Below are 43,439 nucleotides of genomic sequence, written 5' to 3'. Positions count from 1 at the left end.
TGCATGTACAAGGGTGAACGATTCAACGGCGCGACCCATCTGGCCGGCCTGGGGCTGGCCGTGGCCGCTTCGGGCGCGCTGCTGTCGCGGGCCGCCACGGTCCAGGCCGACGCGGTGCAGCTGACCGCCTGCGCGGTGTTCGCGGCGTCGATGATCGCCGTGTATGCCTCGTCCGTGCTGTTCCATTGGACGCGCGGGCGGCGCAAGGCCTTCTGGGCCAAGGCCGATCATTGCGCCATCTATCTGCTGATCGCCGGCACCTACACGCCGCTGGCCTTCGTGCCCGAGCCCGACGGAATGTCCATGGCGGCCGGCGCGGGCATCTGGCTGCTGGCCCTGGCCGGCATCGTCCGCGAGCTGTGGTGGTCGTCGCGCGGCGCGTCGCCGGCTCTGCCGCTATACCTGGGCATGGGCTGGCTGGGCGTGGCCTTCGCCATCCCCATCGCGGGTTCGCTGTCGACGGCGGGCCTGGCCTGGTTGCTGGCCGGCGCGGCGGTCTATTCCGCCGGCACCGTGTTCTACGCCAACAGCAGGCGCTGGCCGCACGCGCACGGCATCTGGCATCTGTTCGTGATGGGCGGCACGGCCTGCCACTTCGTCACGGTGTTCGGCTTCCTGCGCCAGGGCATCGTCTGAGCCCGGGATGCAGCCGGGGGCGAGGCCGGGCAGGGTGAGCCGGGCAGTGCGCTGGCGCTAGCGCCAGCCCGCCAGCGGCAGCATGCCGCTGCGGTCCTTCACCTTGCGCATGACCAGGTGCGAGCAGATGTCGCGCACGCCGGCGATCTTGCTCAGCTTGTCTTCCACGAACTGCGAGAAGGCCGACAGGTTGCGCGCGCGCACCGTGAGGATGTAGTTGGACGCGCCGGTCACGATGCTGGCCTCGGTGATTTCGTCGTAGAGCGCGATGCCGGCCAGGAATTCCTCGTGCCAGCCGCTGCGCGACTGGTCCAGCGCGACATGGACGATGGCTTCCAGCTCGAAGCCGAGTTTCTCGGCGTCCAGCACGGCGCGGTAGCGCTTGATCAGCCCGCCTTCCTCCAGCGCCCTGACGCGGCGCAGGCAGGCCGATGGCGACAGCGATACCTGTTCGGCCAGCTCCTGGTTGCTGATCTGGCTGTTCTCCTGGAGGCGGCTCAGGATGCGCCGGTCTATCGCGTCGATCTGCATTGTGCAATCTAATTCGAATATTCTCTTCTGAACGCAATTTACTGCGAAATTCTAGGGTAAGCCACGCCTGGATTTGCAACTTTTCGGCGGATGGGCGCTGCTAGTATGTACGCAGAATTTTCGTCTCCAGGAGTGTTTTCATGCATACCCGCGAAGCCTGCGTCGCCGCAGACCGCCTCGACCCGCTGGCATCCATCAAGAACCAGTTCGACTTGCCGCCCGGCGTGATCTACCTGGATGGCAACTCGCTGGGCGTGTTGCCCAGGACCGCGGCGGCGCGCGCCGCCGACGTGATCGGCAAGGAATGGGGCGCCGGCCTCATCCGCAGCTGGAACACGGCCGGCTGGTTCGACCTGCCCGCCCGCCTGGGCGACAAGCTGGCGGGCCTGATCGGCGCCGGCAAGGGCGAGGTCGTCATCACCGACACCACCTCGCTGAACATCTTCAAGGCGCTGGCCGCCGCGCTGCGCATCCAGCAGCAGGCCAGGCCCGGCCGCCGCGTGATCCTGTCCGAGCGCGACAACTTCCCGACCGACCTGTACATGATCCAGGGCATGATCGACCTGCTGCAGCAGGGCTACGAGATGCGCCTGATCGATGACGAGCTGCCGCTGGAACGGGCGCTGGACGATTCCGTGGCCGTGGTGCTGCTGTCGCACGTCAATTACCGCAGCGGCCAGATGCACGACATGCGCGCGGTGACGGCGCTGGCGCACGAGCGCGGCGCGCTGGCGATCTGGGACCTGGCGCACGCCGCCGGCGCGGTGCCGGTGGACCTGCAGGGCGCCAAGGCCGACTTCGCCGTGGGCTGCACCTACAAGTACCTCAATGGCGGCCCCGGCGCGCCGGCCTTCATCTGGGTGGCGCCGCGCCACACCGACAATTTCTGGCAGCCGCTGTCCGGCTGGTGGGGGCACCAGCGCCCGTTCGACATGACCGTGGCCTATGAGCCGGCCGGCGGCATCCGCCGCTACCTGTGCGGCACACAGCCCATCGTCTCGCTGTCGCTGGTCGAATGCGGCCTGGACATCGCCCACGCCGCCGGCATCGACGAAGTCCGCAAGAAGTCGCTGGCGCTGGGCGACCTGTTCATCGCGCTGGTCGAGGAGCGCTGCGCCGGCCATCCGCTGACGCTGGCCACGCCGCGCGAGCACGCGCTGCGCGGCAGCCACGTCAGCTTCCGCCACCCGAACGGCTTCGAGGTGATGCAGGCGCTGATCGCGCGCGGCGTGATCGGCGACTACCGCGAGCCCGAGGTGCTGCGCTTCGGCCTGACGCCGCTGTACCTGGGCCATGCCGATGTCTGGGACGCCGTCGAGGTCCTGAAGGACGTGCTCGACACCCGCGCCTGGGACAAGCCCGAGTTCAAGCACCGCGCCGCCGTGACCTGAGCGCGGCGCAGGCCCGGACCACGCAGGCCCCCGCAGAGGGGCCGCGCCCGCATAACTACACAAGGAGGAAGACATGTCGCAACCGCAAGGATTCGGCCGCATCGCCGAACGCGAGCAGGGCCTGAAGCGGCGCCTGAGTTCCGGCCAGATGAGCATGATCGCCATCGGCGGGGCCATCGGCACCGGCCTGTTCCTGGGCAGCAAGTTCGCCATCGGCTTCGCCGGCCCCAGCGTGCTGCTCAGCTACGCCATCGGCGGGCTGATCACGCTGCTGCTGATGGGCTGCCTGGCCGAGATGACGGTGGCGCATTCCACCTCCGGCTCCTTCGGCGCCTATGCCGAGCACTACATCGGCCCGCTGGCCGGCTTCCTGGTGCGCTATGCCTACTGGTCCTGCGTGGTGCTGGCGGTGGGCACCGAGGTCACCGCGGTGGCCGAGTACATGAAGTTCTGGTTTCCCTCTGTGCCCGGCTGGCAGTGGGTCTGCGTGTTCTCGGCCGCGCTGATCTTCATCAACGCCATGAGCGTGAAGGCCTTCGGCACGGTGGAATACTGGTTCTCGACCATCAAGGTCAGCGCCATCGTCGCCTTCATCGTGCTGGGCGCCTATGTGGTCTGGGGCAGCCCGGAGCATGGCGTGGCGCAGTACACCGCGCATGGCGGCTTCTTTCCCAACGGCGTCTGGGGCATGTGGATCGCGGTGGTGATCTCGATCTTCAGCTACCTGAGCGTGGAGATGATCGCGGTGGCGGCCGGCGAGGCCGAGGATCCTGAGCGGGCCGTGAAGCAGGCGTTCCGCGCCACCATCGTGCGCCTGGTGGTGTTCTACCTGCTGACGCTGGCGCTGATCCTGGCCATCGTGCCCTGGGACCAGGCCGGCAAGGGCGGCAGTCCCTTCGTCAAGGTGATGCAGGCCGTGGACATTCCCTACGCGGCCGGCGTGATCAACTTCATCGTGCTGGTGGCGGCGCTGTCGGCCATGAACAGCCAGCTCTACATCACCACGCGGATGATGTTCAGCCTGTCGCGCGCCGGCCATGCGCCGGCCGCGCTGGGCCGGCTCACGCGCGGCGGCACGCCGCTGAACGCGCTGCTGCTGTCGACCAGCGGCATCGCCATCGCCACCGTGCTGAACGTGCTGTATCCGGAGACCTCGTTCACGCTGATGATGGCCATCTCCATGTTCGGCGCGCTGTTCACCTGGATGATGATCTTCGTCACGCACTATTTCTTCCGCCGCCGCTGGGCGCGCGAGGGCGGGGCGCGGCTGTCGTTCCGCATGCCGGGCTTTCCGGCGCTGACGCTGCTGGGGGCGCTGGCCATGCTGGCGATCCTGCTCACCACCTATTTCACGCCGGTCTTCAAGATGACGCTGGTGTTCGGCGTGCCCTTCCTGCTGGCGCTGTCGGCGCTGTACTACCTGCTGTTCAGGAAGCGCGGCGAGCAGGCGGCGTTGCGGGCGGAACTGGAGCGTTCGTGATGGCCGTCGACGTTCCGCGTGGGCGGGGATGACATGCAAGGCCGGCAGGGCGTCCTGGGCAGCCAACGCCCGGCGCCGGCTTGGGCGAGATCAAGGCTGCGGCCGGGGATACTCCAACTGCAGCGCCACGAAGTCGGCGGTGGCTTGCCCGTAGCGCGCTTGCAGCAGCTCCAGGACTTCGGCCAGCGCCGGCCGCGCAAGTGCGGCGTCCAAACCGTTCTCTCGTCCAGGAAGTCGCGGCATGGGCGAGCCTGCTGCCCACCCTCTGCCATCGGACAGGTAGACCAGGCCACTTGCCAACGCGACGGGCTGCGCGTCGACCGACGCGCCGACGACGGACGTCCGATAGCTGCGCGCAAACGCGTCGGCGGACAGCGCCAGGCTGAGATCATCGCCTCCCGGTACCAGCCTTGCCACCAATGTCTCATGGCGCCAGAAGGCAGCGGTATTCTTCACCGCGGTAGACACATGCTTGGGCCGCAGGCGAAAGGCCGCTGCGGCATGGGCGTCGTCCCAGGCATCCTCGCCCAGGGCCCGTGCCAATTCTCGCGCCTTCGGCCGACCCGCGAGGGTCTCCACCAAGGCCAGCGATAACGGAATCGAGGCGCTGACGCCGGTGGTCGTCACCACCTTTCCATCGGTCACGTAGCGGCGATCCTGCCGCCAGCGCACGGCGGGAAAGTCGCTGGCAAGCGCGGTGCGGGAATACCAATGCGACACCGCCTCGCGCCCATCCAATAGACCCGCCCGGGCGAGCACCCATACGCCGTCGCAAATGCCGATGATCGCCGCGCCTTTCCGGGCCTGGGAGCGCACCCATGACAATAGACGAGGGTCCGCATCCTCGTGCACGGCCGGCACGATGACATAGTCGGCTCCAGCGGGATGGCGTTGATCGAAGGCAGCGACATCGGCATCGGGCCGCGCGCTCAGCGCCGGAAAGAAGCGTATTGGCCCGGGCTCCAGACCCAGCGCCCAGACCTCGGCCACTCCGGATCGTTTCAGCACCGAGTACGGCACCACGAAATCGACCAGCTCGGTGTTCGCGTTGTGCCCGATCAGGGCGATCACCGGTGTGCGTTGCTCCGCCGGCAGGCGCGGGCCGGGAAGCGGCGCTGTCCTTCCCTCGGTCACGATTGGCGACGAAACATCGCCGGAATCGCACCACATCCACAGCGCGATCAGGGCCAGAACACAGGCCGTCACGCAGCCAAAGACAAGACGACACCACTTACCCAACATTGACACACCGTTTTCAAACAACGAGGTCCAGCCTCAATCCCGCCAGCCTAGACGTTCCGCAGTGTTGGCAGCAATGACAATATTCGGTTGTTTTCTGCCACGCCCGCGCTAACATCGCCTTGATGTATCACGCGACTCATCGACCTTCCGTCTCATGCCGCCGTCTCCTGTCTTGCCACGCCTTGTCGCCATCGTCGCGTTTCCACACGCGCAACACCTGGACATTGCGGGCCCTGCGGACGTGTTCGCGATGGCCAGCGCGCTGGGCATGGACTCGCCCTACCGCCTCATCGTGCTGTCCGGCGCCGGTGGCCCCGTCACGCTGTCGAACGGCCTGACCCTGGGCACGGATGCCGTGGCCAACGTTGATCCTGCCAGCCTGGACACGCTGATCATTGCCGGCGGCGAGCGCGATGGGCTGATGCATGCAGCCGGCGATGAAGCGTTGCGGGCGTGGATCGATCGCGCCCACCCTCATGTCCGTCGGATGGCTTCGGTATGCACCGGTTCATTCTTGTTGGCGCATTGGGGCATGCTGAGCGGTCGGCGCGTCGCGACCCATTGGAATTCGGCACGGTTGCTGCAGCAGTATTTCGCCGACCTGGATGTGGATGCCGACGCGTTGTATGTCCAGGACGGCAAGCTCTGGACTTCGGGTGGGGTGACCGCCGGCATCGACATGTGCCTGGCCATGATCGAACAGGATGCCGGGCGTTGGCTGGCTGCGCGGGTGGCCCGGCAGCTGAACCTGGCATTGCGGCGAACCGGCAACCAGGCGCAGTATTCCTTGATACTGGAGGGGCAGGCTGGAGCCTATGGCGAATTGGTCGATTGGCTGCGCCACCATCTGGCCGAAGCCATCAGCGTTGATCGCATGGCCCAAGCTGCCGGCCAGGCGCCGCGCACCTTCCACCGAGGGTTCACACGCGCGACCGGATTCACGCCCAGGGCCTTCCTGGAAGCGCTGCGCCTGGAAACAGTGCGAGCTGGGCTGGATGCTGAACAATCGCTCAAGACGCTGGCCAGGGCCGTGGGGTTCCGCTCCGAGGTGCAGCTATCCAAGGCTTTCCAAAGACGCTTCGGACTCTCGCCCGCGCAGTATCGGGGGCGCGTGGCCGGCCTGGCGCAAAGCGACCAGCATGGCGCGAGCGCGAGCCGGCAGCGAGCGTGAGGCGTAGACCGCGTGGACCTGGGGCGACACGCCCTGGGCCGAGGTCACGGTATAGGCTGGACACACGCGCACCAGCGTGCCGCGCGCGATTTCCGGCAGCGCGGCCCAGTCCGCCAGCCGCGCTACGCCCGTGCCGGCCAGCGCCAGCGCCATCAGGCTGCTGCCGGTGCTGACGCGCAGGGCCGGTTCCGCGTGCAGCCGCTGGATGCGGCCCTCGCCGCGCAGGTGCCAGTCCTTCAGCACGCGCGGGCCGGTGTGCATGATGAGGCGGTGGCGCACCAGGTCCTCCGGTTCGCGCGGCAGTCCCATGCGCGCCACGTAGTCCGGGCTGGCGCACAGCAGTCGCTCATAGGGCCACAGGCGCGCGCCCAGCAGCTCGCTGGAGGCGGGAAAGCCGCCGCGCACGGCGAAGTCCAGTCCTTCGGCGATCGGATCCACCCATTTGTCGGTATAGCTGATGTCGATGCGCACGTCGGGGTAGTCCTCGGCGTAGCGCCGCAGCACAGCCGGCAGCAGCGCCACGCCCAGCAGGTCGGGCGCGGAAAAGCGCAGCCGGCCCTGGGCGCCGCGCTGCGTCTCGCGCAGCGCTTCGCGCGCGCTTTCCTCCAGGCGCAGCATGTCGCGCGCCGACTCGACATAGCGCTCGCCCTGCGGCGTCAGCGTCACGCTGGTCTTGCTGCGCGACAGCAGCTGCGCGCCCAGCTGGCGCTCCAGCGCCTGCACCGCGCGCGTGACGGCGCTGGGCGAGGCGCCGAGCGCGCGGGCCGCCAGCACGAAGCTCTGGCGTTCGGCCACGGCGCAAAAGACCTCGTGTTCCCAGAGCGGCCCACGTTCCATGATGCTTCCTTGATTGCGGATATCGCAACATGATATTGCAACGCTTGGCGGTCCGGCGCGCCTAGACTGCGGCCATCGACACTTTTCACCGCCGTCCGCCATGACCGAACCGCATTACTACGATCCCCAGACCGGCGCCCGCTACGCGCTGGACGAGCCGCGCTGGTGTTCCGATGCGCGCACGCCGCTGATGATCTCGCCGCTGGCCGGCATTTCGCGCGACGATATCGACACGCGCGCGCGTTCGCTGTGGCGCTATCGCGCCGCGTTGCCGCGCGCCATCGACACGCCGGTCTCCATGGGCGAGGGCTGCACGCCCATGGCCGAGCGCGCCTGGGGCGCGCTGCGCCCGCATTTCAAGCTGGAGTGGTTCAACCCGACTTGCAGCTTCAAGGATCGCGGCGCGGCCGTGATGCTGTCCTGGCTGCGCCAGATCGGCATCGGCGCCATCGGCGAGGACAGCTCGGGCAATGGCGGCGCGGCCATCGCGGCGTTCGGCGCGGCGGCGGGCATGGCGGTGACCATCTTCGCGCCGGCCTATGCCTCGCCGGCCAAGATCGCGCAGATCCGCGCCTTCGGCGCCGACGTGCGGCTGGTGGACGGGCCGCGCGAAGCCTCGCAGGACGCGGCCATCCGCGCATCGGGCGAGCTGTACTACGCCAGCCACAACTGGCAGCCTTTCTTCCTGCAGGGCACCAAGTCCATCGCCTACGAAATGTGGGAGGACTTCGGTTTCGAGGCGCCGGACAACGTGGTGATTCCGGCCGGCGCCGGCAGCAATGTGCTGGGCTGCGCCATCGGCTTCGCCGAGCTGCTGGCGGCCGGCCAGATCCGCAGGCTGCCGCGCCTGTTCGTGGCCCAGCCGCTGCACTGCTCGCCGGTCGACGCGAGCTTCCAGGCGGGCGCGGATACCCTGGTCGAGCGGCCGGTGCTGCCCACGGTGGCCGAGGGCACGGCCATCCGCCAGCCCTTGCGCCTGCGCGAAATGCTGCAGGCCGTGCGCGCCAGCGGCGGGCAGACCGTGGCGGTGCCCGAGGATGCGATCGTGGCCGCCGTGCGCAAGCTGGCCGCGATGGGACTCTACGCCGAGCCGACCAGCGCGACGGCCGCCGCCGCGCTCGACATGCTGGCCGCGCGCGGGGCCATCGCGCCAACCGAGCGCACGGTCGTGCTGCTGACGGGGTCGGGCCTGAAGGCCTCGCAGTTCATGACGGACTTGTACTCGTAACGGTCCGGTCCGGGGCTATCCGGCGGCCTGGCCCCCCGCGCCCTCGCTGTCCGCCAGCAGGTGGTCGAGCAGGCGGCAGGCGCGCGCGCTCAGGCCCTGGCGCGACTGCACGCAGAGCAGCAGCTGGCGCGTGGCCCAGGCGTCGGACAGCGTCACCGTGCCCACGTCCAGCAGCCGGCTCATGCTGCGCGCCGTGCTTTCCGGCACGATGCCTACGCCTACGCCGGCCTGCACCAGCCGGCACATGGCGTCGAAGCTGCGCAGCTGCACGCGCAGCTTGATGGGCTTGCCCGCCACCAGGGCCTGGCGCGCCAGGAAGCGTTGCAGCGCGCTGCTGCGGTCCAGGCCGACGAAATCCTCGTCCAGTACTTCGCCAAAGGCGACCTGGGCGCGGCTGGCCAGCACATGCCCGCGCGGCACGATCAGCACGAAGCGGTCGCAGCGGTAGGGATGGATTTCCAGCGCGCCGGTGTCCACCGTACCCGCCACGATGCCGATGTCGGCCGAACCGTCGGCGATGGCTTCGACGATCTCGTCGCTCAGCATCTCCTGCAGCTCGACGTTGATGCGCGGATGCGCGGCCAGGAAGCCGCTCAGCGCTTCCGGCAGGAAGGCGGTCAGCGCGTTGGTGTTGGACAGCACGCGTACCGAGCCGCCGAATTCGCCGGCGTAGCCGGACAGGTCGTCGCGCAGGCGCTCAGCCTGCGCCAGCATCAGGCGCGCGTGCGAGGCCAGTTTCTGGCCGGCCGGGGTGGGCGTGACGCCGTGGCGGCCGCGATCCAGCAGCGGCGCGCCGAGCGAGGCTTCCAGGTTGCGGATGCGGGCGCTGGCGGCGGCCAGCGCCAGGTTGGCGCGGGCGGCGCCGTGCGTGATGCTGCCGGCCTGCACCACGTGCAGGAAGAGGGCCAGATCAGTCAGGTCGAAACGCATGCGTATCAGTTGCGCCAGCCTACGCCAGCCGTGTAGGCAGCCTGCGCCAATCGCGCATTTTCAGCGTCGTACAGGGTCCGTACACTGCGCCGATTCCTGTTTTCGCCACGGTGGTTCCATGCATGCCTTAGTCTCTGGGTTTCCGATTCTACCCGCCGCCTTGACGGCGATCACGATCGCGCTATGGGCTTTTTCGCGCCTGCCGGAATACCTCACGGCGCTGCTGTTCTTCGGCGCCGCCATGGCGCTGGCGGCGGCGCCGCGCGAGGTGGTGTTCTCGGGTTTCGCCTCGGCCGCGTTCTGGCTGGTGCTCAGCGGCTATGTGCTGGGGCTGGCGCTGAAATACACCGGCCTGGCCGACCGCATGGCCGGCCTGCTGTCGCGCCGCCTGGCCGGCGGCTACCTGACCGTGACGGCCGGCGTGGTGGCGCTGACCTATCTGCTGGCCTTTGTCATGCCGTCGAACATGGGACGCATCGCCCTGCTGATGCCCATCGTGCTGGCCTATGCCGACCGCATCGGCCTGGCGCCGGGCAGCCGAGGCCGCATCGGGCTGGCGCTGGCGGTGGGTTTCGGCACCTTCCAGCTGTCCACCTCCATCTTGCCGGCCAATGTGCCCAACCTGGTCATGGCCGGCAGCATCGAAGGCAGCTACGGGCTGCAGCTGGGCTATCTGCCCTACCTGTGGCTGCACGCGCCGGTGCTGGGCATCCTGAAGGGCGTGCTGCTGACCTGTTGCATCGCCTGGATGTTCCGCGACACGCCCAGGCGCGCGGAACAAGTCGCCGCCGCCGCGCCGCTGTCGGCCGCCGAGAAACGGCTGGGCTGGCTGCTGGCGCTGACGCTGCTGGGCTGGGTGACCGACGGCGTGCATGGCGTGTCGCCGGCCTGGATCGGGCTGCTGTCGGCCTGCGTCTGCCTGCTGCCCAAGGTGGGCTTCGTCAGCGGCGACCAGTTCGGCAAGGAAGTGAACTTCCGCACCGCGATCTATGTGGCGGGCATCCTGGGGCTGGCGGCGATGGTGGCCGACAGCGGGCTGGGGGGCATCATCGGCAAGGCGCTGCTGGCCTGGCTGCCGCTGTCGCCGGACGCGCCGATGCGCAGCTTCTTCTCGTTGGTGGGCTTGTCGGCGCTGCTGAACTTCGTGGTCACCGCCAATGGCGTGCCGGCGCTGTACACGCCGCTGGCCGAGACGCTGGCGCAGGCCTCGGGTTTTTCGCTGATGGCGGTGTTGATGGCGCAGGTGGCGGGTTACGCCACGGTGGTCATGCCGTACCAGGCCTCGCCCATCGTGGTGGCGATGGGCATGGGCCAGGTGCCGGCGCGCAGCGGCCTGGCGCTGAGCCTGGTCACCGCGCTGCTGTCGTTCGTGTTGCTGGTGCCGCTGGACTACCTGTGGTTCAGGCTCCTTGGAATGCTGGGATCGTGACCATGGCTTCGGGCTCGGCCGCCGGTTCTTCCTTGGGCGCGAAGACGCGCAGACGATGGCCGTCCGGGTCCAGCGCCACGAAGGTGCGGCCGAAGTCCATGTCGATCGGCGCCTGCAGGATGGGCAGGCCGCGCAGGCTCCAGTCGCGGTAGCGGTCGGCCAGGGCCTGGGCGTCCGGCACGGTGAAGGCCAGTTCGGTGGCGCCGCCCCGGCCGGCGGCGGCCGGCTCCACGGTGTAGCGCGACCACAGGCCCAGCATCAGACCCGAGTCCAGCGCGAACAGCGCGAAGGTGGGCGAGCTTTCGACGGGCGGGCGTTGCAGCAGCGCGCTGTAGAACGCCGCGCTGGCTTCGGGTTTTTCGACGTACAGAATGAGGAAGTTCGTGTCGGGCATGATGCGCTCCTGGCGGCGGGTTGGACCTTGAGGTCGGTAGCGCAAGCTTAGAAGCGCATGCTGTCAGTTTTTGGCAGTAGTCTTTGGCTGCCGCGATGCCTCGGCCTTGGCCTGTTCCCGGGTCTGGTTGAGCGCGCGCCATTCCTTGAGCAGCGCGTGGCGCCGGCGCGGGTAGCGCGGGCCGGGACTCAGGGCGGCGATGCGGTCGGTGCGGAAGTGGCGGAAATCCTGGCGCAGCTCGCACCAGGCCATGACGATGCGCACGCTGTCGAAGAATCCCAGCGCGAAGGGCCAGATGGTGCGCGCCGAGTCGGCGCCCTTGTCGTCGCGGTAGGTGATGTCCAGTTTCTGCTCGGCGCGGATGGCCTGGCGGATCTGGGACAGGTCGACCCGGTCCACCACGCAGGCGGCGCTGGGGCCGATCAGCAGCGGAATCGCGTCCAGTTCGTCGCGCACTTCGGGCGGCAGCACGGCGCCGATCTTGGCCAGCGCGTTGCTGGCGGCCAGGCCCAGGCGCGCGTCCGAGCGCTGCGCGACCCAGCGCGTGCCCAGCACCAGCGCCTCGATCTCTTCGGTGCTGAACATCAGCGGCGGCAGCATGAAGCCGGGCTTGAGCACATAGCCCATGCCCGGCTCGCCGTCGATCTCCGCGCCCTGGGCCTGCAGCGTGGCGATGTCGCGGTACAGCGTGCGCAGGCTGATGCCCAGTTCGGACGCCAGGCGGTGGCCGCTGACCGGCAGGCGGTGGCGGCGCAGGGTTTGCAGCAGGTCGAGCAGGCGTTCGGCGCGGGACATGGAACGGCGGGGTAGCGGGAATCACGCCATACTGCCACGAAATGGCAGCATGGCGTAGAGGCCTCCGACGTTGGGGCAGGGAGGCTCATCCCGCTTTTCCGGCCAGGACGCTTTCCCGCCTACCAGTTCAGGCGCGCCGTCAGCGTGATGTTGCGCTCATCGCCGTAGTAGCAGACGCCCGGGCAAGCCGACACATAGGTCTTGTCCGTCAGGTTCTTGATATTGAGCGCGAACTGCCACTTTTCCCATTGATAGCGCAGCGCCGCGTCATAGGTGGTGTACGACGGCACCGGCATGCGGTTCGTTTCCTGGCGGCCGACGTGGCGCACGCCGAAGCCCGCGCTCAGGCCGGGCACGCCGCTGAAACGGTAGTCGGCCCACAGCGTGGCCATGTTGTTCGGCACGGACGGCGGGCGGGTGCCTTGCGTGCCGTGATTGCTCTTGGTGACCTCGGCGTCGATCAGCGCGAACGAGGCCAGCAGGTCCCATTGGCGGTTCAGGCTGGCCCGCGCCTCGATTTCGGCGCCCCTGGAGCGGACCTCGCCGCTTTGCGACAGGAAGCCGGTGTGGGCCGGGTCGCTGGTCAGCACGTTGCGCTGGGTGATGTCGTACAGCGCCAGCGTGACCGAGGCGTCCGCGCCGGGCGGCTCGTACTTCAGGCCGACTTCGTGCTGCACGCCGGTGGTGGGCCGGAACGGGTTGCCGTTGAAATCGGCGCCCGCGGTCGGCTGGAACGACTTGCTGTAGCTGTAGTAGGGCGCCAGGCCATTGTCGAACAGGTACATCAGGCCGGCGCGGGGCGTGAAGGCGTGGGAGTCTTGCGGGCCGGCGCCGGAGTCGTTGCGCGCCTTGTCATAGCGGCCGCCCAGCAGCACGATCCAGCGGCCGTCGATCTTGATCTGGTCCTGCGCGTAGAAGCCCAGCTGCCTGCCTTGCTGGCTGATGCGTCGGTCGTAGGCCGGATTGAAGACCACCGGGCTGCCGTAGACCGGGTCGTACAGGTCGATGGGCGGCATCGGCGCGAGCTTCTGCGATCGGGTCCAGCGCAGCGTGCTCCAGTCCGCGCCGAACAGCAGCGTGTGCTCGAAGGCGCCGTGGCGCAGCTTGCCGATCAGCTGGTTGTCCACGGCCAGCCCCTTGTCGGTGTCGTGGCGTCCGACGATGCTGCGCCCGACCAGCCTGGGATTGGCGGGGAAGACTCGCGAGTTGATCTCGGTGTATTTGTTGTCGGCCTTGTAGTCGTAGGCCATCAGGTTCTGGCGGAACTGCCAGCTGTCGTTGAACTTGTGCTCCAGCATGTAGCCGTAGGTGGCGCCGGTGACGTCGAAATGGTCCGAGCCGGGTTCGCCCAGGTAGCGGTCGCGCGCAATGCGGCCGTTGGGATTGGACAGCAGCGTGCCGTCCAGCGGCTTGCCGGCGTCGTAGGGATTGCGGATGCGGTTGTAGCTGGCCAGCAGCGTCAGTGTCGTTGCGTCCGTCAGTTGCCAGGCGAGCGCGCCGGCCAGCGCGGCGCGGTCATTGTCGATGCGCCGGACCATGGTGTCGCTGTCGCGCGCCAGGCCCGTCAGGCGATAGCGCACGCGCCCGTCCTCGCTCAGGGGACCGCCGAAATCGGCGGCGATCTGCTTCTTGTTCCAGCTGCCGGCCTGGAGTTCCAGCTCGCGCAGCGGTTCTGCGGTGGGGAGCTTGGTGACCAGGTTGATGATGCCGCCGGGCGCCGCCTGGCCGTACAGGATGGAGGCCGGCCCCTTCAGCAGTTCGACGCGTTCGTACAGATACGGCTCTATTCCGCCGCTCAGGGAATTGATCGGGAACTTGGCGCCGTTCTGGTACAGCGGCGCGGCGCCTGTGATGTTGAAACCGCGCACGGTGAAGCGGGTGCCGATATTGCGCAGGCCGCCGCCTTCCAGCGGCAGGACGCCGGCGGTGTAGCCCAGGGCCTGGTCCAGCGAGTCTGCGGCCTGGGCCACCATCTGGTCGCGCGAAACGACCGCGACCGATTGCGGCGTTTCGTGCAGCGGGGTGTCGGTCTTGGTCGCGGCGGCGCTGCGCCTGGCGACGAAGCCCTGCACCGGTCCGTAGGCGGTTTCCAGGCCGGCGCCCGATACCGTCACCGGCGCCAGCGTCGGCGCCTCGTTCCGTCCGGTGGGCTGGGGCCGCAGCACGTAGCCGCCGTTGGGCTGGGGCAGGGCTTCAAGGCCGGTGCCGGCCAGGATCCGCGCCAGCGCCGCCGGCGCCGCGTGGCTGCCGGCCAGGCCGGTGCTGCGCTTGCCCGCGATGTCGCCGGCAGAATAGGACAGCATCAGGCCGCTGTCGACCGCGTAGCGCGATAGCACGCTTTCCAGCGTGCCGGCGGGTATCGCGTAGGTCCTGGCGGCGGTCTGCGCCTGGGCGACGCCGGCGCAGGCCAGCGCCAGGGCCGCGCCGCTGGCGGCCAGCCGGAAGGGAAGGCCGGCGGCCAGCGCCAGGACCGCGCGGGCGGCGCGTTGATGCAGGGGCTTGTTCATGAGTCGTTCCCGATCCCGATGTGAAAAAAGTGGCTTCATGAGGTTTGCCACGCGAGATTCGAAAAGCCCTCATCCTTCGTGAAAATAAGTCGACCGCCCGTCTGGGGGGGCGGATGGCGGCGCGCTAGCCGCGCAGCCGCAGTGTGATCCAGTAGCGGTTCAGGCGGTGGACGTCGATGGGCAGCGTGCGTTGCAGCATGTCCAGCACGCGCTCGCTGTCGTCCAGCGGATAGATGCCCGATACCTTCAGCGAGGCCGCCGCCGGATCGCAGGCCAGCCGGCCGTGGCGGTAGCGGCTCAGTTCGGCGATGAAATCGTCCAGCCGCATGTCGCGCGCGACCAGCATGCCGGTCGACCAGGCGCCCGCTTGCGGGTCGGCCGCCAGCGGCGCGGCCACGCCGTCGCGGTCGAAGCCGGCCTGCTCGCCGGCGGCGATGACGCGGACCGCTTGCGGCGCGCCCAGGGGGCGGATTTCCACCGCGCCTTCCAGCACCGCGAGATGGCCGCCGTCCGCATCCTGCCGGACGATGAAGCGCGTGCCCAGCGCGCGCAGGCGGGCTTGCGGCGTCTCCACCAGGAAGGGGCGGGCCGGCCGCGCCATGTCCTCGGCCGGATCCGGCGCGGTGGCCACGAGGATGCGGCCGCGCAGCAGCCGGACCAGCCGCTGCGCACTGTCGAAGCGCACGTCGATGGCGCTGTCGGTGTCCAGGTCGATGCGGCTGGCGTCGGCCAGCGCGAAGGCGCGGCGTTGGCCGATGGCCGTGTGGTGATCGGCGCGCAAATCCTGCCATTCGCGCCGGATGCCGTCGCGCGCGAGCCACGCGCCGCCGCCCGTCAGGGCCGCCAGCGCGAGCGCCTTGAGCGCGGTCCGGCGCCGGCGGGATGCGCCGCCATGGGCGAGGGTGGCGCTGGCGAGCGGGCCATTCAGCTCGCGCAGCTGGACGCCGAAGGATTCGATGTGGCGCCACGCGCGTTCGTGGTCGGGATGTTCGTCGCGCCATCGCCGCCAGGCGTCGCGGGTGGCGTCGCTGACCTTGGGCGCCTGCAGCGCCACCAGCCATTGCACGGCCCGCTGGCTGACCTGCTGCGGCAAGGGCGGTCCCTCCAGGATGGGCAGGACCGTGGCGGCGGGTTGGTCGGCGGTGGGGGCGGGCATGGCGAACGCCGCGTCAGGCGCCGAAAAAGCACAGATGGGCGGCCTTGGCGATATGGCGCTGCACCGTGGCCAGCGACACGCCCAGTTCGGCGGCGATATCGGTCTGTTTCATGCCGTCCAGCTGCGACAGCAGGAAGGCCCTGCGCACGGGCGCGGGCAGAGTGTCCAGGCGACGGTCCAGTTCGACCAGCGTTTCAAGCAGGATGGCGCGGGTTTCGGGACTGGGCGCCTCGCGCTCCGGCAGCTGGGCCAGCGTGGCCAGATAGGCCTCTTCGATCTTGCGCCGGCGCATGAAGTTCGACACCACGCCCTGCGCCACGGTGGTCAGCAGGGCGCGCGGCTCGCGCGCCGCCACGGCATGGCCGCGCGCCAGCAGGCGCATGAACGTGTCGTGCGCCAGGTCGGCCGCATCGAAGGAATTGCCCAGGCGGCGGCGCAGCCATCCCTTCAGCCAGCCGTGGTGGTCGGCGTACAGGACGTCGATGCCCTGTTCGTGCAATGCGAGTTCGGTCGTGACCACGTTGCCCCTCTTGCGCGCCGCGGGCCAGAGAAATCGGGCATTGCAGCAAATGAGAATCATCCTCAATTTTATGGTGCATTGAGGCGCGGCGGCAAGCGGGACGCCCAGGCCTCGGATCCGGTTGCCACGATCTGGCGGAATTAAATACAATGAGAATAGTTACCATTTGCCTGGAAAGATATCTTCCGCCGGCCATTGGGCGCAGGGGGATATCTTGAGCATCGCCGAATTCGCGCAACGAGAGCAGGTCGCAATCCTGTATGCCGATCATCACCGCTGGCTGCAAACCTGGCTGCGCCGCAGGCTGGGCGATTCCTGCGCGGCGGCGGACGTGGCGCACGACACGTTCCTGCGCATCATCGTCTCGCGCGACGCGCTGCTTGGCTTGCGCGAGCCGCGCGCCTATCTGGCCACGACCGCCAAGCGGCTGCTGGTGGATCGGTCCCGCCGCCAACTGATCGAACAAGCCTATCTGCAGGAACTGGCGCTGGCCGCGCAGAGCCATCCCGGCTTTCCCTCGCCCGACGAGATCCTGATGGCCGTGCAGGCGCTGGAGCAGATCGACGCCGCGCTGCAAGGCCTGGCGGCCCGGCCGCGCGAGGCCTTCCTGCGGCACTACCTGGAAGAACAGACCCAGGCGGCGATCGCCCTTGATCTCGGCGTGTCCAAGCGCATGGTGCAGAAGTACCTGGCCCAGGCGCTGCTGCATTGCCGGGGCTATTGCCCCGCCGTGCAGGAGCATGGCGCGGGATGAGCCGGAACCCTGCCGCCGTCGCCACCGATGAGGCGCTGGCCGAACAGGCGGCCGAATGGATCGTCCGCCTGAGCGACGGCGACGAGGCCGAGCGCCTGCGCGAGCGCGAGGCGTTCGAAGCCTGGAAACGCGCGGACCCGCGCCACGCCGCCGCCGCGTCCGGCATGGAGCGCATGGTCGGACAGCTGCGCTCGGCGCGCGCGGACGCGGGCGGCAACGGCCGTCCGGCCCGGGCCGGGCTCGACGCTTCCTTCGCGGGCCAACGCCGCCGCGGGCGCGTCAAGCGCGCGGCCGCCGCCATCGCGCTGGCCTTGCTGCTGGCCGGACCTGCCTGGATTGCGTTGCGTGCCTGGCCGCCGGGCTACCTGCTGGCCGATGTCCATACCGCGACCGGCCAGTGGGAAAGCCGCAGGCTGGCCGACGGCAGCCAGATCTGGCTCAACAGCGCCAGCGCGGTCAACCTGCGCTACGACGAGCGCCGCCGCGTGATCGAGCTGGTGCAGGGCGAGATCCTGGTGGACGTGGCCAAGGATGCCGGGCGTCCCTTCCTGGTGGAAACCGCGCATGGCAGTATCCGCGCGCTGGGCACGCGTTTCGTCGTCAACCGGCAGTCCGACGCCACGATCCTCAGCATGCTCGAATCGCGCGTGGCGGTGCGCACCGCCAGCCAGCGCGCCGACAGCGAGGCGATCGAGGTCAGCGCTGGCCAACGCGTGCGCATCACGGCGGCCTCGGTCAGCCGTCCCCAGGAGATCGATGCGCGAGGGCTGGCCGATGCCTGGCAGCGCCATCAGCTCGTGATCGACGATCAGCCGCTGGACGAGGTGCTGGACGAACTGGCGCGCCATCGTCCGGGACACATCCACTATGAGCGGGCCGAGGTCCGGGGCATGCGTGTCAGCGCGGTGCTGCCGCTGGACGATACCGACCGGGCGCTGAAACTGCTGTCGACCAGCTTTCCGTCGCTGCGCATCCGCACGGTGACGCCCTGGCTCGTCCTGGTGGACGCGCCGCCGCCATCACATTGATCGTGACGCGGCGTCCGGACCTTGGGCGCGCGGCGGCCGCCGATTTCGGCGGGAGCCTGCCGGGCGCGTTGCCGCCATCGGTGAATTTTTTTTTGCGCGTGGTTCCACTTTTCGATTCTCGCTCGTCAAGCACTCCAAGAGCGCCATGAACCGAAGGAACGCCCGCCATGCCCGCAATGCACCCCCTCTCCAAACTCCCCGCCGGGCTGACGCCGCTGGCGCTGGCCCTGCGCCTCGTACTGGGCGCGGCGCTGCCGCTGGGCCTGGCCGGACAGGCCCAGGCCCAGGCGGCGACGCAATCGATCGAGTATGACGTGCCCGCCGGTCCGCTGGCCGCCGCGCTGAATCGCTACGCGCAGCAGGCCGGCGTGGCGATCGTGGTGAACGCCGATGCGCTGCGGGGACTGGATTGCGCCGGCCTCAAGGGTCGCCATGGCGTCGAGGAAGGGTTCGGCATCCTGCTGCGCGGCAGCGGCTATGCGCTGGGCAAGACCGCCAGCGGCTATGTGCTGAAGCCCGCGCCGGAGGGCGCGGCGGGCCAGGCGGCGACGCTGGAGGAAATCAAGGTGCGCGGCGCGGCGGTCCAGGAGACGGCCACGGCGCGGGTGGAAGGCTATGTGGCCCGGCGTGGCGCCACGGGCACCAAGACCGACACGCCCCTCATCGAGACGCCGCAGTCGATCTCGGTCGTGACCTCGGACTTCATCGAGGCGACCGGCGCGACCCGCCTGCGCGACGCGCTGGCCTACACGCCGGGCATCAATGTGTCGCCCTGGGGTTCGGACTCGCGTTTCGACTGGACCATCATCCGTGGCTTCGACGCCCAGACGCCGGGCTACTACCTGGATGGCCTGCCGCTGCGCAACAACAACGGCTGGGCCGTCTGGCAGACCGAGAACTACGGCGCCGAGCGCATCGAGGTGCTGCGCGGCCCGTCGTCCGTGCTGTACGGCCAGACCGGGCCGGGCGGGATGATCAACGTGGTCAGCAAGCGGCCCGTGGAAGAGCCGCTGCACGAACTCCAGGCCCAGGTCGGCGATCACTCCCGCCGCCAGCTCGCGGGCGATTTCTCGGGGCCGGTGGACGAGAACGGCAAGCTGCTCTATCGCTTCACCGGGCTGGCGCGCGAGGCCCGGCTGCCAGGCAGCGACCTGCGCAATGACAGGCTGTACCTGGCGCCGTCCTTTACCTTGCGGCCGTCGAGCGATACCTCGCTGACGCTGCTGTCGCACTATCTGCGCGTGCGCGACGGCAGTTCGTACAACGGCTTTCCCGAGGTCGGCACGCTGTTGCCCAATCCGAACGGACGTTTCTCGCCGAAGACGTACACGGGCGAGCCGGACTTCGACCACTTCAACCAGAGCCAGTGGATGGTGGGCTATCTGCTCGACCACCGCGTGAACGACATCTGGACCTTGCGGCAGAACGCGCGCTACGGCGCCATCAAGACCGACTATCTGCAGGTCTACAACAAGAGCGACTTCGCGGTCGTCAACCCCGCCGTGCCCGACGATCCGGCCAACTTCCGCGTGCTGCAACGCTATCCGTTCTCCAGCAAGGAAAGCGCGCGCCTGTTCACGATCGACAACCAGGCGCAGGCCAAGGTCAGCCTGGGCGAGTGGCAGCACACGCTGCTGTTCGGCGTGGACTACCAGCGCTCGCGCAACGACCAGCGCACCGACAATTCCGGCACGGTATCCAATATCGACGGCTACGATCCGGTCCATACCAACGATGTGCGGCCGGGCACGCCGTGGTTCGACGCCCGGACCAGCCTGTCGCAGACCGGCTTCTACCTGCAGGACCAGATCAAGTGGGGCAACTGGGTCGCCACGCTGGGCGGACGCCACGATAGCGCCACGACTCGCGTACAGAGCCACCTGGACGGCAGCGACACGCGCGTCACGGATCGCAAGTTCACCAGCCGCGCGGGACTGGTCTACCTGCATCCCAGCGGCTGGGCGCCGTATGTCAGCTATTCGGAGTCGTTCTCGCCGACGGCCACCATCGATCCCGAAACCAATACGCCGCTCAAGCCCGAGACGGGGCGCCAGTACGAAGCCGGCCTGCGCTATCAGCCGGCGGACGGCAAGAGCCGGTACGGCATCGCGGTCTTCGACCTGCGCCGCCGCAACTACATCACCTACACGCCCACCTTCCAGCCGAAGCAGACCGGGGAGATCTCGGTGCGCGGGCTGGAGCTGGAAGCAGCCTTCCAGCCGCTCAGGAACATGAACGTGGTGCTGGCCTATACCTACACGCCCAGGGCGATCGTCACCGCCAGCAGCACGCCCAGCGAAATCGGCAAGCAGATGCAGGCGGTCTCGCGCAACCAGTTCTCGGTCTGGACCGACTACCGCTACATGGGCCTGAAGATGGGCCTGGGCGCGCGCTTCATGGGGTCCAACCTCGGCTACCAGGAATCCGCCTCGGCGCCCGTGCCGTCGTACACCGTGATGGACGCGATGCTGGGCTATGACTTCGAGCGCTGGAGCCTGGCGCTGAACGTGCGCAACCTGACCAACAAGGCCTACATCAGCAATTGCAGCGCCGGCATCTGCCGCTATGGCGACCTGCGCACCGCGGTGGCCACGGCTACCTACCGCTGGTAGCCGCGACCTCGCGGCGGCTCGCGCCAGGCCTCAGCGCTTGACCGGTTTGCCGGTGGCCACGTCGATCGCCGAGCCATCTTCCAGGCTGACGCGGTAGATCTCGCGCAGCACGTTGCCGGCGAAACCGATCTCGACGATGGAAACATCCTTGAAGGTGGTCTGGATGCCGTCGGGCAGGATGGCGTTGAACTTGTCGGCTTCCTGCTTCATGGCATCCTGCAGGCGCGCGTCGTACAGGGCCATGCTGTAGACCAGCGTGGTGTGCGGATTGTGGGTGCGCAGTTCCTGGCCGTCCCGCACGACGTTCACGCCGCTCACGCCCACGGTGCGGACCAGGTCGCGGCCGGCGTCGGCCATCTTGGCATACACAGGACCGGTGACGCGCGGCAGCGGGCCGTCGCGCAGCGGCGCCAGCGCCGCCGTGGCCACGGTGTTGTAGCGCATCAGTTCCTCGAAGCCGGCGCCGCTCTTGACCACGCCCAGGTCCAGCCACCACGGATGGCCGGCGCCCTTGGCGGCTTCGGTCGGATAGAAAGTCTTGAGCGTGACCGGAATCGGCGCGGGCGGCTTGGGCAGCGCGACCAGCATGCGCGCGGGCGTGGTCGGATCGGCGCTGTGGATGTGGACCACCGTCACGTGCGGGATGTTGGGCGTTTCCGCCTCGGTCTTCAGGCCCAGCTTGAGCAGGTCCGCCTTGAGCGCGCCATTGATCTTGCTGTCCAGCACGGCGTTGACTTCCTGGGGCAGGCGGTAGACCACGCCATAGGTCGCCTTGTGTTCGCGAAAGCCGGGCTGCTCCAGCGAGCTGTTGTCGTGGATGGCCGTGGCGGCGAGGGCGGCCGGGCCGCAAAGGACGGACAGGCCGAGCGTGGCCAGCGGCAGGATGTGTTTGAACATGGGATTTCCTTCTCGTTGTGATGGGGACCCGCGAGAGTCGTGTCCAGTGTGAGAAGGCGGGATGTACGCCATATTGCGCGGAACCAAAGAATTCCGATAGATGCCGTCGATGTTCTGATAGCTGCGGGCGGCGCGGCTGTTCCAGGCGGCGCCCGGCCCGTGCCGGCGCGGGCGCTGGATCAGGCCAGGAAAACCGCCACCACGACCGCCAGGCCCAGCAGCAGGTTCACGCCCACCCAGCGGCGGATCAGGGCCATGTTGCGCCCGCCCGCCGGCCAGTCGGCGGCCGCCACGGCCGCCGTCAGGCCCTTGAAGGGCACCAGCCGGATGTAGGCGTAGATCGCCGTCATGACGATGCCGCCCGCCGCCATCAGCGTCCAGGCGCGCGGCATGAAGAAGGCGCCGCCGCTTTGCGAGGCCTGTGCCGCTTCCTGCCCGATCATCGCCGCGCCGGTCGCCAGGATCAGCACGATGGCCGCCAGCACCGCGTTCAGGAACGGGCCCAGCACCGCCGCCATCAGGGTCAGGCGCTGCGGCGGTTCCAGTCTGGCGGCCGCCGGCCGCAGGAAACAGTGGGCGAACAGCATGCCGCCGACCCAGAGGATGACGGCCAGGAGGTGGACAAGTTTCAGCAGGGCGTAGGACATGGTCTGGGATGGCTAGGGAAGTGGGGACGGCGTCCCATCATATCGCCCTGGGGATTACGCGGAGGTCTTGACCTGGATCATGGGTTTTCACTTAGAATGAGATTGATTTCTATTTGTGATTGTTCAAAGCTCGATATCAGGGAAGCCGCCGTGCCGAATTCCGCGCTCCTCACCGGCGACGCCGTCCACACGCTCTACAGCAAGCACCATGGCTGGCTGCACAACTGGCTGCGCGCCAAGCTGGGCAACAGCTTCGACGCGGCCGACCTGGCGCAGGACACCTTCATCCGGGTGCTGCGGCACCGGCAGGAAATCGAGGCGCTGCGCGAGCCGCGCGCCTATCTGACCGCCATCGCCAAGCGGCTGATGCTGAACCATCACCGCCGCCGCGCGCTGGAGCAGGCCTACCTGGACGCGCTGGCGGTCATGCCGCCGGCGCTGGCGCCGTCGGTGGAACAGCGGCTGCTGATCCTGGAGGCGCTGCACGAGATCGACGAGATGCTGTCGGGCCTGCCGGGTCCGGTGCGCGAGGCCTTCCTGCTGGCGCAGCTCGAAGGCCTGAGCCACGGCGAGATCGCCGCGCGCCTGGACGTGTCGGCGCGCACCGTCCACCGCTACATCGCGCGCGGATACGAGCAATGCATCATGGCGGTGGCATGAGCGCGCCGACGGGCGGAGCGGGCGAGCTGCCCGCGGTCGACCGGAGCGTCGCCCGGCAGGCGGCGCGCTGGCTGATGCTGCTGGGCTCCGGTCGCGCCAGCACGTCGGACCTGCTGGCCTGCGAACAGTGGCGCGCCAGCAAGGCCGAGCACGAACACGCCTGGCAGCGCGCGCAGCGCGTCAGTCAACGCTTCGGCCTGGTGCCGGCCACGCTGGGCATGGCGGCGCTGAACCGGCCCGCGTCGCCGCGCCGCCGCGCCGTGCTCAAGACCCTGGCGCTGGCCGCGGCGACCGGTCCGCTGGCCTGGGCTGCGTGGCGCGCCGATCCGCTGGACTGGACCGCCGACTACCGCAGCGCCGCCGGCGAACTGCGCGAAGTGGCGCTCAGCGATGGATCCCGCCTTTACCTGAACACGGCCAGCGCCGTGGACGTGGCGTTCAGCGCCGCTTCGCGGCTGCTGCGGCTGCGCGCTGGCGAGATCGCGCTGCACGTGCGCGACGAGTCGGGCGCGCAGGCGCGGCCCTTCGTGGTGCGCACGCGCTACGGCGACATCGAGGCGCGCGCCGGCCGCTTCTGCGTGCGGCAGGAAGACGGGTTCTGCCGCGTCAGCGTGCAGGAGGGCGCGCTGCGGGTGGCGGGGCGCGCGGGACGGTATCTGCCGCTGGCGGCGGGCGCGGAGCTGCGCCTGGACGATCAGGGCCCATCCGACGCCGCGCCCGCCGATCCCCATGCCGCCGACTGGATGCGCAACGTGCTGCACGCCCGTGAAATGCGGCTCGACGCCTTCGCCGCCGAGCTGGGGCGCTACCGGCCCGGCCTGCTGCGCTGCGATCCGGCGGTGGCGCATCTGCGCGTTTCGGGCGCGTTCCAGCTGCACGACACCGACGCCGTGCTGGCGGCGCTGCCGGCCACGCTGCCGGTGAGCGTGCGCTACCGCACGGCCTACTGGGTCACGATCGGGCCGCGCATCGCGGCGGCCTGAATCGCCGCTGTTACAAAAAAGTGAGAGCCATGTTGTCCGGTTCGGCGTGCTCGAGGGTCATGGAGGGTAGAGGCAGATGAATGCCTGTGCATGCCCGCAAGTCGCTACCCGCTGGATCGAAAGGACGATCATGACCCACACCCTCTACCGCCGCCCGGGCGGCCCGCAGGCCGCCGACGGCGAGCCGCGCCGCCCGACCCGTCTATCCCTGGCCTTGCGCGCGGCGCTGGCCCTGTCGGCCGCGCCGGCGGTCCTGGCGCCTTGCGCCGCGCAGGCGCAATCGGTCCAGGCCCGCACGGCCAGTTACCACATCCCGGCGGGGCCGCTGGCCGAGGCGCTGCCGCGTTTCGCCGACGCCGCGGGCGTGACGGTGCTGTTCGATGCCGCCTTGCTGGGCTCGCGCAGCAGCGGCGGCCTGAACGGCTCGTACTCCGTGTCCGAGGGCTTCGCCCGCCTGCTGGCCGGTTCCGGCCTGGCCGTGCGCGAGCGCAGCGCCGGCGTCTATGTGCTGGTGCAGCAGGCCGGCGTGACGAACCTCGATCCCGTGCGCATCGAGGGCGAGAGCAGCCGCCCGGCGCCCGCCTGGCAGAGCAGCACCGACCGCAAGCGCCTGGACGAGCTGCAGGTGCGCAACTGGAGCGACTTCGGCAAGCGCGTCGAGCCGGGCGTCAATTTCAACCGCCTGACCAACAGCATCAATATCCGCGGCCTGGACCAGGACCGCGTGCTGACCCGCGTGGACGGCATCCGCCTGCCCTGGCTGGATGACGGTGCGCGCGGCGTGAAGGGCGGGCTGGAATCGGTGGACTTCAACAGCCTGTCGCGCCTGGACATCGTGCGTGGCGCGGACGCCACGGGCAGCGGCGGCGGCTCGGGCGCGATCGCCGGCATCGCCGACCTGCGCACGCTCAATCCGTCCGACCTGCTGGATGACGGCAAGCGCTTCGGCGCGCTGGCCAAGACCGACTACGACACCACCGACAGCAGCTGGGGCACCAACGCAGCGCTGGCCGGCCAGATCCATGAAAACACCTTCTGGCTGGTGCAGGCCGGCCTGCGCAACGGGCACGCGATAGACAATCGCGGCGACGTGGGTGGCTACGGCGCGCGCCGCAACCAGCCCACGCCCGAGGACTACAGCCAGCGCAGCTTCCTGCTCAAGCTGCAGCAGCGCGTGGACGGTGGCCATCGCTTCGGCGTGACCGGCGAGTATTTCAAGCGCACGGCGGACTTCGACAATATGTTCGAACAGGGCGCGGGCACGTCCTATCTGTACGGTGAGAACAGCGTGCGCAAGGAAACCGAGCGCCAGCGCGTGTCGCTGGACTACAGCTACAAGGCGCCGTCCGACGGCGGCCTGCTCGATACCGTCACGGCCGCGCTCTATTGGCAGCGCGTGTCGCTGGATACCAGCCAGACGGCCGTGCGCAGCGTGGATCCGCGCGCCTTCGCCAGGCCCGGCGATCCGTTCCGCTATGGCTTCCCCAGCGGCCCCTATGGCCGCGACAACAGCATCCGCCAGACCATGTACGGCGTGAACGCCGAGGCGACCAAACGCCTGGGCGGCGCCGTGACGCAGCTGTGGACCGTGGGCGGCGAATGGTACGGCAACAAGACTGAGCAGCAATCCAGCGGCTATGACAACTGCCCCGTGATCCGTCCCGGCACGCCCGCGCCGTTCGGTCCGCGCGCCTGCGACATGCTGCACACCAACCAGGCCGACGTGCCGCAGTCCAAGGGCAGCCAGTGGGCCATGTGGGTGCAGGACGAATTCGGCTTCGCCGATGGCCGCTACACGCTGACGCCGGCGCTGCGCTACGACCACTACAAGCAGAAGCCCGAGAGCACCGACAGCTATGCCAGCAATCCCAATGCCGGCAAGCTGCCCGCGGCCAACAGCGCCGGCCGCTTCTCGCCCAAGCTGCTGGCCGGCTGGAAGGCGGCCGACGAACTCAGCCTGTATGCGCAGTACGCCTATGGCTTCAAGGCGCCCAGCCCGTCCCAGCTCTATACCAACTACGGCGGCGCCGGCACCTATCTGCGCGTGGGCAATCCCTACCTGAAGCCCGAGACCAGCAAGGGCTGGGAACTGGGCGCCAAGCTGGGTTCCGACGACCTGGGCAGCGCGCTGTCGTTCTTCGACAACCGCTACCAGAACTTCATCGACACCAGCGTGCCGCTGGACTCCAGCTCGCCGCAATGGCAGCCGGGCTGGGCGGGCCAGTATCCGCTGGGCGTCACCGGCACCGTCAATCGCGCCCGCGTGCGCATCTACGGCGCCGAGGCCAGCGCGCACTGGAAATTCGCGACCGGCTGGCGCACCTGGGGCTCGCTGGCCTGGGCCGTGGGCAAGGACGAAGGCACCGGCCAGCACCTGAACTCGGTCGCGCCGCTCAAGGCCATCGTCGGCCTGGGCTACGGCCGCGACGCCTGGGGCGTGGACGCCATGCTGACGGCCGCGCTCAAGCGCGATAAGGTGGAGTATCCCAAGGCCACGGGCAAGACGCCCTATGCCGATTTCCAGGCGCCGGGCTATGGCGTGATGGACCTGATGGGTTACTGGCGGCCGGAAGCGGTCAAGGGCCTGCAGTTGCAGGCGGGTGTGTACAACCTGTTCGACAAGAAATACTGGGAGGCCATCAACGTGCCGACCGCGGGCGCGGCGCAAATAGCGCGCCCGGTGGGTTGGTATACCGAGCCGGGCCGCAGCCTGCGGATATCGCTCACGTACCAATATTGATCCGATATGCCGCCGCCCCAGTCCGCATGATGCATCGTTTCACGGTGCGCGACGGGCAGGGGCGGCGGCGGTATCGCCGCCGACGATCCGACATTCTTTCCATCACCACCTTTCAGGCCGGAGGGCCAGACATGAGCAACATCGATTTCGACACCCGCGCCGCCGAACTGCGCGCCCGCAACGAGGCCCTGGCGGCCGAACAGCCCAAGCTGCGCGCCCGCAACCTGGCCCAGGCGCTGGGCGTGTCCGAGGCGCAGTGGGTCGCCGCCGGCTGTGGCGGCGTCAAGGCAACCGCGTTGCACGGCGAACCCCAGGCCATCTTCCGCGACCTGGGCACGCTGGGCGAGGTCATGGCGCTGACGCGCAACGACTGGTGCGTGCACGAACGCCACGGCCGCTATCTGGACATCCAGGCAGACGGCCCGGTCGGGCTGGTGCTGGGGCCGGACATCGACCTGCGCGTGTTCTTCTCTTGTTGGCGCTCGGCCTGGGCGGTGGAACAGGACGGGCGGCACAGCCTGCAGTTCTTCGACGGCGAGGGCGTGGCCGTGCACAAGGTGTATCGCACCGAGGCCACCGATGTCGCCGCCTACGACGCGCTGGTCGCGCGCCACGCGGGCCCGTCGCGGTGGCCGGAAAGCACGCCGGCCGCGCCCGCGTCCGACGCCGCCAGCGTGGCCGATGGCGAGCAGTGGCGCGCCGCCTGGCTGGGCATGAAGGACACGCACGAGTTCTTCCCGCTGCTGCGCAAGTTCAAGGTCACCCGGCTGGCGGCGCTGGCCGCCGCCGGCGAGGATCTGGCCCAGCAGGTGCCGGCCGACGCCGTCGAGCGCGTGCTGGAGTCGGCGGCTGCCTCGGGCCTGTCCATCATGTGCTTCGTGGGCAACCGGGGCATGATCCAGATCCACACCGGCCCGGTGCAGCAGCTGCGCCGCACCGGCCCCTGGTACAACGTGCTGGATCCGAAGTTCAACCTGCACCTGGACACCACCGCCATCGCCTCGTCCTGGGTGGTGAACAAGCCGACCTCCGACGGCTGGGTCACGTCGCTGGAGCTGTACGCCGCCAACGGCGACCTGATCGCCCAGTTCTTCGGCGAGCGCAAGCCCGGCAAGCCCGAGCTGCCCGGCTGGCGCGAACTGATGAGCGGCCTGTGCGCCGTGCCGCTGGCCGTATGAGGACATGCCGATGATGCGCAAGACTCCGATGCCTCGCTCCATCTCCGGGTGGTGCGCCCGCGTTCGTTCGCCGCGCCTGCTGCTTGCACGCCTGTCCGCCGTCGCGGCGGCCTGGCTGGCCGGGCTGTGCGTGGCCCAGGCCGCGCCCGAGCGCGTGGTCACGCTGGGCGGCAGCGTCACCGAGATCGTGTACGGGCTGGGCCAGGGCGCGCGGCTGGTCGGCGACGACCAATCCAGCCTGTATCCGCCCGAAGCCCGCCGGCTGCCCAGCGTGGGCTACTACCGCGCCGTGCCGGTCGAGGGCGTGCTGTCGCTCAAGCCGGACCTGGTGCTGGCCTCGGAGCAGGCCGGTCCGCCGGACGCGCTCAAGCGCCTGGGCGAGGTCGGCGTGCGCGTGGTGACGGTGTCCGACCAGCCTTCGGTCGATTCGCTCAAGGCGCGCATCCGCGCCGTGGCCGAGGCGCTGGACGCACGGCCGGCCGGCGAGCGCATGATCGAGGACCTGGGCCGCGAGCTGGCCCGCGCCGAGGCGCTGCCCGCCAGGCCCGCGCGCGCCATGCTGCTGATCAATCGTGGCGGCGCGCCGCAGGCGGCGGGGCGCGACACTGCGGCCAACCAGCTCATGGAGCTGGCCGGCCTGGTCAACGTGATGCAGGGCGAGCAGGGCTACAAGCCGCTGTCGGCCGAGGCCGTGGGCGCGCTGGCGCCCGATGTGCTGATCGTGACCAGCATGTCGGTCGAGGCCAGCGGCGGGCTGGACGCGCTCCTGGGCCTGCCCGGCCTGGCCTCGACCGAGGCGGCGGCGAAGCGGCGCGTGGTGGTCATGGACGACCTGCTGCTGCTGGGGCTGGGACCGCGCCTGCCGCAGGCGCTGACGCAGCTCAAGCAAGAGGTGGCGAATGTCATGGCGCGCTAGCGCGCCGCGCTCGGTGGCACTGATCTGCCTGGCGCTGGCGATCGCCGTGCTGGCCGCCAGCGCCAGCGGCGCGGTGTCCATTCCACTGCGCGCGCTGCCGGCGCTGCTCTGGGGCGAGCCCGCGCCCGATCAGGTGCTGTGGCGCAACGTGCTGATCGACATCCGCCTGCCGCGCGTGCTGTTCGCCGTGGTGGCGGGGGCGGGGCTGGCCGTGTCCGGCGCCGCCATGCAGGCGCTGTTCCGCAATCCGCTGGCCGAGCCGGGCCTGATCGGCATCACCGCCGGCGGCGCGCTGGGCGCGGTCGGCGCCATCGTGCTGACGGCCGGGGGCTTCTGGATCACCGCGCCGGCGGCGTTCGTCGGCAGCCTGCTGGCCACGCTGTGCGCCTATGCGGTGGGCCGGCGCGTGCCGGGCGTGGCGGGCCTGCTGCTGGCCGGCGTGGCCATCACGGCGGTCGCCTTCAGCCTGATCGGGCTGCTGACCTTCATGGCCAACGACGCCCAGCTGCGCGACCTGACCTTCTGGAACATGGGCAGCCTGGCCCGCGCCAACTGGACGCTGCTGGCCTTCCTGGGCCCCTGGGTGGCGCTGCTGTCGGCCTGGATGATGACGCAGTGGCGCGCCATGAACGCGCTGCTGCTGGGCGAGCGCGAGGCCCAGCACCTGGGCTACGCGCTCAAGCCGCTGCGCGTGCGCCTGGTGCTGGCCAGCGCGCTCATCATCGGCCCGCTGGTTGCCGTGACCGGCAGCATCGTCTTCGTGGGTCTGGTGGTGCCGCACCTGGTGCGCATGACGCTGGGCGCCAACCACCGCTGGCTGCTGCCGGCCAGCGTGGCGGGCGGCGGCCTGGCCCTGGTGCTGGCCGACTGGGCCTCGCGCGTGGCGGTGACGCCGGCCGAATTGCCCATCGGGCTGGTCACGGGACTGGTCGGCGGCCCCTTCTTCCTGTGGCTGCTGGCGCGGGGCAGGAGGGTCGGATGACGCTGGCCGCTGAGAACCTCATCCTGTCGCGCGGCGGCGCGCGCGTGCTGGACCGCGTGTCGCTGGAGCTGGGGCCGGGCGAAGTGGTGGGCCTGCTGGGCGCCAACGGCGCCGGCAAGTCGACGCTGCTGGGCGCGCTGGCCGCCGAACTGCGCGCCGGCGAAGGCGCGTTGCGCCTGGACGGCGACGATCTTGCCGGCATGGCGCCCGCGCGGCTGGCGCGCCGGCGCGCGGTGTTGCCGCAGAAACCGGGGCTGGGCTTCGACCTGGGCGTGGCCGAAGTGGTGGCGATGGGCGCCTACCCCTTTCCCGAGCTGCCGCCCGTGGCCGTGGACGCGCTGGTGGACAGGACGCTGGCGCTGGCCGACGCCACCCATCTGCGCGCGCGCCGCTATCCCGAACTGTCGGGCGGCGAGCAGCAGCGCGTGCAGTTCGCGCGCGTGCTGACCCAGTGCCTGGCGGCGCGCACCGAGGGCGAGGCCCGCTACCTGCTGCTGGACGAGCCGACCGCCAGCCTGGATCCCAGGCATCAGGGCGAGCTGCTGCGCGTGGCGGCGGACCTGGCGCGCGACGAGCGCGTGGGCGTGCTGGTGATCCTGCACGACATGAACCTGGCCGCGCGTTGGTGCGACCGGCTGTTGCTGCTCTGCGGCGGACGCGCCATCGCGTCCGGACCGCCGTCGCAGGTGCTGACGCCGGCCAGCCTGCACCTGGCCTATGGCATCGCCGCCCAGGTGGTGCCGCATCCGCTGGCGCCGGGCCGGGTGCTGGTGCTGACCGCCTGAGGGGCCGGCGGCGCGGTTCCGTCCCGGGGGCCGCGCCGCCGGTAGAATAGGGGTTTCGGGTCGGCCGCCATGCGTTACGTGGCCGGCCCGGGCTTTTCCCTTCATCTCTCTACCCACAGGATTTTCGCGTCATGCCTAGTTTCGACGTCGTCTCCGAAGTCGACAAACACGAACTGACCAACGCCATCGACCAGGCCAACCGCGAACTGGCCACCCGTTTCGATTTCAAGGGAACGGACGCCAAGTTCGAACTGGAAGGCTTTGTCGTGACCCAGGTGGCGTCCAGCGCCTTCCAGCTCAAGCAGATGCTGGACATCCTGCGCGGCCGGCTGTCGGCGCGCGGCATCGACGTGCGCTGCCTGGACGTGGCCGATCCGCTGGAAAACCTGGGCGGCGCGCGCCAGAAGGTCACCATCAAGCAGGGCATCGAGCAGCCCGTGGCCAAGAAGCTCATCGCCGCCATCAAGGCCGCCAAGCTCAAGGTCGAATCGCAGATCAACGGCGACAAGCTGCGCATCACCGGCAAGAAGCGCGACGACCTGCAGCCCGCGATCGCGCTGCTGAAGAAGACCGACGTCGACCTGCCGCTGCAGTTCGAGAACTTCCGCGACTGAGCCCCAGGCTGCGGGCCGCGCCCGCGCGGCCCGGCGGCTTGCGTTCCGGGCATTGCGGGGCGGGCGGCTTCAGCCCGCAGCGCCCTGCGCCCACAGCTGCTGGGCCGCGTAGGCCCGCCAGGGCCGCCATGCGGCCGAGCGCTCCAGCAGTTCCGCCGCCGTATAGCTGCGCGATTCCAGTGCTTCCAGCGCCCGGATCAGGCCGATGTCGGCCGCCGGGAACGCGTCCGGCTCGCGCAGCAGGCGCAGCGCGATGTACTGCGCCGTCCATTCCCCGACTCCCCAGATTTCCCGCAGGCGCCTGACCGAGACGTCCAGGTCGTTGCCGGCCTCGAACAGCGTCGGGTCCGCCAGCGCCGCAGCGGCCACGGCCGACAGCGTGCGCGCGCGGCTGCGCGGCATGCCCAGCGGCGCCAGGTCGGCGGCCGCGATGGCGGCCGGCTCCGGGAACACATGCGTCAGGCCGTCCTCCGGCCGCGCCAGCGGCGCGCCATGCGCCGCCACCAGCTTGCCGCCCAGGCGGATCGCGGCGACCACGGTGATCTGCTGGCCCAGCACGGCGCGCATCGCCAGTTCGAAGCCATCCCAGGCGCCGGGAATGCGCAGGCCGGGCCGGGCCGCCGTCAGCGCCGCCAGCACCGGGTCATGTGACAGCTGCGCCGCGATGGCGGCCGGATCGCTGTCCAGGTCGAATTGCCGCCGCAGGCGGGCGATGATCAAGGGCAGGGATGGCAGCCGGGGAAAGCGCACGGTGGCCAGCAGCGCGTCGCCCTTGCCGGGCTCCACCGCCACCGTGCCTTGCGCGCCGTCCAGGCTGATGCTGCGCGTGTAGCGGCGTCCTTGCACCTGTTCGATGCCGGCGATGGCGCGCAGCCGCAGGAAGTCCAGCATCGCGTCCCAGTCGTAGGGCGGGCGATAGCGCAGCAGCAGCCGGATCTCGCCCTCGGGTCCGGCCGGCACGTCCGGCTGCGAGGAACGGCGCAAGGCGCCGGGCGGGCGGTCGAACAGCTGCTGGAAGCGCTCGTTGAAGCGGCGGATGCTGCCAAAGCCCGAGGCGAACGCGATCTCGGCCATGGGCAGGCGCGTCTCGTGGATCAGCTGCTTGGCCAGCAGCACGCGGCGGGTCTGCGCGACGGCGACGGGGGATGCGCCCAGGTGCTCGCGGAACTGCCGCCGCAGCTGGCGCGCGCCGACGCCGGTCCGGGCGGCCAGCGCGTCCAGATCGCCCTCGTCCAGCGCGCCCAGCTCGATCAGCTGCAACGCGCGCGCCACGCTGGCGGGCAGGCCGGGCGCGGGGCCGGCGGCGGGCGCGATTTCCGGGCGGCAGCGCAGGCAGGGATGGAAGCCGGCCTCCTGCGCGGCCGCCGCCGTGGCGTAGAAGACGACATTGCGTGACAGGGGCGTGCGCGCCGGGCAGACCGGGCGGCAGTAGATGCGCGTGGTCTTGACCGCGGTGAAGAAGCGTCCGTCGTAGCGGGCGTCGCGCACGCGGATGGCGCTGTAGCAGGCGTCGTGATCGAGGTTCATGCGGCCATGCTAACGCCGGTCCGGGATAGCTTTCTAGCGGTTTTCGGACCTTGTTGTCCGGCCGATACTGATGTCCGAAAACCGCGAGCGCAAGTCGGGCGCGGACCCTATATTCTGTTGCGAATGCCTGTCTTGGCCACGCGCTTGCGCCGCTTGTCGCCAGCGATTCGGTCCTTGTTCCTTTCCGCTATGGAAGTCCGCGCCATGTCCGCCCATCTCTTTTTCGAAGAACGCCTGAAGACGCCGATCGGCGTGATGCTGGTGCTGACCGACGCGCAAGGACGGCTGCGCGCCGTCGATTGGGACGACCATGAAAGCCGCATGCACAAACTGCTGGGGCGGCAGTACGGCAAGGATGCGGTCGCGCTGCGGCCGGCGACGGCGGCCTCGGAGGCGGGCCGCAGTCTGGAAGCGTATTTCTGTGGCTATCTGGAGGCGATAGACAGGGTGCCCGTAGCCACGGGAGGCACGGCCTTTCAGCGGCAGGTATGGGCAGCCTTGCGTGGTATTCCAGCGGGCAGCCATGTCAACTACGGTCAGTTGGCTCAGGCCATCGGCCGCTCTGAAGCAGTGCGCGCCGTCGGCGCGGCCAACGGCGCGAATCCGATCGGCATCGTGGTGCCTTGTCACCGCGTGATCGGCGCCAACGCCGCGCTTACCGGCTATGGCGGCGGCTTGCACCGCAAGCGCTGGCTGCTGGAGCACGAAGGCGCGGCGGGTTTCGCGCCGGCTTGAGGACGGCGCGAGCCAGGCGCGAGGAACGGTCCCGGGATCGTTCCGGCGCCTCTAGGCGCGGATCCAGCCGCGCGCGATCGGCAGGGCCAGCAGCTTGCCGTGCAGTGCCTGGCACGCCGCGGTCACGGGGTTGCCCACGCGCCGCCACACCGGCACCACCAGCGCGGCGGCCAGCGGCGCCAGCAGCAGGCCGCCGGCGATGTCCAGCGGGAAATGCACGCCCAGGTAGACGCGCGACAGGCCGACCACGGCCGCCAGCGCCAGCGTGGCCCAGCCCCAGCCTGCCCAGCGCCGGTCGAACAGCAGCGTGAAGGCCAGCGTGGCGATGATGATGGTGTGGTTGCTGGGGAAGGAAGAGGTGGCCTTGTGCGGGAAGAAGGCATGGCCCAGGCCGATGGCGAAGGGCCGTGGATGGGGCCACAGCGCGCCGCACAGATAGCTGATGAACAGCGCCGCGCCGATGCCGGCCAGCGCCTTGAGCACCAGGCCGCGCTGCGGCTGGCCGCCCCACAGCCAGAGCCCGGCGAGCGCCGCCGGCACCAGCAGGATCAGCCGGTTGGCGATGAACATCCCGGCCTGGATGCGCCAGGCGGGCGACGCCGGGTCGGCGTTGATCAGAAGAAATAGGGACTGGTTCAGGTGCTCAAGCGTATCCATGACGCGTCATCAGATTGAAATTTCCGGATGACCGCGATGGTAGTGGGGTTTGCCGTCAAATACCTTGCAAAAGTGTGGCTGAATTCCCGGAATTACGTCTGGATGCGATTTTCCGATACATCTGGCGTGGCCGACGGTTCCAGGACGGCCGCGGCGCCTTCCGCCTCCAGGGCCAGGCTGGCGGTCAGGCGCGTGCGGCCGGGCGCGGAATCGATTTGCAGGCTGCCGCCGACCCGGGCGATGCGCGTGGACATGCTGCGCATGCCGACGCTGATGCCGGCCTGGCACACGGCGGCCACGTCGAAGCCCGCGCCGTCGTCCTCGACGATCAGCTCCAGCAGGCCCGGGTCGGACTGCGCCAGGCGCACCGCGACGCGCCCGGCGCGGCTGTGCTTGATGACGTTGGTCAGTCCTTCCTCGATCAGCCGGGTCAGCGCCAGGCATTGCAAGGCGGAGGGCGGGACGGTCCAGGCGGCGGGAAAATCCCAGCGGACCTCGATGCCCAGCTCGTCGAACAGCTGCGTGTAGCGGTGGCGCAGCGGCGCGATCCATTCGCGCGGCGTGGCGGGCGGTTTCATGTCGGCGCTGGCGCCGCTGTCTATGGTCTGGCGCAGGTCGTTGCGCAGCAGGTTGAGCATGGACAGGAACTGCCGGTTCTGCAGTGGCTCGCCTGACTGCTCGACCAGGGCCGTCATGCGGACCAGCGAGCCGCCCAGTCCGTCGTGCAGGTCGCGCGCGATCTCCAGCCGGTCCTGCAACCGGCTGTGGGCCAGCGCCAGTTCATGTTCGCGGGCCAGCGTGGCGGCCAGCTCGTCGCGCGCGCGCTGCACGGATACTGCCAGTTCCTCGTTGAAGCGCTCGATCCGGCGCACGCTGCGCGCGTGGCGCAATCCCTGGACGGCGGACATGCCGATCAGCACCGCGATGCTGGTGTAGGGAATGTAGGACAGGCCATCTATCTGCTTGAACAGCAGCAGCAGGTCGTGGACGGCGGCTCCCAGGAATACCAGCAGGCAGACGGCCAGCAGCTGCTGTTCGCGGTCGCGGCCGCGCAGGGCCTGGATGGAGAAGTGCAGGCAGTTCAGACAGAACAGCGCCGACAGGACCATCACGATGACGAATTGCGCCGAGGGCTGGAAGTCGTCGGGCACGAAGGCCAGCGCCGCCAGCGACAGCGCCACGCCGGCCCACATGACTCTTTCGACGCGGGGCCGGAAGCGGCCGGCGAAGCGCCAGGTGAACATGCAGAAGCAGGAGATGTGCAGCGTCAGCGCCATGGCGTTGGCGCGCGCGGCGGCCAGCGTGGTGGCGAAGGGCCAGGGACTGGTGGCCACGATGTTGGCCGCGAACAGCACCCAGAACAGCGCGGTCAGCGCATACCAGCCATGGCTGGATTGTTGCGGACGCAGGATCCAGAGGCTGAAGAAGAACAGGCCCAGCGCCGCCGAGATGGTCAGGTTGACATGGAACAGCGTGCGGTTGCGCCACACGCGCAGCTCGTGCCCGCGTTCGATGGCCTCGGGCTTGCCCAGGTACACCGGCCCCAGCCCCGGATGATGGTCCGCGACGCCGGCCACGCGCACCCAGATGGTATTGAGGCCGTCGCGCATCGCGGATTCGGGCAGGCGCCAGTAGCGCGGCATGTTCCAGCTGCGCGACAGCGGCTCGGACTGGCTGGGGTCGCGCCACAGCAGGTCGTCGTTGGCATAGACCTCGCCGGCCATGATGATGGATTCGAGCGCCAGCGCGGCCGGGGCGCGGCTCGCGCCGTCACAGCGCCAGTCGATCCGGTACCAGGCCTTGCCGGTATGGCCGGGCCAGCGCGCGCTCCAATCGTCGGGCAGCGTGACAGGCTGCCAGGCCGGGCCGTCGGCGGGCCGCGCGCCGTCCGGCAGCGCCTGGGCGCTGCGTATGTCCAGGATGCGCGCGGCGCAGTCGCCGGCGGCGTCGGCCGGCGCCGCCCGCGCGGCGCCGCACAGGATCAGCAGCGCCAGCAGGCCGAGCATCGCGGCCAGCGCCCGTCCGGCGCGCCGCGCCGCCGGCATCGGCCGCGTCAATCGAGCAGGCCGCGCGAACGCGCCGCGTGGATGGCCCGGGTGCGCGAGGACACCGCCAGCTTGCGGTAGATGTGCTTGATATGGCATTCGACGGTGTAGCGGGACAGATGCAGCTGCTCGGCGATCTCCCGGTTGCCCAGCCCCTCGGCCACCAGGCGCAGGATCTGGTCTTCGCGAGGGCTGAGCGTTTCGCCGGGCGGCGGGCTGGCGGGCTGCGCGGGCGCGGGCCGCAGCTCCTCGATGATGCGGCGGGCGACGAAGGGATCGATCGGCGCGCCGCCGCGCAGCACGCTGCGCAGCGAGATCAGCACTTCCAGGTCGTCGCGTTCCTTCAGCAGGTAGCCGGTGGCGCCGGCGCGCAGCGCGGCCAGGATGGCGTCCTCGGTGCTCCAGGCGGAGATGACCAGGATGCCCAGCGCCGGATCGGCCGCGCGCAGCTCGGCGATCAGCTCGATGCCGTTGCCGTCGGGCAGGCCCAGGTCCACCAGCGCCAGCGCGACGGGCGCGTCGGCCAGCCGGGCGCGGGCCTCGGCCAGCGAGCCGGCGAACAGCAGCGCGTCGGCGGGATAGCCCAGCTGATGCAGCAGCCGTTCCAGCCGGCCGCGCACCAGCGGTTCGTCTTCCACCACCAGCACCGGGGCGGGCAGGGCGAGCGCGGGAACGGGCGGCAGGTCGGTCATGGTGGCGGGCCAGGTGGGAGCGGGCGGAATTGCCCGCTTGGGATTGTGCTGATCCCGGCCGCCGCCGGCTATCCCTGAAAGTGGGTATTGGGCATCGCCGGGGGGCGTTCCGCGCGCGCTCACTTCTGGATGCGCTTGCCCTGCGCGTCGATCACGGCCTCGCCGTCTTCCTTGGTGAAGGCGCCTTGCTGCGGCGCGGGCAGGATGTCCAGCACCAGCTCCGACGGGCGGCACAGCCGCGCGCCCAGCGGCGTGCTGACGAAGGGGCGGTTCAGCAGGATGGGATGGGCCTCGATGGCGTCCAGCAGGGCCTCGTCGTCCAGGGCCGGGTTGTCCAGGCCCAGCTCGGCATAGGGCGTGCCCTTTTCGCGCAGCGCGTCGCGCACGCTGACGCCGGCGCGCTTGAACAGCGCCTTCAATTGCGCGCGCGAGGGCGGGGTTTCCAGGTAGAGCACGACCTGCGGCTCGATGCCGGCGTTGCGGATCATGGCCAGGGTGTTGCGGGAGGTGCCGCACTTGGGGTTGTGATAGATGGTGACGTCGGACATGGGCTGCTCCTAGCAGAGTCGAGGCTGGGAGCATAGTGCATCCCGCGCCTCGTTCCCAGGCAGCGCCCGGCCCGCCGCCGCGTTCAGCGCCGCAATTTCTTCCCCAGCCGGCGCCAGCCGATCACCACGCCGGTCAGGCTGAGCGCGGCCCCGCCCAGGCTCAGGAAGATCAGCAGCGCGTCCCACAAGGGGCGGCGCGCCAGCAGGCCGGTCCAGTCCCAGCTGTGCAGGAAGGCGAACAGCCAGCGGCTGGCGCGGTTGGCGCGATCCTGCCGGCCGATGAGCTGTCCGGTGGCCGGATCCAGGTAGACCCAGCTGGCCTCGGGGTTGTCGTAGACCAGCCGCCAGGCCGGCAACGGCTTTTCCACATGGCCCAGCATGGCGTGCTCGTCGCGCGCGTAGTAGTAGAAGTCGTAGCGCTCCAGCGTCTGCACCTCGGCCAGCCGGGCGTCCGGCAGCAGCGTGGCGGCCGCGGCGCGCAGCGCGGCGGGGTCGAGCGCGGCGGGGCGCGCTTCCCGCGCCGACAGCAGCAGCGGCGCGCCGGCCGCCATGCGCGCCTGGACCAGGCTCTGCCCGGCCGCGCGCGTCCAGCTCAGTTCCCGGGGCGCGGCGGGCAAGGCCGCGATCAGCGCGGCGGGCGCGGCCAGCGTGGCGGCGGGCGCGGGCGGGCCCTCATAGGCCGCCTGCGCCAGCGGGGCGGCGCCGCTGGCGAAGAGCTTCCAGGGGTTCATCGACATCAGCCCGCTGAAGATCCAGGTGATGGTGACGAGGGCGAACAGCAGGCCGCTCAGGTGGTGCCAGCGCATCATGTTCTCGCGGTACGGCGAGCGGCTGCCGCTGGCATAGGGGCGCGAGAAGCGCCAGCGCATCAGGCCCACCACGGTGCCGGTGAGCGCCAGCGCCACGCCCGCCACCGACAGCCACACCACGATGTCGTGCCACCAGCGGTCCAGCGCGTTGCCGCGGAACGGATAGAGCCAGTGGATCCAGGCGCCCACGTAGTTCCAGGCGCGCTCGGCGCGGGTGGCGTCCAGCACCACGGCGCCGGTGGCCGACGAGATGTAGAGCCGGGTGTGGTCTGGATCGCCGGCGTCGACGCGATGCAGCGGCCGGTGCGGATCCAGCGCGCGCGAGTGCGTGTAGACGTCTTCTTGCACAGCGCCCGCGTACCGCACCGGATAGGCGCCGCCGAACCAGGCCGAGGCCGTGGCGGCGGCCACCCGCTCGTCCGCCACGGGCAGCAGCGCGCCGCTGGCGGCGTCCACCGCCTTGGGCGCCGCGCGCCGGCCGCCGCCGGCCAGATACACGGCCTGGCCGGCGCGGCTGGCCGACAGGCTCAGGGCGGCGCCGTCTTCCAGCCCGGCCGCCGCCAGCGCCTGCGCCGGCGTCACCGTGACGCCGGCGGGATCCAGCGGCGCCAGGTGCCCCAGGCGCTCGGCGGGCGTGAGCTTGGGATAGCCCACGTACATCATCACCACGCCGGAGATGAACCACATGGCGAAGAACAGGCACAGCGTGATGCCGGCCCAGCGGTGCAACAGGTAGAGCCAGCGCTTGGCGCGGGCGGCCAGCGACGGTCCTGTCGCGGCGCGCGGTCGGGTCTGGGGCAGGGCGCTCATGGCGGTCCTCAGTAGCGCGCTTGCAGCGTCAGTTCGAACGAGCGCGGCGCGCCCAGGTAGAACATGCCGGCGCTGCTGACGTTGGCCGCGTAGACCTTGTCGGTCAGGTTGCGCACGCGGGCGGTCACGGTGATGTTCCGGTCGATGCGGTGCGAGACGGCGGCGTCGAACACCATGTAGGCCGGCGCCCAGGTGGTGTTGGCGGCGTCGGCGTAGGTCTTGCCCACATAGCGCGCGGCGGCGCTGGCGGTCCAGTCGGGCAGGAAGGCGTAGTCGACCCAGACGTTGGCGATGCGGCGCGGCGTGTTGGTCGGCACCTTGCCGTCGCGCGACACCGCCACGCCGTTGACGGTCTGCGAGAAATCGTCGTAGCGCGGCGCGACGAAGGCCATGTTGGCCTGCAGCGTCACCTGCCTGCTCAGCCGCAGGCCGCCGGCCAGCTCCAGGCCGCGCGAGGACTGCTCGCCCACCGGCAGGCTGACGCCGGGGTTGTTGGCGTCGGGCGTCGAGATGTTCTTGCGCCGGATGTCGTACAGCGCCACCGTGGCGGAGCCTCGGCCGTCCCAGAAATCGAACTTGCCGCCGACCTCGGCCTGGCGGCCGGTGGTCAGCTTGTCGTTGTAGAGCACGTCGGCGAACGAGGCCGTGGCCATCAGGCCGGACGGGGGATCGGCGGCGGTGGCGTACTGCGCGTACAGCGAGGCTTCCGGGCTGAGCTGCCAGTTCAGGCCGAGCCGGCCGGTCAGCGGCGAATACGAGCGCGAGGCGCTGGCCGGCGAGCTGGCGGTGACGGCGCGGCGGTTGGTCAGGTCCACGTCGATGAAGTCCTTGCGCAGCGCCGAGACCAGCGACAGGCCGGGCAGCACCTCGGTGCGGTTCTCCAGCGTGAAGGCCAGCGTGCGGATGCGGTTGTCGCGGTCGGCGACGTGGCCGCGCTTCATGCCGGGGATGTCGTAAAAATCGCCAGGAGAAAAGTCATAGGGATCGATGGCGTCCACCTGGCCGGGCAGGCTGGTGGGATAGCGGGTCTGCTTGTTGACGCTGTAGTCCGCGCCGAAGGACCAGTCGCTGGGCAGGCCGGCCAGGGTCGAGCGGTACAGGCCCTCGACGCGGTTGCCGATCAGGCGCTGCTCGTGCCGCTGCAGCAGCGCGCCCGAGCGCAGCACCTGGGTGTTGCCGGCGTTGAAGCGATAGGTCTCCAGGTTGCGGAAGTCGCGGTCGGCGCGGTAGTAGTACAGCGTGTTCTTGAACGTCAGCGCGGGGCTGGCGCGCCATTCGGTGATCGAGCGCGCCCACAGCACCGACTGCTCGTAGAGGCCGTCGTTGACGTTGTAGTTCTTGTAGCGGGTGCCGTCCTCGATGCGGCCCTCGCCGCTGACCACGCCGTTGGCGCCGGTCTTGAGCGGCGTGCCCCAATAGGGGCGGTCGACCTTCTCGCGCTGGTATTCGAAGGCCCAGGTCTGGGTCACGTCGCTGCCCAGGTCCGACAGCAGCGAGAGCGCGAGCTGGCTGGCGCGGGAATGGTTGCCGTCGACCCAGCCCTGGCTGGAGCCGGTGTTCGCGTCCAGCCGCAGGTAGTGGCCGCGGCCGCCGGGCTCGCCGGCCAGCTGCTGGTTCAGGCCGACGGAATACTGCCGCGAGTTGAACGAGCCGAGACGGAAGCGGCCTTCGTAGAAGGTGTCGCGTTCCGGCAGCTTGGTCACGTAGTTGATGGCGCCGCCCACGGCGCCTGCGCCGAACAGGAAGGTCGACGGCCCGCCGATGGCCTCGACGCGGTCGTAGATCCAGCTGTCGATGGGGCGGGCGGCGATGGCGTCGTACTGCACCGAGATGCCGTTGAACAGCTGCGAGATCTGGCTGCCGCTGAAGCCTCGGTAGCTGACGGCGCCGGCCATGCCGGGCGGCGAGGCGTTGTCCACGCCGGGTATGCCGCGCGCGATGTCCTGGGTGTTGGCGGCGCCGCGCGCCTCGATCTGCTCGCGCGAGATCACGGTGACGGACGCGGGCGTTTCGCGCAGCGTCAGGCCCAGGCGGCTGCCGGTGCTGTCGCGGGCGTCCAGGTTGATGCGGCCATTGGGCGGGGCCTCGGCGGCGGTGTCGCCGTACACGACGGTGGGGGCCAGCGTTTCCACCGACGGATCGGCGCTGAGCGCCAGGGCGGGGGCCGTGGGCGCGAGCGCGGCAAGCAGCAGGAGGTAAGCGTATGCAGGTTTCATGATCGGATGCCGCGCGCTCGCGCCGCCGGGGGTTCGGCAGTCGCGCGAGGTGTCGCGGACGGGTAGGGCAAGCCAGGACTGCGGACCCGTCGCCGCCCGGCGTTCCAGGCGGACCGGACGCGCAAGCGCGCGGACGGACCGACCACGGAAGGGCGGATCGATCGGGAGCGGAAGGGGCGGTCGGCGGGCAGCCGTCAGGCGCGGTTCACGCGCATCGGCGCGTGGCGCGGTCCATCAGGCGCGGCTGGCCAGGCGCGGCCGGCGAGGCGCGGCCGGCCAGGCGCCGTGGCCGGTCAGGCGGCGGGCGGGGCGCGCGGCTGGGCCGCGCTCCAGGCGTGCAGCGGCCGGGCCGACTGGTAGTAGAGCGGGGGATAGCTGACCTTGCGGGCCAGGGAGGCAGGCAGCAGCAGCGGCACCGGATCGGGCAGGATGCCGACATCGGCTTGCTGGTTGCGGCAGAACGGGCAATGCTGGCTGCCTTCGTGCGCATCGTGTTGCGGCGCCTGGCCGCTGTCGTCCGACTGCACGTCGATCTGCACGAGGCCCGCGCCGCCGGGGGCGCAATACTCCACCGATACGCGCTGCGCCGGGTGCGCCGGACTGAATGCGCGCGCCAGCGACGGGACCAGCGACGCCCACAGGATCACGGCGAGCGCGATCCATATGGCGGGTCGGGTCAGGAAGGAGGCGGAGCACATGAGCGCGGATTATATCGGAGCAGATGCGCGCGCAGGCCTAATTTCAAGCAATGATCAAAGATCCAGCAGGCGGGGAAATCGGTTCCGGAAGACGGTTCCGGAAGACCCGGCCCGGGACGCCGGCGCGCGCCGCGTCCGCTACAAGATCCGTCGCCCTCTGCCTAGACCGACAGATGCCGGCGTACGTCCTCGCCGTCCATGGACTCGCGGCCGCCGCTGGCCACGACCTCGCCGCGCGACAGCACCACATAGCGGTCGGCCAGCTCGCGGGCGAAGTCGAAATACTGCTCGCACAGCAGGATGCCGATGTCGCCGCGCTGGCGCAGCATGCGGATGACGCGTCCGATGTCCTTGATGATGGACGGCTGTATCCCTTCGGTGGGCTCGTCCAGGATGATGAGGCGGGGCTCGGCCACCAGCGCCCGCGCGATCGCCAGCTGCTGTTGCTGTCCGCCCGACAGGTCGCCGCCGCGCCGCGACAGCATGCCGCGCAGCACGGGGAACAGCTCGAACACTTCCTCCTTGATGCGCCGCGCGCGCGCGGCCGGCTTGGTCGCCATGCCCATCAGGATGTTCTCTTCCACCGTCAGCCGCGCGAAGATGTCGCGCCCCTGCGGTACGTAGGCCATGCCGCGCGCGGCGCGCTGGTGCGGCGCCAGCCGCGTGATGTCGGCGCCGTCCAGCGACACGCCGCCGCGCGCCACCGGCAGCACGCCCATCAGGCACTTGAGCAGCGTGGTCTTGCCCACGCCATTGCGTCCCAGCAGCGCCAGGCACTCGCCCTGGCGCACCGACAGCGACACGCCGCGCAGCGTGTGGCTGCCGCCATAGTATTGATCGATTCTGTTCGCATCCAGCATGTCTTGCTCCGTGGTGTCGACGCCAGGGGTGGATTTCGGGCGGGCGTATCCGTGGGACAGCACGCTAGCGCCCCAGATACACTTCGATCACGCGGGGGTCGGCCTGTACCTTGGCCATCGGCCCCTCGGCCAGCACCGCGCCCTCGTGCAGCACCGTGACCTTGCCGTCGCCGGCGATCTGGTTGACGAAGTCCATGTCGTGCTCGACCACCATCAGCGAATGACGGCCGCGCAGCGCATTGAGCAGCTCGCCGGTGCGTTCGGTTTCGGCGTCGGTCATGCCGGCCACCGGCTCGTCCAGCAGCAGGAGCTTTGGTTCCTGCATCAGCAGCATGCCGATCTCCAGCCATTGCTTCTGGCCGTGCGACAGCAGGCCGGCCTCGCGGAACGCCTCGGGCCGCAGGCGCACCAGGTCCAGCGTTTCGCCGATGCGGTCGGCCTGCGCGCCGTTCAGGCGCGCGAACAGCGTGGGGCGCACGCGCTTGTCGGCACGCATGGCCAGCTCCAGGTTCTCGAACACCGTGTGCTGCTCGAACACCGTGGGCCGCTGGAACTTGCGGCCGATGCCCGCGTGCGCGATCTGCGTTTCGCTGAGCGTGGTCAGGTCGATGCTCTGGCCGAAGTAGGCGCTGCCGGACGCGGGCCGGGTCTTGCCGGTGATCACGTCCATCATGGTGGTCTTGCCGGCGCCGTTGGGGCCGATGATGCAGCGCAGCTCGCCCACGCCGATGTCCAGCGTCAGGCCGTTGAGCGCCTTGAAGCCGTCGAAGCTGACCGTGATGTCTTCCAGGTACAGGAT

Annotated in this window: 39 protein-coding genes; 18 read left to right on the top strand and 21 right to left on the bottom strand. The window is 69.9% G+C overall.

The window, feature by feature from the left end; genetic code table 11:
- Positions 1-3: 3 nt before the first annotated feature.
- On the top strand, positions 4-636 hold the full coding sequence (locus KDH83_RS09880) for a hemolysin III family protein (protein WP_212314938.1): 633 nt from the start codon (positions 4-6) through the stop codon (positions 634-636).
- Between the two features lie 57 nt (positions 637-693).
- On the opposite strand, the gene KDH83_RS09875 is transcribed toward KDH83_RS09880, so the two are convergent.
- The gene (locus KDH83_RS09875) at positions 694-1,167 is read right to left on the bottom strand and encodes an Lrp/AsnC family transcriptional regulator (protein ID WP_212314931.1); all 474 of its coding nucleotides are present in this window, start codon (positions 1,165-1,167) and stop codon (positions 694-696) included.
- Positions 1,168-1,307: 140 nt separating this feature from the next.
- Between KDH83_RS09875 and kynU the strand changes: the two genes are divergently transcribed.
- Positions 1,308-2,558, top strand: a complete 1,251-nt coding sequence (gene kynU / locus KDH83_RS09870; RefSeq protein ID WP_212314929.1) for a kynureninase — start codon at positions 1,308-1,310, stop codon at positions 2,556-2,558.
- A 73-nt stretch (positions 2,559-2,631) separates the two neighbouring features.
- Positions 2,632-4,038, top strand: coding sequence for an amino acid permease (locus KDH83_RS09865; RefSeq protein ID WP_212314927.1), 1,407 nt, complete (start codon positions 2,632-2,634; stop codon positions 4,036-4,038).
- A 90-nt stretch (positions 4,039-4,128) separates the two neighbouring features.
- On the opposite strand, the gene KDH83_RS09860 is transcribed toward KDH83_RS09865, so the two are convergent.
- Positions 4,129-5,280, bottom strand: coding sequence for a DJ-1/PfpI family protein (locus tag KDH83_RS09860; protein ID WP_212314925.1), 1,152 nt, complete (start codon positions 5,278-5,280; stop codon positions 4,129-4,131).
- A 154-nt stretch (positions 5,281-5,434) separates the two neighbouring features.
- Between KDH83_RS09860 and KDH83_RS09855 the strand changes: the two genes are divergently transcribed.
- Complete coding sequence (locus KDH83_RS09855; protein WP_212314920.1) at positions 5,435-6,451, top strand: DJ-1/PfpI family protein; 1,017 nt, start codon at positions 5,435-5,437, stop codon at positions 6,449-6,451.
- Here KDH83_RS09855 and KDH83_RS09850 read toward each other — a convergent pair.
- Entirely contained in the window at positions 6,335-7,288 is a 954-nt protein-coding gene (locus KDH83_RS09850; RefSeq protein ID WP_212314915.1) for a LysR family transcriptional regulator, read from the bottom strand. The genes KDH83_RS09855 and KDH83_RS09850 overlap by 117 nt on opposite strands.
- A 100-nt stretch (positions 7,289-7,388) precedes the next feature.
- Between KDH83_RS09850 and KDH83_RS09845 the strand changes: the two genes are divergently transcribed.
- Positions 7,389-8,516, top strand: a complete 1,128-nt coding sequence (locus KDH83_RS09845) for a pyridoxal-phosphate dependent enzyme (protein ID WP_212314912.1) — start codon at positions 7,389-7,391, stop codon at positions 8,514-8,516.
- Between the two features lie 15 nt (positions 8,517-8,531).
- On the opposite strand, the gene KDH83_RS09840 is transcribed toward KDH83_RS09845, so the two are convergent.
- A complete protein-coding gene (locus KDH83_RS09840; protein ID WP_212314911.1) occupies positions 8,532-9,446 on the bottom strand; it encodes a LysR substrate-binding domain-containing protein in 915 nt (304 codons plus the stop codon).
- A gap of 160 nt (positions 9,447-9,606) precedes the next feature.
- Here KDH83_RS09840 and KDH83_RS09835 point away from each other — a divergent pair, with 160 nt between their 5' ends.
- Positions 9,607-10,875 (top strand): SLC13 family permease, encoded by a 1,269-nt coding sequence (locus KDH83_RS09835; protein WP_249204989.1) that lies wholly within the window; start codon positions 9,607-9,609, stop codon positions 10,873-10,875.
- Here the strand turns inward: KDH83_RS09835 and KDH83_RS09830 are convergent.
- From KDH83_RS09830 to KDH83_RS09810, 5 genes are all read right to left on the bottom strand, one after another.
- Positions 10,847-11,269, bottom strand: a complete 423-nt coding sequence (locus KDH83_RS09830) for a VOC family protein (RefSeq protein ID WP_212314909.1) — start codon at positions 11,267-11,269, stop codon at positions 10,847-10,849. The genes KDH83_RS09835 and KDH83_RS09830 overlap by 29 nt on opposite strands.
- 63 nt (positions 11,270-11,332) lie before the next feature.
- Positions 11,333-12,064: a YafY family protein gene (locus KDH83_RS09825; RefSeq protein ID WP_212314900.1), complete on the bottom strand. Its 732-nt coding sequence runs from the start codon at positions 12,062-12,064 to the stop codon at positions 11,333-11,335.
- Positions 12,065-12,183: 119 nt separating this feature from the next.
- Complete coding sequence (locus KDH83_RS09820) at positions 12,184-14,571, bottom strand: TonB-dependent siderophore receptor (RefSeq protein ID WP_212314898.1); 2,388 nt, start codon at positions 14,569-14,571, stop codon at positions 12,184-12,186.
- A 124-nt stretch (positions 14,572-14,695) separates the two neighbouring features.
- The gene (locus KDH83_RS09815) at positions 14,696-15,727 is read right to left on the bottom strand and encodes a FecR domain-containing protein (RefSeq protein ID WP_212314896.1); all 1,032 of its coding nucleotides are present in this window, start codon (positions 15,725-15,727) and stop codon (positions 14,696-14,698) included.
- Between the two features lie 13 nt (positions 15,728-15,740).
- Positions 15,741-16,247: a sigma-70 family RNA polymerase sigma factor gene (locus KDH83_RS09810; RefSeq protein ID WP_349291615.1), complete on the bottom strand. Its 507-nt coding sequence runs from the start codon at positions 16,245-16,247 to the stop codon at positions 15,741-15,743.
- A 214-nt stretch (positions 16,248-16,461) separates the two neighbouring features.
- Between KDH83_RS09810 and KDH83_RS09805 the strand changes: the two genes are divergently transcribed.
- The 3 genes from KDH83_RS09805 to KDH83_RS09795 all read left to right on the top strand — a co-directional run bounded on the left by KDH83_RS09805 (position 16,462) and on the right by KDH83_RS09795 (position 20,641).
- Complete coding sequence (locus KDH83_RS09805) at positions 16,462-17,001, top strand: sigma-70 family RNA polymerase sigma factor (protein WP_212314892.1); 540 nt, start codon at positions 16,462-16,464, stop codon at positions 16,999-17,001.
- The gene (locus tag KDH83_RS09800) at positions 16,998-18,029 is read left to right on the top strand and encodes a FecR domain-containing protein (RefSeq protein ID WP_212314889.1); all 1,032 of its coding nucleotides are present in this window, start codon (positions 16,998-17,000) and stop codon (positions 18,027-18,029) included. The genes KDH83_RS09805 and KDH83_RS09800 overlap by 4 nt, the downstream gene beginning before the upstream one ends.
- 167 nt (positions 18,030-18,196) lie before the next feature.
- Positions 18,197-20,641 carry a TonB-dependent siderophore receptor gene (locus tag KDH83_RS09795; protein ID WP_249204988.1) on the top strand — a complete coding sequence of 815 codons (2,445 nt, stop codon included), beginning with the start codon at positions 18,197-18,199 and terminating at the stop codon, positions 20,639-20,641.
- Positions 20,642-20,671: 30 nt separating this feature from the next.
- Here KDH83_RS09795 and KDH83_RS09790 read toward each other — a convergent pair whose 3' ends face one another.
- Both KDH83_RS09790 and KDH83_RS09785 read right to left on the bottom strand, forming a co-directional pair.
- A complete protein-coding gene (locus KDH83_RS09790) occupies positions 20,672-21,538 on the bottom strand; it encodes a hypothetical protein (protein ID WP_212314888.1) in 867 nt (288 codons plus the stop codon).
- A 179-nt stretch (positions 21,539-21,717) separates the two neighbouring features.
- Complete coding sequence (locus KDH83_RS09785) at positions 21,718-22,185, bottom strand: CopD family protein (RefSeq protein WP_212314887.1); 468 nt, start codon at positions 22,183-22,185, stop codon at positions 21,718-21,720.
- A gap of 150 nt (positions 22,186-22,335) precedes the next feature.
- On the opposite strand from KDH83_RS09785, the gene KDH83_RS09780 reads away from it, so the two are divergent.
- The 8 genes from KDH83_RS09780 (at position 22,336) to KDH83_RS09745 (ending at position 31,043) form a co-directional block, all read left to right on the top strand.
- Positions 22,336-22,845: a sigma-70 family RNA polymerase sigma factor gene (locus KDH83_RS09780; RefSeq protein WP_349291614.1), complete on the top strand. Its 510-nt coding sequence runs from the start codon at positions 22,336-22,338 to the stop codon at positions 22,843-22,845.
- Positions 22,842-23,828: a FecR domain-containing protein gene (locus KDH83_RS09775; RefSeq protein ID WP_249204987.1), complete on the top strand. Its 987-nt coding sequence runs from the start codon at positions 22,842-22,844 to the stop codon at positions 23,826-23,828. The genes KDH83_RS09780 and KDH83_RS09775 overlap by 4 nt, the downstream gene beginning before the upstream one ends.
- A gap of 130 nt (positions 23,829-23,958) precedes the next feature.
- Positions 23,959-26,568: a TonB-dependent receptor gene (locus tag KDH83_RS09770; protein WP_212314881.1), complete on the top strand. Its 2,610-nt coding sequence runs from the start codon at positions 23,959-23,961 to the stop codon at positions 26,566-26,568.
- Positions 26,569-26,699: 131 nt separating this feature from the next.
- Complete coding sequence (locus KDH83_RS09765) at positions 26,700-27,746, top strand: ChuX/HutX family heme-like substrate-binding protein (RefSeq protein WP_212314880.1); 1,047 nt, start codon at positions 26,700-26,702, stop codon at positions 27,744-27,746.
- A 28-nt stretch (positions 27,747-27,774) separates the two neighbouring features.
- A complete protein-coding gene (locus KDH83_RS09760; RefSeq protein ID WP_212314933.1) occupies positions 27,775-28,662 on the top strand; it encodes an ABC transporter substrate-binding protein in 888 nt (295 codons plus the stop codon).
- Positions 28,646-29,644: an iron ABC transporter permease gene (locus KDH83_RS09755; RefSeq protein WP_212314879.1), complete on the top strand. Its 999-nt coding sequence runs from the start codon at positions 28,646-28,648 to the stop codon at positions 29,642-29,644. Before KDH83_RS09760 ends, KDH83_RS09755 begins: the two co-directional genes overlap by 17 nt.
- On the top strand, positions 29,641-30,429 hold the full coding sequence (locus tag KDH83_RS09750; protein ID WP_212314878.1) for a heme ABC transporter ATP-binding protein: 789 nt from the start codon (positions 29,641-29,643) through the stop codon (positions 30,427-30,429). The genes KDH83_RS09755 and KDH83_RS09750 overlap by 4 nt, the downstream gene beginning before the upstream one ends.
- Before the next feature lie 131 nt (positions 30,430-30,560).
- A complete protein-coding gene (locus tag KDH83_RS09745) occupies positions 30,561-31,043 on the top strand; it encodes a YajQ family cyclic di-GMP-binding protein (RefSeq protein WP_212314877.1) in 483 nt (160 codons plus the stop codon).
- Between the two features lie 69 nt (positions 31,044-31,112).
- Here the strand turns inward: KDH83_RS09745 and KDH83_RS09740 are convergent, their stop codons facing one another.
- Positions 31,113-32,570 carry an AlkA N-terminal domain-containing protein gene (locus tag KDH83_RS09740; RefSeq protein WP_212314875.1) on the bottom strand — a complete coding sequence of 486 codons (1,458 nt, stop codon included), beginning with the start codon at positions 32,568-32,570 and terminating at the stop codon, positions 31,113-31,115.
- Between the two features lie 204 nt (positions 32,571-32,774).
- Here KDH83_RS09740 and ogt point away from each other — a divergent pair, with 204 nt between their 5' ends.
- Complete coding sequence (ogt, locus tag KDH83_RS09735) at positions 32,775-33,305, top strand: methylated-DNA--[protein]-cysteine S-methyltransferase (protein ID WP_212314873.1); 531 nt, start codon at positions 32,775-32,777, stop codon at positions 33,303-33,305.
- Positions 33,306-33,356: 51 nt separating this feature from the next.
- On the opposite strand, the gene KDH83_RS09730 is transcribed toward ogt, so the two are convergent.
- The 9 genes from KDH83_RS09730 to urtD form a co-directional block, all read right to left on the bottom strand.
- Positions 33,357-33,962: a phosphatase PAP2 family protein gene (locus KDH83_RS09730; protein ID WP_212314871.1), complete on the bottom strand. Its 606-nt coding sequence runs from the start codon at positions 33,960-33,962 to the stop codon at positions 33,357-33,359.
- A gap of 92 nt (positions 33,963-34,054) precedes the next feature.
- Positions 34,055-36,019: a 7TM diverse intracellular signaling domain-containing protein gene (locus KDH83_RS09725; protein ID WP_349291613.1), complete on the bottom strand. Its 1,965-nt coding sequence runs from the start codon at positions 36,017-36,019 to the stop codon at positions 34,055-34,057.
- Positions 36,016-36,699: a response regulator transcription factor gene (locus KDH83_RS09720; RefSeq protein ID WP_212314860.1), complete on the bottom strand. Its 684-nt coding sequence runs from the start codon at positions 36,697-36,699 to the stop codon at positions 36,016-36,018. Before KDH83_RS09720 ends, KDH83_RS09725 begins: the two co-directional genes overlap by 4 nt.
- 119 nt (positions 36,700-36,818) lie before the next feature.
- Entirely contained in the window at positions 36,819-37,247 is a 429-nt protein-coding gene (arsC, locus tag KDH83_RS09715) for an arsenate reductase (glutaredoxin) (protein WP_212314859.1), read from the bottom strand.
- 83 nt (positions 37,248-37,330) lie between these two features.
- A complete protein-coding gene (locus KDH83_RS09710) occupies positions 37,331-38,866 on the bottom strand; it encodes a PepSY domain-containing protein (protein WP_212314857.1) in 1,536 nt (511 codons plus the stop codon).
- A gap of 8 nt (positions 38,867-38,874) precedes the next feature.
- Positions 38,875-41,082, bottom strand: a complete 2,208-nt coding sequence (locus KDH83_RS09705; protein ID WP_212314855.1) for a TonB-dependent receptor — start codon at positions 41,080-41,082, stop codon at positions 38,875-38,877.
- A 293-nt stretch (positions 41,083-41,375) separates the two neighbouring features.
- Positions 41,376-41,780: a DUF2946 family protein gene (locus tag KDH83_RS09700; RefSeq protein WP_212314853.1), complete on the bottom strand. Its 405-nt coding sequence runs from the start codon at positions 41,778-41,780 to the stop codon at positions 41,376-41,378.
- 161 nt (positions 41,781-41,941) lie between these two features.
- The gene (urtE, locus tag KDH83_RS09695; RefSeq protein WP_212314851.1) at positions 41,942-42,640 is read right to left on the bottom strand and encodes an urea ABC transporter ATP-binding subunit UrtE; all 699 of its coding nucleotides are present in this window, start codon (positions 42,638-42,640) and stop codon (positions 41,942-41,944) included.
- Between the two features lie 64 nt (positions 42,641-42,704).
- Positions 42,705-43,439 (bottom strand): urea ABC transporter ATP-binding protein UrtD (gene urtD / locus KDH83_RS09690; RefSeq protein ID WP_212314848.1); only part of this gene is annotated, 735 nt, incomplete at its 5' end.

The sequence above is a fragment of the Achromobacter sp. Marseille-Q0513 genome (assembly GCF_018195695.1).
GTDB lineage: Bacteria > Pseudomonadota > Gammaproteobacteria > Burkholderiales > Burkholderiaceae_B > Achromobacter.
The sequence above is the reverse complement of the archived record's forward strand: the minus strand, read 5'-3'. Positions and strand labels throughout refer to the sequence as shown.

What these genes read in the sequence shown, in the direction of transcription:
- KDH83_RS09825 (WP_212314900.1), bottom strand. Translation starts at nt 12,064, where the DNA reads ATGTCCCGCGCCGAACGCCTGCTCGACCTGCTGCAAACCCTGCGCCGC.
- arsC (WP_212314859.1), bottom strand. Translation starts at nt 37,247, where the DNA reads ATGTCCGACGTCACCATCTATCACAACCCCAAGTGCGGCACCTCCCGC.
- urtE (WP_212314851.1), bottom strand. Translation starts at nt 42,640, where the DNA reads ATGCTGGATGCGAACAGAATCGATCAATACTATGGCGGCAGCCACACG.
- KDH83_RS09730 (WP_212314871.1), bottom strand. Translation starts at nt 33,962, where the DNA reads ATGGATACGCTTGAGCACCTGAACCAGTCCCTATTTCTTCTGATCAAC.
- KDH83_RS09855 (WP_212314920.1), top strand. Translation starts at nt 5,435, where the DNA reads ATGCCGCCGTCTCCTGTCTTGCCACGCCTTGTCGCCATCGTCGCGTTT.
- KDH83_RS09745 (WP_212314877.1), top strand. Translation starts at nt 30,561, where the DNA reads ATGCCTAGTTTCGACGTCGTCTCCGAAGTCGACAAACACGAACTGACC.
- KDH83_RS09750 (WP_212314878.1), top strand. Translation starts at nt 29,641, where the DNA reads ATGACGCTGGCCGCTGAGAACCTCATCCTGTCGCGCGGCGGCGCGCGC.
- KDH83_RS09705 (WP_212314855.1), bottom strand. Translation starts at nt 41,082, where the DNA reads ATGAAACCTGCATACGCTTACCTCCTGCTGCTTGCCGCGCTCGCGCCC.
- KDH83_RS09850 (WP_212314915.1), bottom strand. Translation starts at nt 7,288, where the DNA reads ATGGAACGTGGGCCGCTCTGGGAACACGAGGTCTTTTGCGCCGTGGCC.
- kynU (WP_212314929.1), top strand. Translation starts at nt 1,308, where the DNA reads ATGCATACCCGCGAAGCCTGCGTCGCCGCAGACCGCCTCGACCCGCTG.
- KDH83_RS09740 (WP_212314875.1), bottom strand. Translation starts at nt 32,570, where the DNA reads ATGAACCTCGATCACGACGCCTGCTACAGCGCCATCCGCGTGCGCGAC.
- KDH83_RS09710 (WP_212314857.1), bottom strand. Translation starts at nt 38,866, where the DNA reads ATGAGCGCCCTGCCCCAGACCCGACCGCGCGCCGCGACAGGACCGTCG.
- KDH83_RS09815 (WP_212314896.1), bottom strand. Translation starts at nt 15,727, where the DNA reads ATGCCCGCCCCCACCGCCGACCAACCCGCCGCCACGGTCCTGCCCATC.
- KDH83_RS09770 (WP_212314881.1), top strand. Translation starts at nt 23,959, where the DNA reads ATGACCCACACCCTCTACCGCCGCCCGGGCGGCCCGCAGGCCGCCGAC.
- KDH83_RS09820 (WP_212314898.1), bottom strand. Translation starts at nt 14,571, where the DNA reads ATGAACAAGCCCCTGCATCAACGCGCCGCCCGCGCGGTCCTGGCGCTG.
- KDH83_RS09755 (WP_212314879.1), top strand. Translation starts at nt 28,646, where the DNA reads ATGTCATGGCGCGCTAGCGCGCCGCGCTCGGTGGCACTGATCTGCCTG.
- KDH83_RS09875 (WP_212314931.1), bottom strand. Translation starts at nt 1,167, where the DNA reads ATGCAGATCGACGCGATAGACCGGCGCATCCTGAGCCGCCTCCAGGAG.
- KDH83_RS09790 (WP_212314888.1), bottom strand. Translation starts at nt 21,538, where the DNA reads ATGTTCAAACACATCCTGCCGCTGGCCACGCTCGGCCTGTCCGTCCTT.
- KDH83_RS09700 (WP_212314853.1), bottom strand. Translation starts at nt 41,780, where the DNA reads ATGTGCTCCGCCTCCTTCCTGACCCGACCCGCCATATGGATCGCGCTC.
- KDH83_RS09720 (WP_212314860.1), bottom strand. Translation starts at nt 36,699, where the DNA reads ATGACCGACCTGCCGCCCGTTCCCGCGCTCGCCCTGCCCGCCCCGGTG.
- KDH83_RS09760 (WP_212314933.1), top strand. Translation starts at nt 27,775, where the DNA reads ATGCCTCGCTCCATCTCCGGGTGGTGCGCCCGCGTTCGTTCGCCGCGC.
- KDH83_RS09830 (WP_212314909.1), bottom strand. Translation starts at nt 11,269, where the DNA reads ATGCCCGACACGAACTTCCTCATTCTGTACGTCGAAAAACCCGAAGCC.
- KDH83_RS09845 (WP_212314912.1), top strand. Translation starts at nt 7,389, where the DNA reads ATGACCGAACCGCATTACTACGATCCCCAGACCGGCGCCCGCTACGCG.
- KDH83_RS09785 (WP_212314887.1), bottom strand. Translation starts at nt 22,185, where the DNA reads ATGTCCTACGCCCTGCTGAAACTTGTCCACCTCCTGGCCGTCATCCTC.
- KDH83_RS09865 (WP_212314927.1), top strand. Translation starts at nt 2,632, where the DNA reads ATGTCGCAACCGCAAGGATTCGGCCGCATCGCCGAACGCGAGCAGGGC.
- KDH83_RS09795 (WP_249204988.1), top strand. Translation starts at nt 18,197, where the DNA reads ATGCCCGCAATGCACCCCCTCTCCAAACTCCCCGCCGGGCTGACGCCG.
- KDH83_RS09860 (WP_212314925.1), bottom strand. Translation starts at nt 5,280, where the DNA reads ATGTTGGGTAAGTGGTGTCGTCTTGTCTTTGGCTGCGTGACGGCCTGT.
- KDH83_RS09765 (WP_212314880.1), top strand. Translation starts at nt 26,700, where the DNA reads ATGAGCAACATCGATTTCGACACCCGCGCCGCCGAACTGCGCGCCCGC.
- KDH83_RS09840 (WP_212314911.1), bottom strand. Translation starts at nt 9,446, where the DNA reads ATGCGTTTCGACCTGACTGATCTGGCCCTCTTCCTGCACGTGGTGCAG.
- KDH83_RS09775 (WP_249204987.1), top strand. Translation starts at nt 22,842, where the DNA reads ATGAGCGCGCCGACGGGCGGAGCGGGCGAGCTGCCCGCGGTCGACCGG.
- KDH83_RS09800 (WP_212314889.1), top strand. Translation starts at nt 16,998, where the DNA reads ATGAGCCGGAACCCTGCCGCCGTCGCCACCGATGAGGCGCTGGCCGAA.
- KDH83_RS09880 (WP_212314938.1), top strand. Translation starts at nt 4, where the DNA reads ATGTACAAGGGTGAACGATTCAACGGCGCGACCCATCTGGCCGGCCTG.
- ogt (WP_212314873.1), top strand. Translation starts at nt 32,775, where the DNA reads ATGTCCGCCCATCTCTTTTTCGAAGAACGCCTGAAGACGCCGATCGGC.